The sequence below is a fragment of the Ferruginibacter sp. genome (assembly GCF_049840995.1).
In the GTDB taxonomy this organism is placed as follows: domain Bacteria; phylum Bacteroidota; class Bacteroidia; order Chitinophagales; family Chitinophagaceae; genus Ferruginibacter.
In genome coordinates, this window is record NZ_JASGIP010000002.1 from 1 (window position 1) to 56,136 (window position 56,136).

A 56,136-nucleotide genomic window follows, 5' to 3' on the forward strand; every position below is an offset into this window, starting at 1 on the left:
ATATTGGCTGCCGATGACCAGGTACGCATCAATGAATTTATAGTAAAGGAAACGGCAGCATTGCGTTATCCTTCTATCAGGGCCAATACGGGGTTCAACTTCAGTCGCAGCCAGGCCGCAGCAGGACAATTATTGCTGAACCAGAGTTATGGTCCTTATGTGGGTGTGGGCATCAGCATACCGATCTACAATGGTTCTGCCTACAAACGACAGCAAAAAGTGGCGGAAATAAATGTGAAGAATGCAGAACTGGATAAACAAATATTATTGCGGGACTACAGTGCACAGGTAGTCAAATCTTTTCAATCGTATACTGCAGCATTAAAACAACTGGAAACAGAAAAAATAAACTATGATGTTTCTTCTAAGTTGGTGGATGTAGTGTTGAAACGTTTCCAGGCAAAAGTGGCCACCATTGTAGATCTTAAAAATGCACAGCAGAGTTTTGAAGAATCGGGCTACCGTTTAGTGAACTTAAATTATGCCGCCAAGGCTGCAGAGATAGAGTTGAAACGGCTGGCGAATATGCTGAGTTTGTAACACATGGTCTGACGCCCCCGTCTGACCATGTCTCACGATCTTACGCCCCGTCTGATCGTGTAGCGAAGCTTCAAAGCTGATGATCAGACGGGGCGTCAGATCATCAGCACCCGGTCAGACGTGGGCGTCAGACCGGGTAATAACTTTCAACACAGATTTTATCCGGTTCGCCTGGTGAATCAATTCCTGTTTTTCTTTACTCATAATGGTCACATGCCCCATTTTTCTTCCGGGCTTGGTTTCTTTTTTACCGTAGATATGTACAAATACATTATCGATCTGTAAGATCTCGTTCAATCCTTCATAATAAGCTTCACCGCTATAACCTTCAGCGCCCAGTAAATTCACAATAGCGGCAGGCAGGATATGATCGGTATTGCCCAAAGGATAATTCAGCATGATGCGCCAGAGCATATCAAACTGGCTGCTGTAATTGGCTTCAATGGTATGATGGCCGCTGTTATGCACCCTGGGTGCCGTTTCATTTACCAATACATTGTTATCAATATCCACAAACAGTTCCACTGCAAAAATGCCGGGACTTTTAAGATCCTTCACTACTTTTAATGCGATGGCTTCCGCCTTCCACAAAACTTTTTCAGGTAGTTCTGCGGGGCTCAGTTGAAAATCGAGCAGGTTCAGGCGGGTATCAAAAACCATATCCACCGGGGGATATAAAGTAGTTTCTCCTTTCTGGCTTACAGCAATAATGACTGCGATCTCTTTTTTTATCGCCACCAGCTTTTCCAGCACCGAAGGCGCATCAAAACCTTTTGCAAGGTCTTCTGGTTTTCTCAACAGCTCCACACCACGTCCGTCATAACCACCCATACCGATCTTATGTGCGGCGGGTAAAAAACTACCATGCTGCTGCAATTCGTTCTTGTTTTGTGTGATCACGAATTCACTGGTGGGGATCTCGTTTTTTTTGTAAAATTCTTTCTGTAATATTTTGTTCTTGATGGTTCTTAATGCGGATGGTTTAGGATATACTTTCACCCCTTCGGCTTCTAGTTTTTCCAGGGCTTCTTCATTCACACTTTCTATTTCAATAGTGATGGCATCCAATCCCTTACCAAAATTATAAACGTCGTCAAAATTCCTGATATCGCCTTTTGTAAAATGATGGCAAAGATGCGCTGCCGGGCAGGTGGTATCGTTCTCCATCACATAAGTTTCAACAGGATAATTTGCTGCAGCCTGTAACAGCATACGGCCTAATTGACCTCCGCCTAAAATTCCAACTTTTTGCATGTCGCAAATATAGAATGTAAGGAGATAAGTGATATAAGTTTTACTATCTTTGTTTCAAGATATGCAACCGGATTATCCACATAAATTATTTGCAGACAGGCGCAATAACTACTCCCTGTTAATGCTGGCATTGGCCATGGATTCGGTGCAATAAGTTTTCCCGCAGATACCGCTGAAAACGCAGAGTAGTGGTACGAAATATTTTTTCTGCGACATCCGCGACATCTGCGGGCCGTTTTTTCACTTCAAACTAAAACAATGGAAACAATTGCAAAGCAATCCAGGACAGATAATTCCGTAACAGATTTTTTACCCTTACAGGGAACGGACTACGTTGAATTTTACGTGGGCAACGCCAAGCAGGCTGCACATTTTTATAAAACCGCTTTCGGTTTTCAGAGCCTGGCCTATGCAGGCCCGGAAACAGGTATGAAGGATAAAGTAAGTTATGTGATCTGCCAGAACAAACTCACGTTTGTGTTGACCACGCCATTAAGAACCGGCAATGATATTGCCAACCATATCTACCTGCATGGAGATGGCGTAAAAGTATTGGCTTTGAAAGTGGATGATGCCACCAGCGCCTGGGAGGAGACGACCCAACGTGGGGGCAGATCTTATTTAAAGCCTACTACATTAAAAGATGATAATGGGGAAGTGGTTTTAAGCGGTATTCACACTTACGGCGAAACAGTACATTTATTTGTAGAAAGAAAAAATTACAACGGCGTTTTTATGCCCGGTTTCCGCGAATGGAAAACAAATTATAATCCTGCACCCACAGGCTTGTTGTATGTGGATCATTGTGTAGGCAATGTAGGCTGGAACCAGATGAACCCCTGGGTAAAATTTTACGAAGATGTGATGGGTTTCAGGAACATCTTAAGTTTTGATGACAAGGACATTTCCACCGAATATTCTGCATTGATGAGTAAAGTAATGAGCAATGGAAATGGTTATGTAAAATTTCCGATCAATGAACCCGCCGAAGGAAAAAAGAAAAGCCAGGTGGAAGAATACCTGGAATTTTACAATGGGGAAGGGGTACAGCATGTGGCCATTGCCACCGCTGATATTGTGGCTACGGTGAGCGATCTGCAAAGCCGTGGTGTGGAATTCCTCAAGATCCCGGAAAGTTATTATCAAACCGTGCTGGACAGGGTGGGCAAAATTGACGAAGACCTGGCGCCCCTGCAAAAACTGGGCATTTTGATAGACCGGGACGACGAAGGCTATTTGCTGCAGATATTCAGCAAGCCGCTGGAAGACAGGCCGACCTTATTCTTCGAGATCATACAGCGTAAAGGCGCCAAAAGCTTTGGCAAAGGCAATTTCAAAGCCCTTTTTGAAGCGCTTGAAAGAGAGCAGGAAATACGCGGAAATTTATAAACATGTGTGTAAAACCGCCCTCTAAAGGGCGGTTTTTTGTTTTTGGGCCGTTTTTTTAACAAATAAAACTTCATTTTTTTTATATTTTTACGTTTAAGAGGTAATCCAAAGTCTTTTAATGAAGCGTCTATTTGCAAACCTTATTTTAGCAGTATCAGTTGTTTTTTTCATTGAGGGCAAAGCCTTCTCCCAAACAGCTTTCAACGATTTCAGGGCTTCGGCCAAGCTTTCCAGCATTTTTACCAGTGCGGAAGACTCATTGAAAAAACAATTCGAGGAAAAAAAGCTTACATGGCCCCCGCAGGCAATGTATATCCGTTCGTTCAAATACGACCGGCAGCTGGAGGTTTGGGTAAAAGGCAATGCAAAAGAACCTTACAAACTTTTTAAGACCTATAAGATCTGTATGCAGAGCGGTACCATGGGCCCCAAGCGTATGCAGGGCGATTACCAGGTACCGGAAGGATTTTATTATATCAACGAGTTCAATCCCAACAGCAATTATCACTTGGCGCTGGGTTTAAATTATCCCAACGCATCCGATAAAATATTGAGTGATTCACTCCGCCCGGGCAATGCCATTTATATACACGGCAATTGTGTTTCCACCGGCTGTATCCCCATCAGCGACGCACCCATTGAAGAATTGTACATCATCGCCAGTAATGTAAAAGCAGCGGGGCAGCAGGATTTTATACCCGTGCATGTTTTTCCTGTGAAGTATAATGTAAAAAAATCGGCAGAATACCTTGCAGAAACTTTAAGAACAAAGCCTGCACTCATAGACTTTACCACCAAGCTGAAAGAAGCTTTTAATTTCTTTGAAGAAAAAAAGCAATTGCCTATCATCCTCGTTAATAAAAAAGGCGACTACTTAGTAGATTAAATATTTACGCTTCCTGCAATAATGCCTGTACAGTTTCAGTAGTACGTTGTGTAAGTAAGATCGTTTTCCCTTTTGTAAGTTCATCAAATTTTTCCCGGGTATAATGGCGGATGGTTAAAAGCGTCAATCCTTTTTTTACTTGCACATCAAATATTTCCGAAGCAGCCAGTGCCAGTTTTTCTATCTTTTCCGGTTTGTCATCCAGGCAGCACAATATATTGATAGCGCCGTTCTGTATCAGGTTGGGCCTTATCTTGATGTCAGAAAAAAGATCGTACAAACGGCTTACATATTCTTCTCCCACAAAAGAAAAATCCTTGGAACTCAGTTCCATCATCACCTGTTTATCTTTTACCACAATAACCGGCGGCAGGTTATGCACGGGCTTATTGCTGATGATGGTGCCTGCAAGATCGGGTTGTAAAAAACAGCGCACATGCAAGGGGATACCTTTATTCTGCAGCGGCTTAATGGTTTTAGGGTGAATGACCTGTGCACCATAATAGGCCATCTCTATCACCTCATCATAACTCAAAGCATCCAGGAATTTTGCATCGGGAAACTCTTTCGGATCCGCATTCATCACACCTTCCACATCTTTCCAGATGGTCTGGCTTTCGGCATTTAAAAGATTGGCAAAAATAGCAGCGCTGTAATCACTGCCTTCTCTTCCTAATGTGGTGCTTTCATTTTCATCCGTAGCGCCAATAAAGCCCTGTGTGATGATCACATCATATTCTTTAAAAAGCGGCTCAACAACAGCTGCAACTTTTTGCTGCGTATAAGGCCAGTCGATCGCTGCATCCCGGAAATTATCATCCGTGCGGATGATATCCCTTACATCGATCCATTTATTTTTTACACCGGCTTCGTTCAGGTAATCACTCATCATGGCCGTGCTTAGTAACTCACCACTGCACACCACCTGGTCGTAATAATAATCATATTCCCTTACCGGTTTATCATGCAGTAACCATTCTATCTCTGTAAAAAAATCCTTTAAATGATCTTCGGCCTGTTTCCAGTAAAGGGTGGTGAGGTATTTAAGGGTATCCAGGTGCTGTTGTTTTACCTGTTCAAATAATTGCAGCGCATCCTGCTGGCGGCCCTGGTAAAAGGCATCCACCACTTTTTCCAGCGCATTGGTGGTTTTGCCCATTGCAGAGATAATTACAAATATCTTTTCACCCTCGTAAGCCTTTAAGATCCTGCCTACATTTTGTATCCTTTCCACGCTGTTGATGCTGGCTCCCCCAAATTTAAAAACCTTCATTTAATTGTAGTTGATTAAGTTAATTCAGTAATTTAGCCCCGTTAAACCGATTTGCAAAAATCGTAAATCTTGCCCAATAAACACGGAAGTAAATTTAAATTATTGCATCACAACTGGCTACTATTATGAGTATCAACCGCAGAGTACAAACGCTGGATGAATTTACGATCCAGCAGTTACGTGATTTTCCAAAAGCTACCGGTGAATTATCAAACCTGTTAAGGGATATCGGCCTTGCTGCAAAGCGGGTGAACGTGGAAGTGAATAAAGCCGGCCTGGTGGATATACTGGGCGATGCCGGATCGATGAACGTGCAGGGTGAGGAAGTAAAAAAGCTGGACATATTTGCCAATAACCAGTTTGTAGGCGTGTTGCGGCACGGTATTAGTTGCGCAGGTATCGGCAGCGAAGAGCTGGATGATGTAGTGATATTTGATGATGAAGTAAGTAACAACAGTAAATATGTTTGCCTGTTCGATCCGCTGGATGGCAGCAGCAATATAGACGTGAATGTTTCTATCGGTACCATCTTCAGTGTGTACAGGAGGGTGAGTGAAATTGGCAAGCCGGCAACAGAAGCAGATTTTTTACAGCCGGGCACCAAGCAGGTGGCTGCAGGTTATATCATTTACGGATCTTCCACCATGATGGTATATGCCACCAGGCGTGGGGTGAATGGTTTTACACTGGATCAATCGATCGGAGAATTTACATTGAGTCACCCGAATATAAAATGCCCCGAATCTGGTAAATTCTATTCGGTGAACCATGGTAATTTTTTCCAGTACGAAGAAAATGTACGGAAATACATCAATGAATGCCAGCGCAAAACAAAAGATAACGGTGGGCCGTACACGCAAAGGTATATCGGCAGTATGGTGGCAGATATACACCGCAATTTGATCAAGGGTGGCATCTTTATGTATCCTGCGGTGCTTGATAAGCCCAAGGGCAAACTGAGGATCATGTACGAATGCAATCCCTGTGCCTTTATCATTGAAGTGGCAGGCGGCAAAGCCACCAACGGCAAACAAAGAATGCTGGAAGTGCAGCCCACAGGTTTGCACCAGCGCACGCCTTTTTTTGCAGGCAGTAAAGCAATGATGGAAGAACTGGAAACTTTTATGCAAGGATAATTTTTGGCGAATAACATGATAAATATCATCGACTATAAAACTGTTTACCAACCCGATTTTTACCGGCTCAATATTGCATGGCTGGATAAATATCATCTTACCGAAAGCCACGACCTGCAGATATTGAACGACCCGGAAGGAACGATCGTTGCCAATGGCGGATATATATGGCTGGCAATGGAAGATGATGTGGTAGTGGGCACTGCAGCCATCATCAAAGAAAGCGATGGTGCTTATGAACTGGCGAAGATGGCGGTGGATGATGCCTACCAGGGCAGGGGCATCAGTAAATTACTGATAGAAAAATGTATTGAAAAAGCAAAGGAAGTAGGAGCCACAAAACTGGAATTGTTTTCCAACTCACAACTTACCACTGCGCTGGAACTGTATAAAAAATATGGCTTTCACCACGTGGATGTAACCGGCTCGCCATTTGAAACAGCCGATGTAAAAATGGAAATGGCCTTATAAATTGTAATTATGAACACGATCATATCTGTAATGAACCTTACCAAGAACTACGGCAATTTTGAAGCTGTAAAAGGTATTTCTTTTGATGTAAAGGAAGGAGAGATATTTGGCTTACTGGGGCCCAATGGAGCCGGTAAATCCACCACGCTGGAGATCATTGAAACACTGCGGGATAAAACCAGCGGCGAAGTGATCGTGGATGGACTGGACCTGGATAAGAATCCGAATGATATTAAAAAGATCATAGGGGTGCAGTTGCAGACATCCGGTTTTTATCCCGGCCTTACGCTGGTGGAACTGATCCATTTATTTGGTGGTTTGTACAACCAGCCGGTTGACCCGATGGAATTATTAAAACTGGTGAACCTGGTAGATAAAGCAAAGAATAAATACAAGGAAATGAGTGGCGGGCAGAAACAACGGTTCTCTATTGCCACCACATTGATTAATAAACCCCGGATCATATTTTTAGATGAACCCACTACGGGTCTTGATCCACAGGCAAGAAGAAATTTGTGGGACCTGATAAAAGATATCCGTGCAAAAGGCACTACAGTTATTATCACTACGCATTACATGGACGAGGCAGAACAGCTTTGCGACCGTATTGCCATAATGGATGAAGGAAAAATAATTTCACTCGATTCCCCTGATAAAATGATCGACGACCTGGTGGCTACCGGTTTTGAAAAACCCAAGCAGGTTAAAGCCGCCAATTTAGAAGATGTTTTTATACACCTGACCGGCAAGGACATGAGGGATGAATAAACTCCACCGGTTGAATTTTAAATCTTAAATACCATATAAATGAAGAAGGTACTAGTATGTATGCTTGCAACAGCAGCAGTTTATTCCGTAACAGCGCAAACCAAACCAAAAACACCTGCAAAACCCGCAGCAAAACCTGTGGTTGCAAAAGGTACATTTAAAAACCTGGTGGATAGTTTTAGTTATGCTGCCGGTTACACGGTTGCCAATAATATGAAACAACAGCATATCAGTAAAGTGAATACGGCGATGATGCAACGTGCAATGGATGATGTATTAAAAGGTAAACAACCCTTGCTGACCAACGACCAGATGGCAGCCTGTATGCAGAAGCAAATGGATGTATTTTCCAAAGAAGCGTCGGCTGCAGAAATTGCAAAAGGCGTAGCTTTTTTAGATCTGAATAAAAAACGTAAGGAAGTGGTTACACTGCCGGATGGCCTGCAATACGAAGTGATCACCAAGGCACCGGACGCATCCATCAAACCAAGATTGATCGACACGGTGGTGGTGAATTATACAGGATCATTGGTAGATGGTACAGAATTCAACAACTCGTATAAAATGGGGCAGCCTGCCACATTTGTTGTATCGGGTGTTATTAAAGGCTGGATGGAAATATTGCAATTGATGAGTGTGGGCGATAAATGGAAAGTATATGTACCCACCGAACTGGCTTATTATTTAAGCCCGAGAGACCCGAACGTGATACCGCCGGGCGCAGCGCTTGTTTTTGAAATTTCACTGGAAGCCATCAAACCTTCAACCACACCATAATGCAAGAAGACCTGAGATACCCCATCGGTAAATATGAACCACAGCCTTTCTCTCAAAAACAATTAGAGCAATGGTTGCTGGACATCAAATACCTGCCGCAGCATTTAGAGAATGCTGTGGTGAACCTGGATGCGGCTCAACTGGATACACCCTACCGCGAAGGCGGCTGGATGGTAAAACAGGTGGTGCACCATGTGGCCGACAGTCACATGAATGCGTATATACGGTTTAAACTGGGGCTAACTGAAGAAAGCCCCGTTACCATCAGGCCTTATGATGAAGTGCAATGGGCGCAGCTGAAAGACTCATTGGAATTGCCCATCAATCTTTCATTGACCATACTGCATGCAATGCATACACGATGGTATCATATTTTAAAAGACCTTACAGAAACTGACCTCCAGAGAACGGTGTTCCACCCGGAGCATAAAAAAGAAATGACGCTCTGGTATTTGCTGGGCTCTTATGCCTGGCATGGCCGCCATCACACAGCGCATATCACCAGCCTGCGGGAAAGGATGAAATGGGGATAATTAAATGGTTAACTGGTTAAATTGTTAAATAGTTGTTCAATAGGGAAGAAGATATAAATACTATAAACAAATAAACCCGTAACCCGTAACGCTCAAACTCGTAACTATATAAAAAATGAAGTGGAAAATACTGGAATCTAAATACATCAGCAAGCATATTTATTTTACTGCACGGGAAGATAAATGTCAAAGGCCCGACGGGCAGATCGTGGATCCCTACTTTGTAGTGGAACTGCCGCCCAGCGCCTGTGCGATGGCTGTAACAGAAGATAACCAGGTAGTGCTGGTAAAACAATACCGCCATGCTATTGGCGAAACCATTTTAGAAATTCCCGGCGGCTTTATTGATGAAGGGGAAGATTATCAAAAAGCGATTGCGAGGGAACTGCTGGAAGAGACGGGTTATGAATTCAGTCGTTACGATTATGTTGGGAAGATAACGGCCAACCCCGGTATGCTGGACAATTATACTTATCTGTATTTAGCAAGAGGCGGCAAAAAAGTAGCCGCACAAAAGCTGGATCACAATGAAGATATAGAGTTGGTGACCGTACCGCTGGAAGATTTCAGGAAGATGTTACTGAACAACGAAATTGTGCAATCGCTGCACATGGCCTGTGTGTTCTACGCCTTTCAAAAAATGGATTCAGAAAAATAGTACTCAATAATTTACTTCTCCTACCAGGAATACGCTGCCACACACTATGATAAGGTCTGTGGCAGTTGCATTTTGTTTGGCTGCTTCCACGGCTGTATTCACATCATCAAAAACGGGGCCTGCTAAATTGAATGCACGGGCTTTTTGCTGCAATTCTTCCGCTGCCATGGCACGGGGTATATGTGCGTTGGCAAAATAATAATGAGCGCCCTGCGGCAGCAATGATAATACCTTATCCACTTCTTTATCTTTTACCATACCGATGATAAAATGGGTGGCAGTTGCATGGATGTTCAGCAACAGCAATTGATTCATTACCTGCTGTATGCCATCTTCATTATGCGCCACATCCAGCACCACCAGCGGTTTTTCGTGTATCACATCCCACCTGCCGTGCAGGCCGGTTAATTTTTTGGTGTTGGCCAAGGCGCTTTGCAATTGTTCATTACTGATCACAAAACCTTTTTGCTGCAGCAGGGTAGTGGCGCATAAAACGGTGCACAGGTTCTTTGTTTGATAGATACCATTCAGGTCGAGCGAAAAATTTTCTGTAACAGCATTCTTTGTTTGCTTTACGGAACAATGCAGTAACTGCGTGGTGAACTCAAGGTCGAACACTTTGTATTCCTCCTGCGCAAAATAAATGGGCGCATTGCATTCCGCAGCTTTATTTGTAAAAACATTTTTTGTTTCGGGTAGGTATTCGCCGATCACCACCGGTACATGGTCTTTAATGATGCCTGCTTTTTCTCCCGCAATAGCTTCCAGTGTATTACCAAGAATATTCATGTGGTCGTAACCGATATTGGTAATGACAGACAGAACCGGTGTGATGATATTGGTACTGTCCAGCCTGCCGCCAAGCCCTGTTTCAATTACAGCTACATCTACTTTTTGCTGTGCAAAATAATCGAAGGCCATTGCCACGGTCAATTCAAAAAAAGAAGGTTCGATGCTATCGCTTAATGTTTTGGTGCGTTCCACAAAATCCACCACAAATTCTTCGCTGATCATTGTACCATTCACTTTTATCCGCTCACCAAAATCTTTTAAATGCGGAGAGGTATACAAACCTGTTTTATAACCCGCCTGTTGCAACACCGCAGCCAGCATATGACTGGTACTTCCTTTACCATTCGTTCCGGCAATATGGATGCTTTTAAATTTATGTTGCGGATTATCCAGTCCTTCGCAGAGCGCCAGTGTATTGTGCAGGTCTTTTTTATAAGCAGCAGCACCGATACGGCTGAACATAGGCAGGTGCTGGTAAAGATATTCGATCGTTTGCTGATAGTTCATGAAAGAAGTGCAAAGTTATGAGTACAAAGTTAAGCGTACGTAGTACAATAACCAATGTGATCAGCTAAATAGTGGTTGAATGTTGAACGGAGTCCTGATAAGATCGGGACCAATGAAGCATCATATATGAACTGAAGCCGGTAAACAAAAAATGGATCAATGGAATAAGCCTTACTAAAAAATAAAGCCCTGTTTTAAACAGGGCTTTATAAAAATTTATGGATCGGGTTATTGCACCCTGAAATTAAATGGAACTGTTACCTGCGATTCGTGGTCGGCCTTGCTGAATTGTATATTCGGCAGGTAACCACGTATTGCTGTAGCATACCTTGAGTCACTACTGGTGGAGCCTTTGTCAAAACCTACAAAGGTTCCTCTGCCTTCCGGAGAAACTTTAATGATGGCATTGATGGTGGCTTTTTCCAACTCTCCGCTGAAAATATAATTATTGATAATCGTCCTGTCTCCTTTGCTTACACGTAAGCCGCTGCCGCCTGTTCTGCCACCCGGTGTGTTACCATAACTATCCGGTTTACCATTCGGGCTGCCGGCATCACCTTTACCACCGGGCTTATTGCCTTCGTAGCGGTAACCGTTATCTTCGGTAGCACCATTACCTGTACCGCCTTTAGGTCCACCATAACCGGCAATTTTTGGCTTTTGCGGTTTTGGTTCCGGTACCACGGCAGGCGTAGGTGTTTTTACAGGTTGTGCAACAGGTTCTTTGGGAATATTATTGTTCTTGGGTTCTGGCTTTACCGGTTTGGTAACAGGCGCAGCATCCTCATCTTTATTGTCTTCATCCGCCTGCAGGTCTTTGGCAGGTTCTTCGGTGGCAGGTGTAGCTGCCTGCTTTTGCTGTCCCGGATCTTCACCCGGCGCTTTTTCACCTTTTATCAAAGGCTGTACATTTCCCATGCCTTCATCCAGGTTGCCCAAATTAATTTCAATCAGGTCTTCCGCTATTGGTTTGGGGGCTTCCGGCAATTGCCATTTCCAGAAGATCGCGATCATTAATAACAAAGCGATTACTGTAGCAGTATAAAGAAATGCTTTCTGATTTTTTTCAGCCTCAAATGATGATGCAGACATAATAGGAGTATAGTGCATAGTAAAGATATTCAATTTTCTATAACGATGCAAAATCATACCAAAGTCAATAAGCATTGTTAAAAATTTAACAAAATAAGTTTAGCCACGGATTACACGGATTAACACAGATTTTTTGCCTTTATCAGTGAAAATCCGTGTAATCCGTGGCAAAAAAAAGCATCCGCTTTAGCGGATGCAATCAAAACTAAAAAGAACTATTATCAGGTAAGATCAGAATCTTAGTTTAACCATCTCCTCATCATAGAGGCTGAGGTCCTTTGTTTTTTCTGCACATTCCACAGATCAATTGCACCAAATGAACGGATGCGGTCTCCGTCGGTCTTTGCATCAACAGCAATGGTTTCTTTTGTTTCTTTTAACAATTCTTTCAGTTCGTCTTTGTTGATAGGGGCGCCAATGCCCATGACATCACTTTTCATATTTCTAGTTTTAAATTACAATTTGTTGTACCGTCTCAAGAACAGTTGTGAAAAACCTGGTTGGGCGGATTATTCAGTAGCTTATAGTGGTTGTATGTACCAGTTAAACGCAGTATTACCGAATTGCGCCGCAAATATACAAAGAATACAGGCCTGTTCTTTGTTAAAATAAGCAATAAAATATCACGCCAACGGGTATGTTGACCTGCTGAAACCCTTTGCTGTACTGCATTACAGTGTTTTTATTTTATCATGCCCAAATGAATGCTACCCGCTGAAAACAGGGGGATGTTTTATGAAAAAACGGAGGTAAAATGCTAATGAATCGCAGCAAGTTGATGAATGATCTTACTGATAGTGGTTTTATCAGCCGGCGATCTTGCAATAGACAATGCTTTTGTATAATGCTGCAATGCTTTTTGATTATCGATCGTGGTATACAAATTTCCCAGCAGCGAATAGTATAAATGATTATTGGTGAGCGCTAATTTCTCTGCTTCAATAATGGCTGCTGCTTTGCCGTTGGCTTTGGATAATGCATAAGTGCGGTTGAGCGCAGCAACAGGGGAGTACTCTACTTGCAATAACCGGTTGTACAATTGCAGAATGTTCTCCCATTTTTCGTGCGTATCTTTTTTCTGCGTGTGCCAGTAAGCGATAGCCGCTTCCAAATGATATTTGCTAAGCTGGTTGCCACGTGATGACAGGTTTAAATAAGTTTCTCCTTTTGCTACCAGTTCCCGGTTCCATAATCTTTCATCCTGGTCTTCGTACAATATCATTTCTCCGTTGGCATTGGTCCTTGCTTCAAAGCGGGATGCATGAAAAAACATGAGTGATAACAATGCGTTGGCTGCAGGTGTGTTGGTCTGTTCGTTTTCTGTCAGCATCAGTGTAAGCCGCATGGCTTCTACACATAGCTCTTTGCGTAACTGGGTGTTCTGCGAGGCGGAATAATATCCTTCACTGAATAATAAATATAAAGTAGTTAAAACGGTTTCGAGGCGATTGTGTATCTCGGCATGGACAGGTAATTCAATGGTTATTTTTTCTGTTCTTAGTTTTTCCTTGGACCGCTGCAATCTTTTATAGATCGTTTCTTTATTGCTTAAAAAAGCATCAGCAATTTCTTCGGCGCCAAAGCCGCAAAGAATATTGAGTGATAATCCGATCTGCGCTTCGGGCGGCAGGGCAGGGTGACAGATAGCAAACATCATCTGCAACTGGCTGTCGTAAATATTCTCATCGGAGAGATCCACTTCCGGTACCACAACATTTTCTTCAGCAGCTGTAACAGCTGGTGTTACCTTTTCTAAAAATATTTTATTCCTTCTTGAAAAATCGATCGCTTTATTTTTGGATACCCTGTACAACCATGCCACAGGATTTTCGGGCAAGCCTTTTAAGCCCCATGTTTCTGCTGCCTGTAAAAATGTATCGCTTACAATATCTTCGGCGGCAGCCATGTATTCAATACCAAACAGTTTACAGAGTACTGCAACGATCTTGCTGTATTCTGTACGGAACAAATGTGGTATCAACGTTTTTTCATTCATACTTGGTACTGTAAGTTAGCGCAGGTGGTCAACTTTTAAAAATCAACCACCTGCACCTGTTCACTTACATAGGTATTATCGTTCTCACTTCCACATTGCCACCTACGGCCAATATGGGACAGCCTTTTGATAATTCGGTGGCTTCTTCCAGCGATGCTGCTTTAATGATGGTATAACCACCTACTGCTTCCTTGGTTTCCACGTATGGTCCATTGGTGATAACATTATTCGGCCTGATAACATTGCCTTCGTGCGCCAGCCTGTTGCCGGCTGTTACCAGTTTGTTTTGTGCGGCAATGCTGCCGATCCAGTCCTGCCAGGGTTTCATCATAGCCTGTAACTGTTCGGGCGAAAGCACTGTTTGCGGCCCTGTATTTTCTCTTCTGAAGATCAATAAAAATTCCTGCATGGTGTTATAATTTTAAAGTTGTTGAATGATCATTTGTTGGAATGTAAACCCACCGTGTTGCCTTCTGTATCTGCAAAGAAACCCATAAAACCGATCTCATCAGTGATCTTTGTTTTAGGCATTAATATTTTTCCGCCTGCAGCTTCCACTTTGGAAAGCACGGCGCCCAGGTCGGGATTACCGTTCAGGTACACTTTAGTACCATCTGCAGCGGGTTTGTGCATGGGCCCCTGTACCAGGCTGCCCGAAACTTTTCCATCCATACTTTCCGAAGGGAACATGGCCATCTTCATGCCCATCATTTCCTGCTGCGCCAGCTGAATGCCAAAAATAGTTTCGTAAAATTTTGCGGCACGGCCCATTTCGCTTACCGGTATCTCGAACCAGTTGAGCGCATTTTCTTTTGCTGTCATTGTAAATGATTTTGAATGTTTAATAATTGTTTACATCATTATATCGAATGACTTTGCTGTAACTGGACAAACGCGGCAAAAAAATAATTTATTTTTTTTGCCGGGAACATATCGCACCGTTTTACTAAATGTAAGTACTTTTTATTTCAGGCAGCGGCTATGGATATTAAACCAGCCTGTGGTATATTTGGCACTATGAATTACGACCTGTTACTGAGCAGTATTGCAAAGCATGTTGATCTTACTGACGATGAACATCAACAACTGGTTGCAGCGCTTTCTTTTAAAAAAGTAAAAAAGAAACAATTCCTTTTGCAGGAAGGCGAGATCAACAAACAGGGCCTATTTGTTACCAGCGGCTGCCTGCGCAGTTATTCCATCGATAAAAATGGTTTTGAACACATATTGCAGTTTGCACCTGCGGGCTGGTGGATCGCCGACATGCGCAGCATGATCACCCAGCAACCGGGTACATTGTATATCGATGCGGTATACGATAGTGAGCTGGTAGTGATCAGTAAAAACGATATTGATCAATTATACCTGGCCATTCCAAAACTGGAACGCTTCTTCCGCATTTTAGCGGAGAATTCGCTGGCCACTTACCAACACCGGTTGATAGATAATCTTAGCCTGTCCGCACTGGAGCGCTATGGTAATTTCTGCAAGCGTTATCCTTCCCTCATCGAAAATCTTCCGCAAAAACAGGTGGCGGCCTATATTGGCGTTACACCCGAGTTCCTCAGCAAGATGGTGAATAAAGTACCTTCCAAAAAGTAAAACTTAACCTGGATTAAGTTTTTGGCTTAACCTACATTATTTTTCCCGGCAGTATTGCATAGTACTTTTGTTCTGTTAAAAAAAAGGAGTTACAATGAACAGGACAACCATACTGGTGGCAGGAATGAATGAAGTAATGCTTCAGTTGCCTGCAAACCGGTTACCGCAAAATGATGAATGGCAATTAGTAGCCGCATCTACTGCTGAAGAAGCTATTGAAAAATTTCACCAGGCCGATTTTGATGTGGTGGTTCTTTGCAAGGACGTAGTTGCAGACGAACGCAAACTGCGCCGCATTTTCACCCATCAGAAAGATGACCTGATCATTTTACAAAACAGCAGTGATGAACTGCCTGCAGCAGCAATAAAAACTGCCTTGCAAAAAAAGAACAGCAGCAACCGGCGTACATTTTCTATCACCGATGATGCATTGAAAAATGCCATGCTGCCCATAAACATTCAATAAAAAATTAAAAGGAACAATATGAAAAAAGCAATTGAAAGAATTATAAAAAGACCCGCTCAACCAGGTATGGTGGGTGATGGTTTCAGGGTATACAATTTTATACCCGGTGCCAATATTTCGCAAAGAAGGATCAGCCCTTTCCTGATGCTGGACTTTGCAGCTGAATTTAATTTTAAACCCAGCGAAACGGTAAGAGGCGTAGGCGTGCACCCGCACAAAGGATTTGAAACCGTTACGATCGCTTATAAAGGCAGCGTGGCGCATAATGACAGTGCCGGCAACAGCGGTATCATCAATCCCGGTGATGTACAATGGATGACTGCAGGCTCGGGTATACTGCATAAAGAATACCACGAAAAAGAATTCTCCAAAAAAGGTGGTTTGTTTGAAATGGTGCAGTTATGGGTCAATCTTCCTAAAAAAGATAAATCCACAACGCCACACTATCAATCGATCACTGCAGAACAGATGGGAAAGATAGCCTTGCCTGAAAATGGTGGTGTGATAAATGTGATCGCCGGATCATACAATGATACAACAGGCCCGGCCGCCACTTATTCTCCTGTGAACCTTTTTGATATTAAATTGAACAAAGGCGGTGCTGCAACCATACCAGTTGCTGCAACACATAACACCGCTTTATTGCTGATCAATGGCAATGTAACAGTGAATGGCCAGAAAGTGGATGAACATAGTTTTGTACTGTTCAAAAACGAAGGCGAAGAGATACAGTTAGATGCAACAGAAGATGCAGTGGTATTGTTAATGAGCGGCGAACCGATCAATGAACCTATTGCCAGCTATGGTCCGTTTGTAATGAACACACAGGCGGAAATTTACGAAGCGATAGAAGAATTCCAGGAAGGTAAATTCGGCGTACTGGAATAAAATACGGCCATGCTGCAAGATCAATTTTTAAAAGTTATATTTTTACAGGGAAGCCAGGTTTTATAACCTGGCCTTCCTTCTTAAAAGATCAACAATGAAAAAAGCAATTGAACATATTTTACTGGGCAGGGAAAAACAGATCACTAAAGAAGAAACGGTATTGCAACCCCTGCCGCACAAGGATTTCAGGTTTGCAAATCCTTTTATTGTTTTACACCATTTATTACCGCAATATATTCAGCCCGGCTCCAAACACCGCATTAATCCGCATCCGCACCGCGGTTTTGCCCCGGTTACATTTGTATTGCAGGGCGAAGGTTATCACAAGGATACGGCAGGGCATGATGAGACCGTGAAAGCAGGCGATGTGCAATGGATGTTTGCCGGCAGCGGCCTTTTGCACAGTGAAGGACCTACACAACATCTTTTAGACAATGGCGGCACCAATGAATTCATACAGTTATGGATCAATGCACCTAAAGCACATAAACTGGATGCTCCGAGTTACCAGGCCGCAGGTAAAGACCAATTGCCCAAAGTGCTGGAGCAGGAAGGGGTGCAATTCAGACTGGCAAGCGGTGCCTACGATGGTAAAACAGGACCTATAAAAAGTTTTACGCCCATAATTTCGATGATCGGTGAAATTGAGAAAGGCAAACGGGTACAGTTTACTGCCACGCCCGGTTACTGGACCTTACTGTATGTGACACATGGCCGTGTGGATGTGAATATGGAAACCATTACCGAACATAACCTGGTGGTTTTTGAAAAAGAAAATGACGAGATCATTGTGTGTGCAGAAGAAGATGCACAGCTGTTATTTTTATCGGCCGAACCGATTGATGAACCCGTGGCAGCAAAAGATAATTTTGTGATGAATACAGCAGAGGAAATTGAACAGGCCATGAATGATTACCGCAACGGAAAATTTGGTACATTGAGTTATTAAATCACCATCAGATAAATAATATGAAACCGGAGTACGAACAGAATCCCTTTGACCAAGAATGAAACAGCCCACCGTTTTGAAATGGATGTTGACGGGCAAATTGCCATCATTGTGTATGAAGAAACACATTTTAAAATGACCCTGCTGCATACAGAAGTGCCGCCTGCACTGGAAGGCAAGGGCGCAGCAACCGCCATCATTGAAAAAACACTGGAGTATATTGAAAAGAACCATTACAGGCTGGTGCCGCTTTGTCCCATGGTGGTGGCATACATCAAACGCCATCCTGAATGGAAAATGATATTGGATGAAAGTGTAAGAGATAATTATTAACAGCAACAGTTATGCAATACAAACTGGAAAAACCTGTAAGCGGCACCATCGGCACCGTTAAATACCAATGCACCATTCAATGGCGCAACGGCACTTTTATTGCAGATGAACCGGTAAAGACCGGTGGCCTGGATACTGGCCCTGATCCTTTTACTTTATTGCTGGCATCATTGGTCTCGTGCACATTGGCTACGCTGCGCATGTATATCGACCGTAAGCAATGGGATATACCCAATATTGCTGTAAGCGCCAACATGTTTCAAACCAAACAGGGAGAAGAACTGCAGACCTTTTTAGATCGTGATATCAGTTTTCCCGGAGTGGAAGTAAGTGCCGAGCAGAAAGACCGGCTGGCAGAGATCGCGGCGAACTGCCCGGTATCAAAAATACTGGAAGGCAATACCAAAGTGCGCACTTATGTATATCATGAAGAAGATGTGGACAAGAAAATAAAATACAGCAATGGCGATGATATTACGGTGGTATGGAAACCGGAGTTGTGTAAACATTCCGGCCGCTGCGTAACACAATTGCCGCAGGTGTTCAATTTAAAAGCGCATCCCTGGGTAAATGCCAACGGTGCCGATTCGCAGACCATTATTGACCAGGTGAATAAATGCCCTACAGGAGCGCTTTCTATTCAAAAAAATAATTAGTTCAATTCTTTATTTTCATGGATCGTTGCAATAAGACCTGCAACGATCTTTTTTATTGCTGCAAGTGTTGCTTCATCCGTAATAGTATTGTCTGCATTGATCTTTGTTCGTACAAATTGTACCAGTAATTGCAGTTGATCCACATTCTTCGCTTCAATGGTTCGCAATGTTTCCAGTAATGCAGCATGCCCTGCACGGCCATCGGTGGAAGCGGTGATCAATGCCGTGGGTTTGTTGGAAAATTCATTGGTGGAAACACACCAGTCGATCGCATTCTTTAAAGAACCGGGCACGCCATGCGCATATTCTGGTGTGCAGATGATCACGGCATCGGCATCGCTGATCTGTTTCCTGAAATGATCTACTGCGGGTATCTCATTATCCGTATTGTCCGGGTTAAACTGCGGCAGGTCCGCCAGGCCTTCAAAAATATTGCAATCCAGTTCTTCTTTGTATAAAAAAGCAATGGCCTTTAGTAAGTTAGCGTTGGAAGAATTCTTTCTTGTACTGCCCGAAATGGCGAATATTTTTTTTAGTGCTGCCATAATAAATTGCCTTTGGTACGGTTTTTAATATAATTGCACCGCCGGGATAAAATTAGTTATTAAATTATTCCCCACGGGTTGGCTTTAACCGAATTTTAGCATAATTGTCGATAAATTTGTCGTCTAAACATTAAAATATCAATATGAAAAAATTTACATTGATGGTATTGGCTGTTGCAGCCGTTTCGTTTGCAAGTGCACAGGGCATTTTGAGCAAGATAAAAAAAGCCACTTCCAAAGACAGCAGTGGTAATATTTTATCGGGTGTTAATAAAACCATTTCAGGTGGTACAAGCGGCAAAGGGCTTACCAACGATGAGATCATCAGCGGTTTAAAAGAAGCATTGAGTATTGGCGCCGACAGCGCTTCAAAAAGGCTGAATAAAACCGATGCCTTTTTTGCCAATGCGGCCATTAAAATATTAATGCCGGAAGAAGCCAAGAAAGCAGAAGCTACTTTGCGTAAAGCAGGCCTGGGTTCGCTGGCGGATAAAGCGATCTTATCTATGAACAGGGCAGCAGAAGATGCAGCGGGCGGAATATCCAGCATTTTTATTGATGCGGTAAAACAAATGAGTGTGACCGATGGTTTGAAAATATTACAGGGCGGCGACTTTGCTGCTACGGATTACCTGAAAGCCAACACCACCGCCAAGCTTACAGAAAAAATGCGCCCGGTGATAGATGCATCGCTGGCTAAAGTAAATGCCACCAGCTACTGGAAAGAAGTATTTACAGCGTATAACAAATTGTCTTTCAGCAAAACACCTGTTAATACCGATCTTTCAGCCTACGTTACCGAAAAAGCCATGAGTGGCATTTTCTACTCTATTGGCCAGGAAGAACAGAAGATACGTAAAGACCCTGCTGCACAGGTTACTTCTTTATTAAAGAAAGTATTTGGAAAATAATCACTTATCAATATATAACTGCAGGTTTACTGCAGTTTAAATAAAGCCGGAATTTATTTCCGGCTTTGTTTTTGATGCAGGTATAAGGGAATGCCCGGTGGAAAAATGCCTGTTGCAAAAACAGATTATAATACTTAAATTTATAAGAGTTCTTTATTTCGCTATTATCAATCATTTAAAACAAGCTATATGAATTATCTCCATCGCTTAGAGCTTTGGGGTGAAAGTCATCACTCCAAATGGCTTGATATTGTAAGAGTAGCATTAGGTGCATTTATCTGCTACAAAGGCATCAGCTTTCTTGCCAACATGAGCACATTACTCGGGTTGCTCAGCAGTACCAATATGAATTCCGGATCTTTCGCCCTGCTTCTTTTGGGGCAATTTATTGTGATCGTTCATTTACTCGGCGGTTTTTTCATCATGATAGGCCTTCACACAAGGCTGGCCTGCCTTTCCCAGATACCCATCCTTATCGGTGCAATTGTTTTACTTCGTGTATCCGGCAGTGGTAGCCTGGCATCCCAGGATATGGTAACAACAATAGTAGTATTGGCGCTGTTACTGTTGTTCCTGGTAATGGGAAATGGCCCCTGGTCGTATGATAGAATGTTTGTGGAAGAAAAGAAGAGATAAGTTCAATCAACACTTTATCTGACAACCAGTTGAATTAAAAAGATACCTGTGCTGTAAGCGCAGGTATCTTTTTTTATGTTACTTCAATTTAAATCTCCATCCTGCATACAGCATGCGGCCGGTTACAGGGCCCCATACCATCGATGCATCAAATGATGTGCTGAAGGGTTGATCCGCAGCAACAATCACATTTTTCTGAATAAAACCGGTGAGGTTCTCGCTGCCGATATAAAAGTCCATAGGGTGCTTTTTACCAACGGTCTTACTTACCTGTGCATTCATCAATACATAAGAAGGGGAGTAAGCCGGTAGCTGGTATTGTGCCGGGCTGGATTGTGTATTGGGGATCCTTTTGCTGCCATTGTAAGTAATGGTGTAATCCAGTTTCCAGCCGCTGATACTATAAGCCAGGTTGGCAAATGCACGGTGCGGCGCCACCAATGGGCGTTGCAATAACTGGTTGCCATAAGTGGTCTTTACATCAAAATAGCGATAGGCCAGTCTTGCTTCCAGTTTATTAAACGGTTCAAAATTTATTTCGGCCTGTGCGCTGTTGGAATAAGATCTTCCGCTGAGGTTATAAAACTTTACCTGTGTGGGATCTTCCAGGTCCACCACCACCTGTTTATTGAAATCATTCCTGAAAAAATCCACGCTCAGCAGCGCATCCCGCTGAAATAATTTGAACTTCTGATCAATGCTGATCCCTTTGTTCCAGGCCACTTCTGCATCCAAACCATAAGCGAGGCCCGTTTTATTAGTAATGATATTTACCTGGCGGGAACTTACAAACACGCTCATATTCTCTGCCAGGATATTGGCAGTACGCTGGCCACGGCCTGCACTGATCCTGATGGTGGTGCCCTTTACAGGTTCGTAACGTACATGCACACGGGGCGTTGCAAAAAAGCCGTACAGGTTATTGTGATCACCGCGGATGCCCGCTATCACACTGAATTTGGTATTGGGTGTGTAAGTATATTCAAAAAAAGCGCCGGGTACTTTTTCATTGCGTGTATACTGTACCGTTTTAAAGTCCTCATCGTACTTATCCATTAAAAAACTAAAACCTGTTCTGAACTTATGCTGCGTGTTATTGATAATGGATTGATAAATAAGATTGGCATAAAAATTCTTTTGCTCTGCATTGTAAGTTGTTAATCCAAAATAAGAATCCTGCTGGTGGTCGATAGCAGATAACTGCAAACCGATACTTTTGTACTTCTTTTCCGGGAATACATAGCCGATCTTTGCAAATGCTTCGTAGCGTTGCGTGTTGATACCAAGGCCATATTTACTGGTACTCTGCCGGTCTTTGGCAGGATCAAAATCCGTTTGCCCGCCGGTTCTTTTATCCGTAAGCACTTTTACACCAAACTGTGTGAGAAATCCTTTGCCATCATCATATTTCCAGCGGTTGATGAGATTGAACTGGTTGCCGGTGGGCAGATCACGAAAACCATCTTTATTAAAATCAAGCTTGTTGTTGCTTAAAAAATCATCGTGCAGCAATAAACCGGTGGACCATTTTTTCCCGATCTTTTTTGCGAGGTTGAGATTAAGATCTGTCTTGCCAAAATCGTTTACATATACGTTGGCAAATAATGATTCACTGTTCTCCGGTTTTTTTAATTCCACGTTCACCTGGCCGGCAATGCTTTCGTAACCATTGGCAACGGAGCCAATACCTTTTGTAAGTTGAATCGATTCCACCCAGGGGCCTGCAATAGAATTCAATCCCAGTGGCGTTGCAATGCCCCTGGGGCCGGGCAAATTCTCAACGGTGAGTTGTGTATAATTGCCATTTAAACCCAGTAACTGTATTTGCTTAGATCCGGTAACAGCATCGTTATACGATACATCCACCGAAGGATTCGTTTCAAAACTTTCGCTGAGGTTACAGCATGCCGCTTTGAACAATTCCTTATCGGTCATCACCTGTGTACGGATGGGATTGACTGCAGAAAGATAAGTGGAGCGCTGTTTGGATACCACGGTTACTTCTTTCAGCTGATGGTTGGCAGCTAAAATGATCTTCAGTTCATTCATATCGGTTACAGTTACGGTATCGGGCCTGTACCCTGTATAACTGATGATGAGCCTGCTGTTCACGCCATCATGCGGTATCAAAAAAACACCGTTGCTGTCCGTTGAAACACCTTTGCCCGAATGCAGCCACATAATGCTGGCGCCTGTTAATGGCGTAAAGGCTCCTTTTTTTCCTGTTTCCAGTACCACGCCTTTTATCACATGCACTATATCAATGTTTTTATCGACAATATCAGGTACATTCTTTTCGATCACACTGTCTTTTTGAAATAACTGCAAGGTATCTGTATTACTCTCGTGCAACATCTTGTCCATCTCCCTGTAATGACAGCAGGAAGGCAAGGCATTGTACACATTATCATTTGCTTTTTTGGTATCGATATCATGCCCTGCAGCAACAATACGGTTCTGTATCTTTTCAAGCGAAACCTGCGCAGGATTGTAAGTAAGGTTTAATAATTTACTGTCGATATCCCAATTGGCTTTTTTAATGCCTTTTATTTTTAACACGCCTTCAATGCGCTGCTTGCATTGCTCGCAGGCGCCATGCACCATAAAGCTGATGCTGGTATCTTTTGCCATTGGTTTGCTGACCTGTGCAAAAGATGGCCCTGCTGCAAAAACAAACAACAGCAGTATAAAATATGGTATCATTTTCATCTTCATAAAATTTTAAAAGGTACCGGTACGTTTAACATACCGGTACCGGGCCATCAACTTTTTTCTTTTTTCACTTTCACCAGTTCCATACCGCATTTAGGACATTTACCGGGCTTATCGCTGGTGACATCCGGGTGCATAGAACAGGTATAGCTCTTTGTTTTTTCTTTTTTCACTTTTACCAGGTCCATGCCGCACTTAGAACATTTACCAGGCTCGTTGCTGGTAACTTCGGGGTGCATTGGACAGGCGTATATTTTTTCTTTTTTTGCCTTTACCAGGTCCATACCGCATTTGGAACATTTACCGGACTTATCGCTGGTAACTTCCGGGTGCATGGGACAGCTGTATTTTGCTTTTTGAGCAACAGCAGCAGTAGCAGGTTTTTTGTCGTTTTGTGCAAACAGTACGGTGCCTGTGATCAGCGCAAACGCAAGGATGATCATTTTTTTCATTGTTGATTGTATTTTATGATGATGAAATGTTGCTCTCTAAGGTCAATATCAATTAACAGCTATGCAACATTGACTGTTACAAAAAATTAATTACTGTATTGAAAATTGACGGGTGGCTGTATATAACAGCGGGAGCGGAGCGCTCCGATAAGAGAAGGATCAGATGCGGTAAACGCAATTCATTATATAAACGGGAACAGTTCGATCTGGTGGTGCATGGCTGGTGTTGGCCAATACAACCGTTTCAGTTACCGGTACTGTAAAACTAAACGCAGTTACAGGTATATCCAGCTCGCTGAAATGTTTTGTAAAAGCGACGCTGCCTGCATCCGTATTTACATGGCTGTCCTTTAATTTTAAGGTCTTGAATTTTGTTTTGCAGCAGCCTTTCATTGCAGCGGAGTTGCTGCATTTTTCTTTTGCTTCCTGCACCAGTGTAAGACTGGTGGATTTTAATTTACCACAGCAATAAAATTGCTTTACGCCAATGCCCAATACAGAAAGGGCATATACGGAAAGAAATAATATGGCGGCAATTTTTTTCATTACTTATTGTAAAGATACAATTATTGTGGCATCCCGGTTTTATAATTATGTGAAATTAACAGGACGCGGCCATTATTTTTTCTGAAGCGCCCATATATCATTACTGTAAATGAACTCCGTATGATCCGGCGTGCCGCCATATTTTCCACCGGTGATGTATATTTTATTATTGAACACGGTGGCTGCAATGCCGCCTCTTGGCGACCAGGGAGCGCTTTGCCCCAACCAGTTCTTACCATCTTCACTTACCAGCACCTGGCTATTAAAACTGCCATTGCGGTTGCAACCCAACAGCCATATCCTGTTATCGTATACCACTGGCGTGTAGCCCACCAACCGTTCTCCTTTTGCAATTTCAGGTGTTACCTGCTGCCAGTTCAATCCATCTGTTGAACTCCACACATCATTATCGAGTAAAAATAATTTTCCTTTAAAAACAACTACCTGTGCGCCGCTTTTTGCCCCCATAGGAATAGTATCTTTTTGTTTTAACCAGTTCACAGCATCTGTGGAATTCCATATATCGGCATATTTTGTTGTTTTATCTTCTCCACTAATGATCCATATTTTATGATCAAATACAAAAGGATGATAGAAGAAACGATTGGGTAAATTACTTTGGGAAGAAATGATCGCCCATTGTTTAAGATCAGTGCTTTTATATATTTCCGGTTTAAAACTGAACTGTTCAATATTGCCTTCAAAATGACCGAGGCCATACATTGCATCGCTGAAATAAATATAATCGAGGAAGGCAAGGTTGTCAATAGCATTGGGCAAGGGCGACTTTATCCAGTTCTTTCCATCAACCGAGTACCAGTTGCCATCCGGGTGAAACACCCATGCGGTATCATGTACCGTGAACATTTGAAAATTATAACTCTTTTTCCAGGGAGCGCTGTCGGTGATCTTTACCCATTGATAAGTGGAGTCAAGGATATTTTTTTCAACGTTTGATACAGGCGTATCTTTTTTATCATTGCTGCCGGCGCATGCAGCAAAACATAACAGTAGTATCGCAAAGGAATACCGCATCATAAACATGGGTTTAGTTAATGGTCTTATCCCGTGGTATCTCAGGCGCTTTCAATCTGCTGACCGAACTGCAGCATGTAACCGTTATTATCATAAATAGCAAATTCTCTCATCTGCCATTCAAAATTATCTATTGCATACACCACGCTTACTTTATCTTTCAGTGATTGCCATAATTCATCTACCGCATTGGTGCGGATGTAAAAGGAACCCGTGAACGTGGGTTGACTGAAAGGAATATGTGCATTGGGTTTGGCGAGCATGATCTCCACCTCATCTTTATGCAGCGATGCCCATCCCCATTCTTCATTTCTTTCTGCACAGGTAAAACCCAGTATGCCTGTGTAAAAATCAATGGTCTCCTGCAAAGCATTGGTGTATAACATCGGGTGCAGTGCTGTAAATTTCATATTGCTGTTGGGTTAAATTTCTTTTGTGTAAACATTTTTGTTATGAAATTCCATCCATCTATCCGGTGCAGCAATGTCCTTCCATCCAAACTGGCGGTATAAGCCATGTGCATCGCCGGTGAGCAATATCCATCTTCTCAAACCCTGTAAGGACGGGTGTTGCATCACTTCTTCCATCAGCCATTTGGAAAGCCCGTTACCACGGAATGCAGGTAATACATATACATCACCCAGGTAAGCAATGGTGGCATAATCCGAAATGATCCTTGCATATCCTACCTGTTGTTCTTTATAAAACACGCCAAAGTTCAGCGAATTTTCTGCCGCATTTTTTACTGTTTCAAAAGGAATGTTCTTACTCCAGTAAGCTTCCTTACTAAGAAACTGATGAATGGCCTGCAGGTCCATTTTAGTTTTATCTGTTGTCAACCAGAAATCGCCACGCTGCACTGTAATACTGTCCATGCTTTGTAAGATTAATTTGCTCCTTACAAATTTAAACAGATTTGTTTTGAATGTTACGCTTCATATTTTTTAAAAATGGTGGTGGCAATATGCCCGCCGAAACCAAACGTATTGCTCATGGCGTAATTTACTTTTTTGCTTACGGCCTTGCCTAATGTAAGATCAAATACATTTTCAAATTCCGGTTCTACATGGGTGGTATTGATTGTAGGAGGGATGAGGTCTTCCTGCACAGCCTTGATACAGGCAATGGCTTCCACAGCGCCTGCTGCGCCGAGTAAATGACCTGTCATGGATTTGGTAGCGCTGATGTTCAATGCGCTGTTCTTTCCAAAAACCCTTTCTGCCGCTCTCAATTCGCTGGTATCACCTTGCGCTGTAGAGGTGGCATGTGTATTCAGGTAATCAATATCCGCAGGTACAAGTCCGGCATCTTCCAGTGCCGCCAGCATGCCCAGGTAAGCGCCTTCGCCTTCGGGATGTGTGCCGGTAAGATGATAGGCATCCGCTGCCATGCCTCCGCCCACGATCTCTGCATAGATCACGGCGCCTCTTTTTTGTGCATGTTCCAGTTCTTCTAAAATAATTGCACCGGCGCCTTCGCCCATTACAAAGCCATCACGACTTACATCAAATGGTCTTGAAGCAGTTTCGGGGCTGTCGTTCAAAGTAGACAGTGCTTTACTGGCGCCAAAACCACCTACTGCTGTTTCGCATACCGGCGCTTCGGAACCACCGGTGATGATCATGTCTGCTTTGTTCCATTTAATATAATTGAACGCATCGATGATGGCCGTATTGGAAGTGGCGCATGCGGATACAGTGGTAAAGTTGATGCCCCGCAACCCGTATTTGATAGAGATGATGCCCGATGCAATATCCACGATCATCTTGGGTATGAAATAAGGATTGAACCGTGGCGTACCATCGCCCTGCAGAAATTCTGTTACCTGCTGCTGAAAAGTTTGTATACCACCATTGCCCGAACCCCAGATAACACCGATGCGGTTGCGGTTGAGTTGTTCAAAATCGATGCCGGCATTTTGTACGGCTTCTGCAGTGGCCGCCAGCGCATATTGTGTGTACAGGTCGTATTTTCTTACTTCGGCCTTTTCAAAATACTGCAAAGGATCAAAGTGCTTTACCTCGCAGGCAAACCTTGTTTTAAATTTTGATGCATCAAATTTTGTGATAGCTGCAGCGCCGCTTACACCATTGGTAAGCGAAGCCCAGAAATCATTTACATTGTTACCGATGGGCGTTAATGCACCCATGCCGGTTACTACTACACGTCTCATTGTTTATTTTTTAATTCTTTAATAATTGTTTCTTTTACCAGCTTAAAATCTTTTTCGCCGGTAAGCCTGGTAAGCTGCAGTGCCGCCAGCATATTGGTGATCACCAGCAATGCCCTTGTGCGGGCGCTGGTATCAAAATGAAATATTTTTTTGTTGCGGCCTTCTTCCAGTATGCCGGTTACCCAGTGCAGTATTTTTTCCACCAGCAGTTTTAATTCCTGCTGTATGCTGCCATCCACGCTGTGCAGGTCGGTGGCCAGCGAGCCTACAATGCACACTTTATTCTCGGCCTTTGTATAAGTATAAATAGAAAGAAAGGCCTGCAGTTTTACCAGCGGGTCTTTGGCGGCGGTCTTTTGCATCAGCTCATCCACCAGGCGACTGTGCTGCTGCACCACTGCAATAGCCAGCGCCGTTTTAGTAGGGAAGTGGTAGTGCACCGAAGCATTTTTAATGCCCAGCGCTTTCGATACATCATAAAAACTAAAGGCATTAAAACCCCTGTCCCTGATCAGTTCATCACCCACTTTTATAATGGCATCCCTGGTATTCATAGTGCAAATTTACCTACCTACTGGTAGATAGACAAATATTTTACAGCAACGGTAAAAATGGCTGTGGATAACTTTTGTTGCAAAATAATACCGAACGGTATATTTTTGTGCTGTAATTGATTATTAACATGACCAAGGCAGAACAGACAAGGGCTTTTATCATTGAAAAAACGGCGCCGCTTTTTAATACCAAGGGGTATGAGGGCACGTCTATGTCGGATATGACGGCTGCTACGGGCTTGACCAAGGGCAGCATCTACGGCAATTTTGCCAATAAGGATGAAGTGGCGCTGGCTGTGTTCGATCATAATTTACAGAAGGTAGAGAACATCATCCGCTCCGAAATGGCGCAGTACGAAACAGCTAAGGAAAAGCTGCTGGTATATATTGATGTGTATGAGAATTTCCTGCATTATCCTTTTCCTGAGGGCGGTTGCCCGATATTAAATACGGCAGTGGAAGCAGATGATACCCATCCTGCACTTAAAAAGAAAGCGGCGGCGGCCATCAACGGCTGGAAGAACAAAATAGTGCAGCTGATAGAGAAAGGCGTGGAAGCAAAAGAATTCTGTAAAGGCGTGGATGCAGAGCAAACCGCTATTACTATGATCGCAGCCATCGAGGGCGCCATCATGCTGGCCAAGCTTACCGGCAAACTGCATTACCGCAGCGCCGTAATGCAGCATGTTAAAAATATGATCAATAACCTGGAGTAATTTTTTTTCACTAAAAATATACCGAACGGTATATTTTATAAACTATCATAAAATGAACACGCAAAACAACACAATACTGGTAACCGGCGGCAGTGCCGGCATCGGTTTAGAAATTGCCAAACAGTTTACTGCAGCAGGCAATAAAGTTATTATAACCGGCCGTACAAAAGAAAGGCTGGATAAAGCCCTGGCACAATTGCCCGGCGCCACCGGCATCATCAGCGATGTAAGTAAAAAAGAAGACACCGATGCGTTGGTAGCTACTTTAACGAAAGATTTTCCTGCTTTAAATATCGTGGTGAATAATGCGGGGCATGCTCTGCTGCATGATCTCAGTAAGGGAGAAAATTCTGCTGACAAAGCTGCGGAAGAAATACTCACCAATTATATCTCCATAATTCGCCTGAATGAAAAATTATTGCCTGTGCTGTCAAAACATGCCGAAGCTGCCATTGTAAATGTATCATCTGTAGTGGCATTTGTACCGGGTGCTTTATCTACTTATTCAGCCAGTAAAGCCGCTTTGCATTCTTACACCCAATCATTGCGCATCAGCCTGGCCCGTGCAGGCAATATCAAAGTATTTGAATTGATGCCACCATTGGTGAATACAGATTTTTCTGCACCTATCGGCGGACAGAATGGTATCGCTCCGGAAGTGGTTGCAGCCGACCTGCTGAACGGGTTGAAAAATAATATTTATGAAATAAGGACCGGCAATACACAAAAGATATACGACCTGTACCTGCAATCTCCTGCAGCTGCACTGGAAGCCATGCAACCGGCCTGATTTTTTTTGATCGATAAAATACCAGTTGGTATATTTTATGAAAAGAAAGCTATTGTTGTTTACCGTGATAGCGGCTGCTATGATGGAACTGATCGATATCTCCATTGTGAATGTGGCATTGTCGCACATGAGCGGTAACCTGGGTGCTACGCTGGAAGATACTTCGTGGGTGATCACTTCTTATGCTATTGCGAACGTGATCATTATTCCCATTACGAGTTTTTTGGCAGCTAAGCTGGGCAGGCGCAATTATTATATCGGTTCCATTATTGCCTTTGCTTTTTTTTCGCTGATGTGCGGACAGGCTACGAATATATGGGTGCTGGTGACCTTCCGCTTTTTGCAGGGCCTGGGTGGTGGTGCTTTGTTATCCGTATCGCAGGCCATCGTTTTTGAATTATTCCCGAAAGAAAAACAGAATGTTGCCAGCGCTTTATTTGGTATCGGCGTTTTTATCGGTCCTACCATCGGGCCAACACTCGGTGGTTTTATCACAGAGAATTACTCATGGCCCTGGATATTCTATATCAATGTGCCGCTGGGTATTATCATCGCCAGCATCTGTACTGTATTGTTGCAGGAACCCAAAATAAAACAGCAGACGGGCAAAGTGGACTGGCTGGGCATTTTTCTGCTAGCCGTTGGCGTTAGTGCGCTGCAAACGGTATTGGAAAGGGGAGAAAGCGAAGATTGGTTCGAGACGAGTTATATCACCAACCTCAGCATCATTGCGGTATTGGGCCTCGGCAGTTTTATCTGGTGGGAATTGAAGACCGATCACCCGGTGGTGAACCTGCGGGTGCTGAAGAGTAAGAACCTGAGCATTGCCGCGATATTGACTTTTATTTCGGGGATCGGTTTGTTCAGCTCTGTTTTTTTAACGCCCGTGTTTGCACAACGCTTGCTGGGCTTTACTCCCACGCAAACAGGATTGTTACTACTGCCCGGCGCCTTACTCGCCATCGGTGGCCTGATCATTTCTGCAAGATTATTACAACGGGGTGTTTCGCCCTTGTATATGATTGCTGCGGGAGTTGCACTTTTTATTTTGTTCAGCTGGAAGATGTCAGGCTTTAACCTGGATGCGGGTGCTTCAGGTATTACGGCTGCATTGATTTTCCGTGGATTGGGTTTGGCTATCATCACAGTGCCGCTCACTACTTTGGCGGTATCTGCATTGGAACCAAAAGATGTACCGCAGGGCGCTGCATTGAATAATATGATGCGGCAACTGGGTGGCTCCTTCGGGCTGGCCCTGGTGAATACTTACTTACATATCCGTTCGGTGGAGCACCGTGCTGATATTGTAACGCACCTCAGCATCAACGATCCTGCTGTTACTGACCGGCTGAACAGGTATACCAATTTTTTTATAACGAAAGGATCTACACCGGGTCTGGCGCACCAGCAGGCTTTGCAGGTGATGGAAAATATAGTAACTAAACAGTCGACACAACTGAGCTTTAGTGATACTTACCTGGTGGTGGGATTGATCTTTTTAGTGGCACTGCCCACTTTGCTGCTGGTTTCTAAAAGAAAGAAAAAGCAATTACAGGTGGTGCTGGCTGATCATTGATAATATGAAAAACCATTTTACGGGTATAGCTGATAAAATAGCTGTACCCGTACTTATAACTGTTATGGTTACCCTAATAAACGCGAAATAAGGTCGGAGTGCAGGCTGATCTTCAGAAATGCGGTGAGCCCAAAAATGATACCCAGTACACTTACCGTACTGGAAAAATAGAACAACCATTTTTTTTGTGTGAGCGCTGTTATACTGAACAATGCGATGGAGATGGTGAGCAATGCTTCTGTCATATCAAACTGGTCGTCGAATAGATTGATATGATCGTATTCCTGCTGAAAACTTTCGGCCTGCTGTTTTATTTCGTTCTTTTCTTTTTCGTAGCGACTGATCTCTTCCGTATATTTTGCCGACATGGCTTTTGCCTCGGCGCTGTTCTCCAGCTTTAATAATTCGATGGTATTTTCTGCAATGGATTGCTTGGTGCTTTTTGCCTGGTAATACGACCATGCGTCGATACCATGTGCCTGCGCCTGCGCCATGGCTTGTATGAGGTTGCCATCTTTTACATTACACAATGCCATAAAAGTGGCGGTGATGGCCACAAATACAGCCACTCTTGAATTGATATTGTTGTGCGTCTTTGCTGCTTCTTCAACCGGCGCTTGCACGATCTCTGCGATGTCGGACATGGTGATCTGGTTTACAGGTGAATGGTTTTACCAGTAATTTAAACATTATCTTTTAAAAATCGGTATCCAGCCATTTAATGGCCCACCAGTTTTGTTTGCCAAAAAAATGTTCCAGCAACTGCGTGGTTACTTTTAACCCGTTCTCGCTGTTGGTAAAATAAACCAGGCTTTGCTTTTTGCCGGGAAAGGCCATAAAGAAACATTTGAAATCATCATTATCGCCCCAGTGCCAAATGGCTTTGCCCAGTTCGTTCTGCTGTATGCCAATGCCCAGTCCCCAGAAGATATGATCGGCTGCATTGGAAACACTACGGTTAGCCGGCTTTACACTCACGGTATCATTCAGCATCATTTGATAAGTTGTTGCAGAAAGGCCGGTACCATTCATTACTGCCTGTAAGAATTTTGTATAATCGGTAGCAGTTGTTAATAAAGAATAAGCGCCGGCAGGCAGAAAGAACTCCGCTCTTCCGGTTACCTGTTCTTCTTTATCATGTCCATATACCGCATTTTTTTCAAAGCCCGGTTGCCATATAAAACTACTGGATCGCATTTGTAAGGGAGCGAAAACTTCCTGCTGTGCTATTTGCTGCAGCGATTGTTTCAGCAGATTCTGTATCGTGAATTGCAGGAACATAAAGCCTTCGCCGGAATAGCCCCAGTTGCTGCCGGGTGTGCTTTTAGTTTTTAAGGCAGAGTTGATCCATGTTTTAGACAAAGGATTACCAGCCCAGTTAGGCAGGCCGGATAAATGGTGCAGTACCATCCTTGCAGTGATCTTTTGTGCCGCGGTATCATTTTTTATTCTTTCATAGGTATAATAATGATAGAGCGGTGTATCGAGTGAAAGGATATGCCTGTCGTACAGTTTTAAGCTGATATAAGCCAGCACCACTTTACTTAAAGATGCCGCCTGGAAAATGCTGGCCGAATTGATAAGCGCTTTTTCGCCGGCTTTTTGTTTGCCATAATTAAAAGCCTGCTGTTTACCATTATCGCTGTACAGCAATTGTACGCCGGTAACTTTTGCATTTTTAAAGATGCTGTCTAAATTCTTTTGCTGGCCATTAGAAAAAAATGGTACCAGTAAAAACAGGTAAATAAGGAATGATCTCATGGATGAGGCAGGTAGTAAAATTTAAAAAAGGAATTTAATTTTTCATCACCAGTTTATAAATATAGGCTTTCTTTAAATGTTCCAGGCAGGCTGCTGTTTGCTGCTGAGGCGTTTTGTTGTTAAGGTCGTACACATTCAGCAGTACTTCTTTGCCGAATATTTTTATTACTGGTTTAAGGTATTCGAAGTTGTAATATTTTTCTTTTTTAATGAGGATGTTTTGCTCCGCCTGCACAAATTGTTCTTTGATCTGCCGGGGAGTGTACAGGTGCAGCCAGGTATTGTACAGTTGCCCTGATAGTTCGGTAGTAGCTGCGAATGGATTGAATAGAGGTGGCATCAACGTATCGATTGCCCTGGTGTAATCGCCCAATCCTGCATAGCATGCTGCGTACAGGCGTTGCTGTTGTATAAAAGCTTCTGCACGGGCATTGCCACATTGGTAACGTGGTACGAATGTATATTTAGCCAGGTCGATGTAGTTGATGGCCGTGCAGAAATCATTGCGGGCTATATAGATCTCCGCAATATGTATTGCAGCCTGGTTCTTGAAATATAACGCACTCATACTGTCTGCTAATGGCAGCTGCAATGATCGTTCGTATAATTGAATGGCAGAATCCGGCTTGTTATGTTGTTTGAGTATGTCTGCCAAAAAATAAAATGCTGCAGAGCGATAATTGCCAGCAGGGTTTTCGTTGAGATAAGTGCGTAATTTCTTTTCAGCATTGGCAACACTTGCTTCGTTGCCGGGATTGTATGAAACAAGGGAGTAAAAACTTTCTTCAGCTGTTGGTTGCTGTGCTTTTGCAAACAGCAGGGGCAATAAAAGCAGGAGCGTGGTAATATACTTCATAGCACCGGTTTGTATAAAGTAACAAAAATTCCGGCTAAGGAAGAAGCGCTTTGCAAATTTTCACATTGTTTTAATACGGCTTATTTTCTTAGGATAACGGCAACAGATCTTACAATGAGCTGATATAGGTTTTCCAGTTGTTCAGCAATTCGTTTTCCGTAATGCCCAATGCAGCTAGTATATCCTTCTTTTTATTGAAGGGAAGCAGCTGCAGTAATTTATTTCTTCCATACTTGACATCAATATACTTTACCACGGAGCCGGAAATGCCGTACTTCAATTTGCCGGTCCAGAATAAGTCCAGTGTAGCGGGAACGGTATTGGCGGTAATGGCTTTTTGTACTTCTGCAATACGGGCAGCATCGCACTGGCCTGAGGCATAAGTGGCCAACCCTTCCACAAACCAGTCGATATTGGTTACATCACTAAAATCGGGACTTGCATTTATTTGTCCGTGAAATACATGTACCAGTTCATGAGTGATCACCTGTTGTGTTTTATTTGTCTCACTATAGCGATGCTCGCAGGCTTCTTTGTCCCAGGTGATGGGGGAGATAATGTCCAGCCGGTTGGATACACCACTGGCCACCATCCAGCATTCCGACTTGAATTCAGGCATCTTCCAATCGTGCTGCCAGGTGCTGTCGATTGAATGCCGGTTGGGATGCACGTATACAGCGAATGTATTTTTAAATGCAGCGCCGAAAAATGTTTTTACTTCTCGGATGCCGGTTATAATAAACTGGTTGTAGGTTTTTGTATTGTTTTTATCTGCAGCAGTATAATGGTATTGATAGTTCCTGTTCTTTTCTGTAAGCCAGTTATCACTATCCATATCCCAACTGCTGAGTACCAGCATTGCTGCAACGGATATTACCAGGTATTTTGTTTGTTTGTTCATGGAAGCTTTGCCGGATGAATTGTTGCATCCAGTGCTACCTAAAGAAACAGCATTTTTTCAAGGAGCAAAAGCAAATAATGTATATGGCGTATTTTATTGAGCCAGCGGTATCTTACTCTGTTATCCAGGTAGTTTTTTCTTCCACTGCAGTTCTTTTAGAACCGGGTGAAGGAATGGCCACATGGCCGATATAAAAAAAGCCCAGCAGTTTATCCTCTTCTCCCAAACCAAAAAATGATTTTGCTTCTTCTGCATAAGTGATGCCACCGGTGGTCCAGTAACCGCCGAGCCCGTAAGCGCTCACGGATAAATAAATATTCTGCACGGCACAGGCCACTGCTTCTATCTCTTCAATTTCGGGTATGCGTTTGGTACTGCTTCGTTTCATGCCCAGCGCAATGATATGCGATGCCAGTAAGGGCTGCTGCTGCAACTTGATATATTTGCCTTCATTGAAAGAGGAACCTGCTGTTGTTTTGTACAACTCCGACTGGAATGCTGCGAAGGTTTGTAATCCTTTGCCGGAAAAAACGGTGAACTGCCAGGGCTCGGTCTGTGCATGATTGGGCGCCCAGGTGGCATTGGTGAGTATCTCTTTTATTATTGCATCTTCCACGGGTTTGCCGGTTACAAATTGTGCAGGGAAAACGGAACGCCTTGTTCTTACCAGTTCATTAAAATCCTGTACTGTTATCATATTCAATCTTATTTATGCAAAAATACAATGCTGCTATTGCAGTGCCATGCAGTATAAGAAAATTGTTTTTCGTTATAAGGAAAAATAAGGCTATTTCTTTTTGGCGACTTTCTTTTTTGTTGCTGCAGTTTTTGTCTTCGTGGTTTTTTTAGCGTTGACAGGCCTCACATGTTTCGGCTGATAGATACCGAGTTTACCGCCACCGGGCAGGGTGATATAGGTAATGCTGCCCCAGCGTTGCTCATCGATCTTTGTGCAGGTGACCTGGTGTTTTTTCATTAGCTGCAGGAACGCTTTGATATCGTCGCAGATCAAATACAGTTCGTGTAAACCATTTTCTGTAGAAGGATGTATCGCTACTTCCGAAGGGGGCAGCGCAAAAATTAGCCAGCCGTGCCCCACGTCTACATGGGGAAATTGCAAAACGTTTTTAAAAAAATCTATATCCGCTTTTGTATCTGTGCTATAAATGATGGAATGTGCTCCGGTGATCATACAACAATTATTTAAGGATGAAAGAATGCTGTGTAAAAACTATTCTGAAGATACAGATTGCTTTGGAAGAGCCCTCAAAAAAATAGCTGTACCTTTGCAGGCTATCAGCCGGGTTATCGCTCCCCGCAAGGGGTGAGGAAAGTCCGGACAGCGTAGGGCAACACACCGGTTAACGGCCGGTCTCGTCTGGCCTAAGGCTAGACTGGAAGAAAGTGCCACAGAAAATTACCGTCTCGCCCAAGGCGAGATAAGGGTGAAAACGTGAGGTAAGAGCTCACGGGTTTTTGCAGTAATGTATCAACCGGGTAAACCTTGTGTGCTGTAATGCCACGTATACCAGTGTTGGAGGGCGGCTCGCCCGAATCCCGTTTCGGCGGGATACACTGGAGGGTAGGCAGCAAGATTGTAACAGTAATGTTGCAGCCAGATAAATGATGACCGTCCCGCCTTTGGCGAGATACAGAATCCGGCTTACAGGCTGATAGTTTTTTAAAAGATTGAGGCCTCCAGCTTTTAGCTGGAGGCCTTTTTATTAGTAACTTTTTATTTTAGGTACATCGTAGATGGTATTGGTTGCCGGTGGGTGATCGATACAATCCACGAGCGCCCTGATCATTTGCCGAATGGTAACCGTATCCAGGTATATGGCTGCCTGTTTTTTGGATGGAAATAATTTCATCACAGCAAACAATGGTTTTAATAATACCGGCCACCAGTGGCCCGGTCCCAGTACATACCAGGGACGTATAAACGAAGTTGTGAAAGGTTGCTGCGACAATATTGCTTCGCCTTCGGCACGTACCTGCTGAAAATCCTTCATGATATTAGTAGGATACATGGATACACTGAGGTAAACAAAATGCTGTATACCTGCATGTGCAGCGGCTTTTGCGGCCTGCAGCACCGATACCCGGTCGATATTTTTAAACTGTTCTTTTTTGGCAGGAGAGGGATGTGCCACACCGATCAAATGCACGAATATGGTTGCGGGTGCAATATGTTCCTGGTAGCTAACTGCATTCAGTGCATTACCAACAATTACTTCACAACCTGCTGGTAACTTATGTTCTGATCCTTGCCTAACTATTGCCCGTACACTATAATTGCCCTGCTGTAATAATGCTTTAATGAGCCTGGTGCCGATATAGCCCGTACCTCCTGTAATAAAAACGGTTTGCATGCTGCTTTTTTTCGCCCTTATAATTTACCGCCGTCCACATCTTTTATAAAACTGATGAGGCCGGGGAAATAGTGCTTCTGATCGTCATACATATCCATGTGGCTGCCGTTGGGGCAAAGCAGGAACCTGCCGTGTTGCACCTGTGTGCTCATCCATTTCATGTGTTCAGGATCCATGGTATCAAATGTGCCACCAATGGTCAATGTTGGCACTTTTATTTGTGGCAATTGTTTTTTTATATCCCAGTTGATAAGATTACCGCCAATCCCGAATTCGCTGGGGCCCTGCATGGTGACGTACAGCGATTGGTTCATTTTTGCAAGGGAACGTGTTACCGGTTCGGGCCACTGCTCAATGGGTATGCGGCAGATATGTTTGGCATAAAAATGCGGCATCAGCAGTTCCATGTATTTGGGATTCTCAAAATCGCCTTTCTTTTCTATCTGACGGATAGTGTCCAGTATCTTCGGATCGAACTGCGGCGCCAGTACTTCCTGTGCATACTTACCGTATTCGGGACAACTGCTCATCATATTGCTGATGATAAGCCCTTTTAAATTATCCTGGTATTTTAATGCGTATTGCATGGCCAGTATACCGCCCCAGCTATGCCCTAATAAATAAAAATTATCCTTGGTAAGATTCAATGCCTTGCGTACCTGCTCCACTTCTTCCACAAATCTTGACAGGTCCCACATGCTGGTATCTTTGGGATTATCCGAAAGGCCACAGCCGAGCTGATCGTAATAAATGAATTCGATATCCTGTTGCGGTAAAAAACTTTCAAAGCATTCAAAGTATTCGTGCGTAGCGCCGGGACCACCGTTCAGCAACAGCAATTTTATTTTTGGATTATTACCCAGCGTTTTTGTCCAGATGTTGAATTTGCCTTTGGGTGTTTCGATGGGGATTATTTTAATGCCACCGGTCTGTACTTCGTTATAGATGGTAGTGTCTGTTGCAGCAGCGGCAGTGCTGTTTGTTTTGCTATCGTTATTGCAGGAAATAAAAATTGCAATGATAATAACAGGGAAAAGAAATTTCATGCGCAGTTGGTTTGATAAATTATAAAATGGCTGTTGCAGACAGCAACAGCCATTGCTGATGATGAGTTTAATTTGATTTTGCCATCATGGCTTCCACCATTTCGGCAGTGGGGCCATAGATGTTGGGCTGCATGGCGCCCATTGGGCGGTAATAAGTAGATAACTGGCCGCGGTGATGGATGATATCGAACAAAAATGTCCAGCACATTTTACCCAGGGGGTATTCAAACAGTTTATTGCCGAACACATTCATGGGGATCACTTTTTCTTCCCAGGTTTTTTCATCCACTGCTTCTATCAAAGCGACCAGCCGGTTAGTCTCCTGTTCAAAAACATCGATGGCTTTTTCTGTAGAAGGATAATCTGCCATTACGCGGTGGTTGATCACGCCGGTTTCCACGCCTTCAACCAGGTCCTCCACATGCGATACAAAATGATCCACCAGTTGTTTGGCGGTGCGGTTCTTTTCTGCCGGTTTGTAACCCAGTTTTGCCGCTTCGGGCAATGCTTTTAATGCAGTAAGGGTGGGGGCCAGTTCCGACCGCCAGCATTCCAGGAAAAATTCTTTGTTGGTCATAACGATGATTTTTAGTTTTTTTAAATAATGCTATGGTTTACAGGACAGGCAGGCGTTTTGCAAAGGCAGGGATACAGCAAACAATGTACATACACTTAAAACTAAAGAATGGATTTATAAATTCCTATATTTTGAGGATATATTTTGGTTAAGTAGAGGAAAGGTATTGCGGGATAGCCGCCTGCGGCGGCTTTGGAGGAACGTGGATTTTTAGGATGGTGATGATGTGTGAGGATCTATTTTCGCCACCGTCTTGGTACTGAGCGATGTGGAAGTATGACAAACGGCATATGAAACTCCTTATTACTAAGGCTGCTTACAATTAAAGGAAGTTGACGTTTGTTGCAAAGAATATTGCAGACGTAGGCACCTGCGGTGCCTGATATGTGAACGCGGATTTTTAGGATGGTGATGATGTGTTAGGATCTATTTATGTAAATTACGATAGAGTATGTAGCTTTTACCGTAATCTTTAAAATTATGCTATTACGATCTGTTATTTTATTATGCTTGTTAATAGAGAGCGCCGGTTTTGTTAATGGGGCAGGATGGTATGGCATATGGAAATATGATGAAGATAAAAATATAACCCTGCAAAACATGTATGCTTACAATGATATTGATTTTGATATTCACAACATTTCTACAATAAAAAATGAAGGATGTTGGTTAATTGGATTTGCTGAAGATAGTCTACAGCTAAAAAAAATGAATGTTGTAAGGGATTCTTTAAAGAACGGCCTGTTTACTTTTGAATTTCCTGGAATCAATCAGCTTAGCTGGTCTTTGTTTCAACGATTCCCTAACGGGAGGTGGTTAGAGTATATAAAAAAGAAAGACACCGCATTTACACAATTTGAAATTCAGAAAGAAAATACGTTCGAGGGAAAAATATTTCAATATAACCGGAATAAATTAATGATCAGTTTTTATTCCTATAAAAGGAGTATGTTAAATGGCGCTTTTGCAACATATTTTGATAACGGGAGTTTATTGTCCTTAGGATCTTTTAAAGACGACCAATTTGACGAGCTCTGTATTTTCACAAAAGACCAAAAACTAAGCAGAGCCTATTCTTTTCTAAATAAATTTGAGAAGATATGGTCGAAAAATGGAAACTTGATGCAATTTGTTCAGATAAATACTTCCAGAGAACGGGATGGGATAGTAAAAGAATGGTATGAAAATGGAAAGCTAAAATACGAAGGGAGATACAGGAATGGTAAACAAGATGGCAAATGGATCTTTTATAAAAAAGATGGCAGTGTATCTAAAGTTGAGAATTTTCCTTCGCCATAGATATTAATACCAGGTATAGGCGTATAGAACTCCCTATTACTAAGGCTGCTTAAAATTAAAGGAAGTTATCCTTTATTGCAAAGAATATTGCAGGCGTAGCCACCTGCGGTGCCTGGTGTGGGAACGCGGATTTTTAGGAGGGTAATGATGTGTTATGATCTATCAGAGTAAATCATAATGATCTTTATGATCAGCGTTCCGGTGTGCATCGCCGAAGGCGATGAAGCTTCATGGTCATTCCGGTTTTGACACACTCTGCTTCCTTTAATAAATGATAAAATAAACAAAAGAGGAGACCTCAACGATCTCCTCCTGTAATTTATATTATACACGGGTTAGTTGTCGCTATCGTCCTGCTCGGCATTGGGAAAAAACTCCCAGCAGTCATCAAAGTATTGCGAGGATGAGGCGCCGGTGGTGAGGAATCCGCGGCCGCCCACTACAAAGCCAATAGCACCTTCACGTAAGGTTCCTTCAAAACTTGTTTTTTGCGACCATTGGTCATTGACAAAATCATATTGCCAGGTAGTGCTGGGATTACCGCCACTGCCGGTAGCCAGGTAGGCCCGGTCGTTCATCACCAATACCGCGGCATTGCTGCGGGTGATATTGGTGCCGTAATCATCATCGTACTCTTCGTCATCATTGTAAGAAATGATCTTTCTCTTGGAAGCCCAGGAATCTGTGGAGGGATCATATATCCACAGGTCATCCACATAACTGCCGTTATTCGTTCCCGTTATAACATAGGCTTTGCTGTTGTATACAAATGCAATGGCATCTCTGCGTTTGTCGCCGGTAAGACTTGCTTTTTGGGTCCAGCTGTCACTGGCAGGATCGTATTCCCAGAGATCTTTCAGGTAATTGCCATTGTAGCCCGAGCAGATATAACCCTTGCCGCCAATGGAAAAGGCCACGGCGCTGGTGCGTATACCGCCATCAAAATCCTTCAGCTGCCGCCAGCTGTCTGTAATGCTGTTGTATTCCCACACATCGCCCAGGTAACGGATGCCGTCAAAACCGGTAGCCACATAGGCTTTATCGCCAATTGCAAATGCTACTGCACTGGTGCGGAGTGTACCGGGAAAAGCCGCTTTCCTGTACCAGGTACCGGTGGAGGGTTCAAACTGCCACACATCACTTAAGCGATCATTGCCATCGGTACCGCCACCGATATAGAAATGATCATTGATGATAAAGCTGAAGGCATCGGTTCGTCCTACACCTTCCATTTCCGAACTCCTTTTCCAGTTACCAACAAGGTCATCGGAATCATCGGATTTTTTACAAGACACAAAGAACAATAGTGATACAGCGACCAATATCTGGATGGGGCTGATTTTTTTTTCCATAATAAGGATGTTTAAAAGTTAGCAATGGATGCTGCAACGAAGCATTAAAATTGTGCCACGGCGTTTTAAAAAACTTGTTAAAATAGCCTGGCAGGACAGATCAGCGGCTGAACAGGAAAAATGCTTGTGTCGGCTGAAACCCGCATGAATACTGGATTTTTTTAACTTTTTATCCGCAGCTTTTTTTATATGTTTGCTGTCTTGGTTTTTTGTATACAGTTATAACAGGCTGAAGGGTACATGAACGCTGCAACGAAGCGATGTATCCTGAAGCCTGTTTTTTTATTAGAGAGGTACTGCTAAATGGCTGCTATAACAGCATAGGGTGTACGTAAAATATAGTGGCCATGCACTGAGAATCAATATTGTGATAAGGCTGTAAGTAATACGGCTTTGCATAGAGTTAATTTGCTTTTCGCTTGCTGTTAGCCGTGAAGGAGGGTTCGGTGGGAGTCCTGTATGTGTCCCGTTAAGATCCTGTAAATGTCCGGTTAAAGTCCCGTAAATGTCCCGTGAGTGTTCTATGATAATCCTTTGTTAGTGATGGTAGTAGGTATAGTGGATGTATTCATTTTTATCGGGTATGTTTTAATGATGGCGGCATGCGCCGGTTGTTAATAATAAGACGGTGGCGGGGAGGAAGAGGGTTGCATTTTATTTGGATATTGTTTTATGATGGAGGGATACGCCGTTTGTCGGATCCAAGACGGCGGCGAGTGGAGTACGCCGTTTGTTGAAACCAAGACGGCGGCGAAGCATGAAGCGAAGTTGCTTATACACTAAAAAAATGCATACCGCAAACAATCGTGTTTTTGGTATGCATTGTATTAAATGTGAGATCCGTTTTTATTTAGTATACCTGGCTTTTGTGGTCATATCACCTCTTGGAGATGAAGATTGTGTTACAACAGATAATTCACCTTCTTTGGTAAGTGTCCAGGTCTCTGTTGATTTGAATTCATTGGTTTGGCCATCTCTTTCAAAAAGCGTGCTGTTGCTGATGATGAGTGTTTGTCCATCATCCGACCATTTTGCGGTGGATTTTCTTTTAGAGCCACCAAAGCCTTCTGATTCGGTTACTTTACCATCAAAAGTCAATGTGATCGTTGTAGTCCTGGGATCGCCGCCATTAAAACCGGGTGTTGTTCTTGCTATTGTGATAGCATTGTCTTTTTGCTCTGCTTTTATTGCAGTGGCTGCAAAGTTTTTAAAATCTCCGAGCTCACTTTTTGATTCGTTCAATTTCCAGTCGCCGGAAAAATTTGCTTTGTCGGCATTCCATGAAAATGAGCACAGCATTACTGCCGGCAGTAATAATAGATAAAGCGCTTTTTTTGAAAAGGAAAGTTTCATATACATTAGTTTTTAGGGATTAAATGTAAATGAAAAAATTTGATTTTTATGAATCACTTGCAGGGCAAGAGGGAAATAAACAGGAGCGCTGTGCTTAAAATTATTTTTAAGTTATCATTCAACTTTGTTTTACCCTGGTTCAATAAAGAAAATGACCTTTTCGCAATGCGTTTTTACAATATTAAGAAGAAGATTGTTTTTCTTGAAAACCAAGTTGCAATTATTGGTGGTTGTATGGAATAGGTTGAGTGGGTACGCCGTTTGTTGTACTTCGACAAAGCTCAGTACCAAGACGGCGGCGAAAAAATTGGGTTGCAATTATTGGGAGGTTGTGTGGAATAGGATGAGTGTATACGCCGTTTGTTGAAACCAAGACGGCGGCGGCGGACGGGGCAAAGAAAAAAAGCAGGGAAAACCTGCTTTTACGTTTTACATAAGGATCAATTTTTTATGGTATTGAGCATGCTGTTATAAAACCGCTGGAGCAGGCGCATATTTTGTGTTATGATCTCTGCCTGGGCTGCAAGGCCATCGGTAAACTGCACTTGTTTTTTATAATTGGTCTGTAGCTTGTTTGGCAAGATCACTCTTGCAAGATAGCCGCTGTCGGTGGTGATATTGGAAATGAAATCGATCCTTCCCCGTACGTATCCATATTCCTGGAAAGGGTAGGCGGCAAATTTTAATTGTACTTCCTGGCCAATATGCACTTTTCCAAAATTGGTTTGAGGTATATGGATCTCTGCATAATAAGATGCGTTGCCGGGATTCACAAAACATATTACCCGGTTGTTTTCCAGCTGTTGGTTTTCTTGCAGGAAGCTGGCAAATGCTACCACGCCATCAACTGGTGCGGTTAAAATATATTTCTTTTTCCATTCTTCCAGTTCGCTTTTGAAAGTATTTAATGACTGGATGAAAATATTTTTTTGTTGTGCCACCTGGTTATCCAGTTCCAGTATCTCTTTTTGTTTTTCATTTTGTGTGTTCTCATTACTGAGCAGGTTGCTGCTGATCTGTGGCAGGGATATTTTTTTATTCAGCAGTTTACTTTCCTCGTTGCGGTAATCGAAAGCGGATATCACGCCGTCTGTTTTCAATTGTTTGTTGGCATCAAATGTTTGCTGTGTTAGATCAAGATCCTTCTCCAGGATTTCTTTTTGCTGTTCCAGTGCCGAATGCTGCCGCTGCAGGTTCATCATATCTTTCTGCAACATATTTTTTTTGTGCAGATAAAAACCGCTGCTGAGGTAATCGCAGAATTGGCGCAACTGCTGCATGAATGTTTGGTATTGCGGTTGTAATTCGCCCAATTGCTGGTGAATGTCGGTAAGATAGGGCAGCGCTTTTTCGGGTGCGTTGTTATCAAGATGATACCGAAGGTTGTCAATTTCCTGGTCCAGTGCGATCACTTCTTCAGGATCGGCAATACTTTCCATGAAGGCGAGTACTGTTCCTTTTTTGACGAATGTATTTTCTTTTACAAAGAGCCGGACCAGTTTTCCCGCTATGAGTGTTTTAACTTCTTTGGGCGCATTCAGGGAGGTGAGCTTTGCTTTTGTAAGAACAGTGTCCGGGTAGCTTATCAGCCAGCAGGCAGCGATCATCAGCAGCAATACCACCAGGAAAATACTGGTACCCCGCCTGGTAATAAAGCCCGGCCGGTTGGATATGATTTCCTGTATCAAGGAATCCTGCAGTTCTTCCTTTGTTGCTGTAATGCTTATTTGCTCACTGTTATGTGTAGACGTAATATGATGCCTATTGACTGGCATATAGTTATTTTTAATTGCCCATTTCAAGTTGATTGCGCACGAGTTCAAAATAATTTTTCTTTCTCCTGGCCAATTGCTCATGCGTTCCTTCTTCTATGATCTCACCTTTGTCCAGCACCACGATCTTATCGGCGTTCTTTACCGTACTTAAGCGGTGCGCTACCACCACCACTGTTTTGCCTTTAAAGAATTCCTGCAATTGTTCCATAATGAGTTTTTCATTATTGGCATCCAGGGCGTTGGTTGCTTCATCAAAAAAAAGGTATTCGGGATTTTTGTATACGGCACGGGCTATTAAAATGCGCTGTCTTTGCCCGGCACTGATGCCATTACCTTCGGCGCCTATTTTTGTCTGGAACCCCAGCGGCAACGATTCTATGAAGGAGAGTATATTAGCCACTTTGCAGGCATGCAGTAATTTTTTGTGATCGGTCACTTCGTCACTTACCGCAATGTTTTTGGCAATGGTATCGCTGAAGATAAAGCCATCCTGCATTACCGTACCGCAATTGTGCCGCCAGTATTTGGGGCTGATATGTTGCAGGCTGCTGTCGCCTATTTTTAAACTGCCCTTATAACCACTGTAAAATTGCAGCAGTAATTTTAACAGTGTTGTTTTACCACTGCCACTCATACCTACTATGGCGGTGACCTTGCCCTCGGGTATCACGAGATCTAAATTTTTTAATACCGGTTCATTACCTGCACCGGCGTAAGTGAAAGAAAGATCATTGATATGGATAGATCTGTCCTGTGGTAAATGCGTGATGAAAGTTTTTTCTGCCGGTTCTTCTTCTTCCAGTTGATGGATCTCATTGAGCCGCTCCAGGCTTATCCGTGCATCCTGTGCCTGTTGCACAAAACTGATCAATTGTTCTATAGGGCTGTTAAGCTGACCGATGATGGATTGTATAGCCATCATAGCGCCCAATGTCAACTGACCATCGAGCACTGCTTTGGCAACAAAAAATGTAATGAGCATGTTTTTTCCTTCATTGATAAATAATGCCCCGGCCTGCTGGTATTGACTTAGTGAAAGGTTTTTAAAGCTGAGATTAAATATGGATGCCTGTACATTTTCCCATTCCCATCGACGCAGGTGCTCTGCATTGTTCAGTTTTATATCCTGCATGCCCTGTATCATCTGCATGGTAATACCATTTTCTTTTGCAGAGAGGTCGAAGGTTTTATAATTGAGGTTGCGGCGGTATTTTAAAAACAGTTTTATCCAGGAAAAATATATAATGCTGCCGATACAGAAAATGAAAAAGATTCTCCAGTCGTACATTAAAAGCACAATCGAGAACATCACGAGGTTGATGCAAGAAAACAATACGTTCAATGTTGACCCGGTGAGAAAGGATTCTATTTTACGGTGATCGCCTATGCGCTGTAAAATATCCCCGGTCATTTTGGTATCAAAAAATGAGAGTGGCAGGCGCATCAGTTTTATCCAGAAGAAAGATAATAAGGAAAGGTTGATCCGGGTACTGATAAATAACAATATGCGGCTTCGGATAAATTCTACAACCGTTCTGCCAAAGAACAGCATGAACTGAGCAATCAAAACAATATAGATGAATTGGAGGTTGTGCGTATTGATGCCGGTATCAACTATGCTTTGTGTAAGAAAGGGGAGTACCAATTGCAACAGGCTGCCGATGCCCAGGCCCATGAATACCTGCACAATGTATTTTTTATGCCGTGTAAGCTGCTGTAACAATATGCTCCATCCCAGTTTTTTATCTTTATCACCTTCCTGTTTATAGAATGCGGCTGTTGGTTCCAGCAACAGGGCAATGCCCGTTTGTTCGCTGTTGTTTTTATTACTGCTCCATTTTTTTAAAAAACTCTCTTTACTGCATTCGATGATCCCGGTGGCTGGGTCTGCTATAATAATTTTTTTAAGGGTTGAAGAGGGAGTTACCACCACGAAATGGTCCTGTCCCCAATGTACAATGCAGGGCAGCTTTGTTGCTTTAATTAATTGCTCAAAATTCAATTTTACGCCTGCTGTATGGTATCCTATGTTCTCTGCCGCTTCGCTGATGCCTAATAGTGATACACCTTCTTTACTGAAACCGCTTTTTTGCCGCAGGTTGTCCAGCGAAAAATGCCGTCCGTAATATTTACTGATCATGCGCAGGCAGGATGGCCCGCAATCCATGGTATCGTGCTGCTTATAAAATGGGAAGGTTGGCATCGGGAAATGTTTCTTTGTTCAATAAGGATCAAAAAAGTAAAACCTGGTTTGAGTAATACAAACCAGGTTTTACTGGCCTGCAATTGTTTTTCCTATGAAGGATTCATGCAGGTGCAGGATGCAGGCCAAGGTGGATTGTACATGCATCCCATCGCATCTACCTGAAGTGTTTCAGGGTCGCAATTAGGCACTGCAATGGCAATTGGGGTTGTGCATTCGCCACCAGATGCAGCTGCGCAACACCTGAAAAGGCATCCATTGGGTAATTTATACCCTCCTTTTACATTTTTCATTTCTTCTTTGGACAACAGTGTGCCCAAATCTTTATATTTCATTAACATAGCTTACGACAGTTTTATAACATACAAAAGCTGCCAAAAACTTTAATTTTTAATTTGCCTACTCTGTTATAAAGGTTTTCGGCTTCGCCTTCTTTTTGGCCAAAAGAATTTTAAAAGAAGTGGTTTAATTCGTTGATGCTGTAGTTTTCGGGTAATATCTTTTCATTTACAAAAAGGGTGGGTGTGTACATTATAGAAGAGGCTTTGCACCATTTAGTCATGGCTTCTACTTTTGCGTCCTGCATTTTCAGTTCGCCGTTCATGGGATATTTTGCAGCGAATGAAGGATAATCTTTTTGTGGTGCCAGGTACCAATCATCCAGCGCCTGCTGTGTTTGCTGCGCATTTCCTTTGGCAGCAATTGCCAACAAATGTTTCACCACAATGGCTGCTTTATCCTGTTCATTATTAGCGGCGGTAAAAATGATCTTGATCTTTACATCATCATTGCGATGCAATATTTCTTCCAGTGCCGGGTGGGCTTTTGCACATGGACCGCAGTAGGGGTTGCATACTTTAATGATGGTTTGCGTAGCAGCTGGATTGCCGAGTGTTATACCAATATCCTGGTAGCCGGGTGCCGCAGTTTCTTCCTGGTTCAGCAGGCCCTGGAATACACTGGGATTATAGAAAAGTCGCTTATAAGCGGATTGATAATCTGCCCGTGCTTTTAGCCGAAGCCATACGGGTTTAATAATATACCATGCGGTAATGGGTACAAGGGTGGCTGTAAGCATGTTAACAGCGATCGCTCCTGAAATTGGTGGCAATGCCGGGTGTTGCCAAAAGTTAACCATACTCCAGGTTAGCTCCAGTAACAGTATCGCCTGTACGCTGAGGCATAAAGTACACCATTGTTTTACGATCTTCCATTGGTAATAAAGACTGAAGGGGATATAAGTTGCCGCAACGCAATTGGCAACCGCCAGCCAGGATATTTTTGCTGCATAGGAAATACCTGGCAACAGCAAAAACAATGTAGACCCCATAAAATAAAAAAAGCCCAGTTCGCCCCAACTGATGCCTGATATTTTTGCAGCCTTGCTATTTAACACCGCATCACAATTGGTGCGTGTGCCGCCTGTACAGACGCTTTTTACAAACTGGTTGCTTTTGTCGATATCGTATACCAGCAGCAAAGCAGTTACAGCAATACCTGAAAGTTTTAGCAACAAAATAGCTGTTGCCGAAAATGCAGCAGCACCTGTTGAAAATAAAAAACTGCCGATGAGTAAACCAACAATTAAAATGGCGCTCAGTACCAGTCTTGTTTTTGCTGCGCTTGCTTTTTTCTCGTCCATTAAATGCTTTTCATAATCCGGTTCACCGCTTTTATCAGACCGCTCTGCAACAAACACGATCTTTTCCCATTTCTCTATGAATTTTTCACGGTTCATAGTACGGGATCTGTTGGTACTGGATATATAACTGATCTGCCCTGCACTAATGCCTGTTACCAATACAAAATCCTTTTCATCGTCTTCCAGTTTCATGTAGGCCACAAAGGGTGTTTCCATTTCATCCAGTCTTGTCGGGTCTATGCGGAAAGACTGGTTGGGAATATTTAATTTATCAAATACATCATTCAGGCTGTAAAGCGTTGGATAGTAAGGATTTTCTTCGATGCGCTTTTGCAATGTTTTTTTTGTGACGGGTATGGACAGGTGTTGTACATATTGGTAGGCAGTCTGTGATAACCTGCTCGAAATTGGCTGAAGCATACAATTAATTTTTCGGTTGATAAGGAATGACTGTTGCAGTGCTAAAATAGATTTTTACAAAAGGCAGGTTGCGTGACAATGACCATTGCACTGCCTGTTTTTATCAACTGCATGGTTTTAACAATAATTGCAGGACTGGTTTTATAAATTTTGCCTGCTACATAGGGTAATATTATTTATATTGTGTTGGTATGCGCTTTTTAAACCAAACTCTTATGAAGTGTTGCCTTTTTGTACTGTGTATATTAACCAGTTACATCAGCCAGGCACAGCCCGGCAGCCTGCAGGAACTTATTGCCAGGGCCAAAACAGAAAAAGATACCACCCAGGTAAATACATTGATAGATATTGCTGCCACTTACAGCTACAATGGGGCGCATGACAGTTCGGATTATTATACCCAACAGATACTGGAAAAATCCACACAGCTCAATTACCCAAAGGGTATTTGTATGGCCTATAATGCCTGGGCAACGAGTTATATGGTACAGGGCAACTACGATAAATCGCTGGCTGAATATTTTAAAGCCCTTGACATTGCGGAAAAGAACGGGCTGGAACAGGCTGAGATCATTATGACGATGAATATTGCAACGGTATATACTTTCCAGGAAGAATTCAATAATGCCATTCCTCTTTTGAAAAAAGTGTACAACTATGTTTTTAATAAAAAACACAATATCATGCGCTCTGCAGGTGTAGCCACCAATATTGGTGTTTGTTTTCAGCACCTGGGCCGGATGGATTCTGCAAGGGCTTATTTTGATCGTGGCCTTGAACTGGAAGCTGCAATTGATACTGCCGGCTTTACAGAAACCAAGTGGGCGGAGTACGAATTGCTGAAAGGAAGTTCTCTGCCTAAAACAGCAGATTTTTATGTTGGTATTGGTAATCCCCGAAAAGCACTGGACCTGATACTTCCTTTTTGGAACGACATAAAAAAAGGCGATGATAAGGAGGGGCAGTTGTCTGTTTTAACAGTATTGGGTAAATCGTACCTGGCCATTGATAAATACGACAGCGTGATCTATTACAGCAATATTGGCCTGGGGCTTAATATGGCTGAACAGATCCCAGAGTCGGTAAAGGATATTTATTTCAACATTGCTTCGGCGTATAATAAGACCGGGCATTTTAAAGAAGCTTTTGAAAGCCAGCTGCGTTTTCAGCAACTGAATGATTCTATTTACAACAAAGAAAAGTTCAGGTCCATTAAGAATATGCAGGTGAAGTATGAAACGGAGAAGAAAGAACAACAGATACTTTCATTGAATAAAGAAAAAAAAGACCAGTTTATCATTATAGGAATCTCGATCGCTGCTTTTTTAATTGCGCTGGTGCTTTTGCTTTTTGTACTCCGTTCTAAAAGGTTTCAGAAAGAATTATTCCGCAACGAAAAGCTGTTGCAGAATAATGAGCTGGAGCGAAAGATGACCGAGCTGGAACAAACCGCCCTGCGGGCGCAGATGAACCCGCATTTTATTTTTAACTGCCTCAATTCTGTGCAGCGTTTTGTTATTAAAGGAGATATTGAAGGAGTGAATACTTACCTCGCCACTTTTGCAGGATTGATACGACAGACGCTGGAAAATTCCGGAAAGAAATGGATCGTGCTTAAAGATGAGATACAATACCTGCAATCTTATTTAGGAGTGGAGCAAATGCGTGGAAATACTATTTTTCAATACCAGGTTACTGTTGATCCGGCGCTGGATACCAGTATGGTACTGGTACCGGGCATGATCATTCAGCCCTTTGTGGAAAATGCTATTAATCATGGCATGTCCGGCAAAGCAGCAGGGGCGGGCAGGATCATCCTGGATTTTACAAAGACAGATAAACTTGTATGCAGTATCACTGATAATGGTAATGGTATTAAAAATTCCGGTGGTCTTGCAAATGCTGCACACCAATCGTTGGGCAATGATATTACCAAGAAAAGAATTGCAGCGTATAACGCTTTGGAGCAGGATGCTATTGAACTGGATATTACAGATCTTTCAGAAAAGGATGCTGCAACTACCGGCACCATGGTCCGTATCAGTTTTCCGTTGAAAATAAATGAAGCATGAAAATTACCGCACTAATAATTGATGATGATGCCGACAGCAGGATGATACTGCGTGCCTTTATGGAGCAATACTGTCCGCAGGTAGCTATTGCCGCTGAAGCTGCATCGGTGGCTGAAGGATTTGAAAAGATCACGGAACTGCAACCCGACCTGCTGTTGCTGGATATTGAGATGAAGGACGGTACGGGTTTTGACCTGCTTCGTATGATGCCGCAGAAAAAATTTGAAGTGATCTTTATTACGGCTTATGATACTTATGCAGTGGAAGCTTTTAAATATACCGCTATCGGCTACCTGCTGAAACCTGTACTGGTTGCAGACCTGGTAACTGCTGTGCAGGCTGCTTTGGAAAGGATCAGGAAAAATATTTTTGAATCGCAATGGATGGCGCTTTCGCATAACCTGGAGAGTAAGGAAAGGTATGACCGCAAGCTTGCTATTGCAACTTCGGCAGGATATGTGTTTGTGAATGTAAAGGAGATATCGTGGTGCGAATCGCAGGCCAACTATACGGCATTTCATTTTTTATCCAGCAAAAAGATCGTTTCGTCGCGTAACCTGGGTTTTTATGAAGAGTTGTTACCGGTTGAAAAATTTTGCCGTATTCATCACTCCAGCCTGGTGAATGTTGATTATATCGAAAAATTTAACCGGCGTACCAATGGTGGCTCGGTGATCATGATGGATGGTACTGAGCTGGATGTTTCTCAACGGAGGAAGGAAGAGTTTTTGCAGTATTTTTTGTCGAGATAGTTTTAGGATGGCGGCGAAAGGAGCGTTATTTAATTTTTTTTATTGTTTCGTCCAGGTAGCTTGAGACATAGGCGTTTCTTAATTTGCAAGAACGGGAATAGTTATCTGTAACTTTCACCTCCCAGGTTGAATCGATATTCATTTTCTGAAAATCTTCTTTCACCTGCAACAGATATGGAAGGTATTCTTTCCTGTTAAATTCATTGATATACCTGATAGCAGATTCTTTGGTCAGCAGATCGTTGTTAGCCGCGTTTAAAAATGTTTTTACCAGTTGATCACTTTCTTTAATTCCCTTTACTTTTTTTACAAATAAAAGGTTGTCGTAAGAGTCATCCTTGTCTCCCTCAAATACATAAGTGTAACTTCCTTTAAAATACAAGTCTATATATTGCCCAAAGACAAAGTAGCCGATAATCAGCAGGATGAAACATACGATGCCGCCTTTCAAATATTTCATAGTTTTATTTATAGCGTGTTTTTAGGGAAATGCTATGTAAATTTATCCTATTTTTCTTTCCTTAACGGCTTCGATACAGGTATGAGGCTTTATAAAATCTTTCAATGACCACTTTTACAATTATAAAAAAAGGAAACAGGTACGATATTGTTAAAGATGGCGTGCAAATTGTTTACGGCATCAGGACAGGTGGCTTTTCTACTGAAAAGATCAGTTTTTATTTTATGGATGCTACTGAAGCCGGTACTTATTTTGAAAAGCGGCGATTTATTTTAAAAAGATCGCTTTATCTAATGCTGCCTGGTAGCGCCGAAAGGGTGGAGATCAGCAGTAAATTTGCTGCTTTCTTCTTTACCTATAATGACCGGCTTTATGAGTTGCGGTACGGATTTTTCAGTTTCAAAGGATTTTTTATCAACGATGAGAAAGTCGGTACTTTAGAGACCCTTAAATCAGGTGTGGCACGATACAGCAAGCAAATCAACTTCGACATTGATTCAGAAGACCTGCTTTTTTTGATCTATTGCTATATAGGGGAGCATGAGTTTGGTGTGAATTGATATTTTGGCTTAGCGAAAGTGCAAGGGGGGCATACACCGTTTGCCATACTTCGACAAAGCTCAGTACCAAGACGGCGGCGAAGGGTTTAAGTCACCTGCGGTGCCTTATGTTAGAACGCGGATCTTTATGATGGTGATGATCTGTTATGATCTATCTGTGTAGATCTTATTGATCTGTGTTCCGTTTTGTATCGCCGAAGGCGAAAGCTAAGACGGCGGCCGGTTTTTAAAAACCATCTTTCACCAGTTCCCAGAATTCATCCAGCGCCATGATACGGGGTTTAAGAAAACTGATGATGCCCGGCCAGTCTGATTGGTTGAAGATATTTACCTGCTGCAGTTGCTGCGATATACTGCTAATGGTTTGATGACCGGTTACTGCCGCTTCATCCCACTGCCAGCTAAAGCCGGTGGTATTTTCCAACAATGTTTTGAGCGACAAGAACTGTGTATAATAATGCGCTCTTTCCTCTGGGTTGGCATGTGTTATTTCAATGGCAACAATTGCTTTTGTGTTATCGGCATCCATCCTGAACCGGATATTTTTGATGCCTGTTTTATAATTGATCCAGTTAACCGGCAATCCAGATGTACCGGGTACGGGTTTCATATATTGCCCGAAGCTGGTCCAGAATTGGGTTTTTAATTTTGATGCCTGTTCTTTGGAGTACATGGGTGTAAGATAGGGAAATCGGGTTAAGTCACCTGCGGTGCCTTGTATTGGAACGCGGATTTTTATGATGGTGATGATGTGTTATGATCTATCGGTGTACAGCATAATGATCTTATTGATCTGTGTTCCGTTTTTTATCGCCGAAGGCGAAAAGCCAAGACGGCGGCGAAGGGCGAGTGCCTTTATCAGTTTAAGGTGTTCGATTATACTTAGGGCTATACGTATTTATTATCAATGTCGTTGGTCTGGCAAGTGGTCCGTAAAGTTGTTGTGCAGCGTGAAATTCCATCGTGTCTACATAGCTTAAGCTGTTGGATGGAAGCGTTCGTAACTCCTTTTGTGCACCTGGTTGGCACAAAATGCCGTCTACAACAATTAAAATATTTGCACCGTTGTCTACTGAATGGAGAAAGTGCTTCAGCAATGCGTACCTTTCTTTTTGTAACGTTGTTTCTACTTTCTTTGTTTTAACAACAATAACAGTGGTGTCTTTGCCGCTATAATAAAATTGGGGTGCTTTTCCGGGAAGATACTTGTTGTATGAAAATATTTCAGACGAGTCCAGTTTTTCTAATTGCTCTTTCGGCTGTCGTATATCATCTATAAAAATTGCTTCACGCCGATCATGCCTCGAACAAGAAGCGAGCAATAAAAAAAGAAGATTGATAAGAATAAGCTGTCTCATTGGCGATACTAATGTTGTAAGAAGGTTCAAACGCCGAACCATTTTTTTCTTTTATAGATTAACCCTTTCCTTTTTTTGTCATACACAAAGTAAATTGTCAAACCGCCTTCATTACCCATACTAATATTGTTGTTCTCGTATGTTGCAGAAAATGGGATTACTCCGCAAGAAAATTCCCCTTTCCTGAAGTCGAAAGGGGTAATGCCGACGATAATTGTGCTGCCATTATTTTCATTGATCGCTCTTATATATTGACTGTCTGTTTCCAAATATCTTATGTCAAAGCTAAGGATCTTTTTCGGCCAACTGTCGCCAATAAAGTGGTCATCTCTAACATAAACGACTTTAGACTTAGTAGAATCCAAAGATTTGCAATATTCTTTTAAGGAAAACAAATAAACGTTATTAAGATTATTTAAACCGTCGGTATCTAAAACTGTCTGTCCAATAGAGACATTTAAATTAAATGCTAAAAAAAGTAAGAAGAATGTGATTTTCATTTTTAAATGATATGGTGTTGATTAAAACTTGCTTACAGTAGGCATTGCCGCAGCAGATTGCTTCAATGTCTTGCCCCTCTTATTGGCAATACCAATGTTGTAAGCAATTTATCTGATCACGGTTCCTTTATTTACTTTGCTGATGTTTATAATATTTCCTGTAGTAGCGTTTATTTCAATGACTTCAAAGTCTCCCATGTCTTTGCCGGTAGCATTTAAAACAACGGTCAAGGTATGCGAAGCTGTATAAATATACTGTTTTGATTTTTCGTCATAAGAAAGGATTGGAATAGATACCTTGTAACTGTTAGGCTTACTATTTGATTGTACGATCGCCGAAGCTGAGTCAACAGAAATAAATTCGGAAGGCTTGTTTTCAACGATGAATTTTGGAATGAATTCAAAATTTAAACTGTCAATTAATTGGAAGTCTTTATCAACTATTAACCAAAGCCCCCCTCTGACCCCTTCTATTTTGGGATAATCAAAATGATACAAAAAGTTCAATGTCACGAACGACTTTGGAAGTCGTTTTTTTTGTAAAAATCTCCACGTCCGTTGTTTTCCTTTCCTGCCTGCATAACTGTAATAAGAACCTCCGGAAACACTAAAATATTGAAATAATCTGTCCCCAATTTGCGATCTTAAAATGCTGTCTGCAATCACGACTGCTTTCTTTGTCCTTTGAGCATAAGTAGTAAAGCAAAATAATAAGAGGCCAGGTAAAATAAATTTTCTCATAATGTTCAAATGATGCAATTACTGGAGGATTTACACAAATTGCGAATGCAATGCCAGGCACAGTTATTTTTACCAACCGGGACCAAGTTTTTCTATTGGTTCGGGTTCAATTACTCTCATATCATTTAGCAACATTGGGTCTTCGCCTTTCTTGATCCTTTTATGCATGTCCAATAAAGTTGTCAACAGTAATTCAATCCCTTCTTTTTTATTGTCATCCTCGATCCTTAGTTTGGTCAAAGCATGTTGTGCCGCTTGCCAGAAGTAGGCACGATTATCAGGAGAAAAAGACCTTAGGTCAAAGTTGAACATTATGTTTTCCTCTTTTCTAATAAACCCACCATACCCATTGTACTCATCTCCGATTTCTTCACGATAAACAAATCTCTCCAGGTATTCATAGAAAGTTTGCGCTCCGTTAATTTCTTTTAGTTCGTTTGTGATTAGTTCTAACATATATGCCATGCCTGCCCATCGTCTTGCAAAGCCTCTGCCGTCTTCAAGTGTCCAAAATGCTGATGCCA

The 56,136-nt window shown here is 42.6% G+C and carries 62 protein-coding genes and 1 other RNA gene (1 of these 63 only partly in view); 25 read left to right on the top strand and 38 right to left on the bottom strand.

Annotated elements, in window-relative coordinates; all coding sequences use genetic code 11:
- Window positions 1–540 (top strand): TolC family protein (locus QM738_RS01080; protein WP_462274826.1); only part of this gene is annotated, 540 nt, incomplete at its 5' end.
- A gap of 114 nt (window positions 541–654) precedes the next feature.
- Here QM738_RS01080 and QM738_RS01085 read toward each other — a convergent pair.
- Window positions 655–1,794 carry a 5-(carboxyamino)imidazole ribonucleotide synthase gene (locus QM738_RS01085; protein ID WP_462274827.1) on the bottom strand — a complete coding sequence of 380 codons (1,140 nt, stop codon included), beginning with the start codon at window positions 1,792–1,794 and terminating at the stop codon, window positions 655–657.
- Between the two features lie 258 nt (window positions 1,795–2,052).
- Here QM738_RS01085 and hppD point away from each other — a divergent pair, with 258 nt between their 5' ends.
- Together hppD and QM738_RS01095 are read left to right on the top strand one after the other, a co-directional pair.
- A complete protein-coding gene (gene hppD / locus QM738_RS01090; RefSeq protein ID WP_462274828.1) occupies window positions 2,053–3,183 on the top strand; it encodes a 4-hydroxyphenylpyruvate dioxygenase in 1,131 nt (376 codons plus the stop codon).
- A 118-nt stretch (window positions 3,184–3,301) separates the two neighbouring features.
- The gene (locus tag QM738_RS01095; protein ID WP_462274829.1) at window positions 3,302–4,069 is read left to right on the top strand and encodes a L,D-transpeptidase family protein; all 768 of its coding nucleotides are present in this window, start codon (window positions 3,302–3,304) and stop codon (window positions 4,067–4,069) included.
- 4 nt (window positions 4,070–4,073) lie between these two features.
- On the opposite strand, the gene QM738_RS01100 is transcribed toward QM738_RS01095, so the two are convergent.
- Complete coding sequence (locus tag QM738_RS01100; RefSeq protein ID WP_462274830.1) at window positions 4,074–5,342, bottom strand: aspartate kinase; 1,269 nt, start codon at window positions 5,340–5,342, stop codon at window positions 4,074–4,076.
- Between the two features lie 125 nt (window positions 5,343–5,467).
- Between QM738_RS01100 and fbp the strand changes: the two genes are divergently transcribed.
- The 6 genes from fbp to QM738_RS01130 all read left to right on the top strand — a co-directional run bounded on the left by fbp (window position 5,468) and on the right by QM738_RS01130 (window position 9,685).
- Window positions 5,468–6,478: a class 1 fructose-bisphosphatase gene (fbp, locus tag QM738_RS01105; protein ID WP_462274831.1), complete on the top strand. Its 1,011-nt coding sequence runs from the start codon at window positions 5,468–5,470 to the stop codon at window positions 6,476–6,478.
- Between the two features lie 15 nt (window positions 6,479–6,493).
- Complete coding sequence (locus QM738_RS01110; protein ID WP_462274832.1) at window positions 6,494–6,949, top strand: GNAT family N-acetyltransferase; 456 nt, start codon at window positions 6,494–6,496, stop codon at window positions 6,947–6,949.
- Between the two features lie 9 nt (window positions 6,950–6,958).
- A complete protein-coding gene (locus QM738_RS01115; RefSeq protein ID WP_462274833.1) occupies window positions 6,959–7,717 on the top strand; it encodes an ABC transporter ATP-binding protein in 759 nt (252 codons plus the stop codon).
- A gap of 39 nt (window positions 7,718–7,756) precedes the next feature.
- Window positions 7,757–8,494 (top strand): FKBP-type peptidyl-prolyl cis-trans isomerase, encoded by a 738-nt coding sequence (locus QM738_RS01120; protein WP_462274834.1) that lies wholly within the window; start codon window positions 7,757–7,759, stop codon window positions 8,492–8,494.
- Window positions 8,494–9,027: a YfiT family bacillithiol transferase gene (locus tag QM738_RS01125; RefSeq protein WP_462274835.1), complete on the top strand. Its 534-nt coding sequence runs from the start codon at window positions 8,494–8,496 to the stop codon at window positions 9,025–9,027. The genes QM738_RS01120 and QM738_RS01125 overlap by 1 nt, the downstream gene beginning before the upstream one ends.
- Before the next feature lie 115 nt (window positions 9,028–9,142).
- The gene (locus tag QM738_RS01130) at window positions 9,143–9,685 is read left to right on the top strand and encodes an NUDIX hydrolase (RefSeq protein ID WP_462274836.1); all 543 of its coding nucleotides are present in this window, start codon (window positions 9,143–9,145) and stop codon (window positions 9,683–9,685) included.
- A gap of 3 nt (window positions 9,686–9,688) precedes the next feature.
- On the opposite strand, the gene QM738_RS01135 is transcribed toward QM738_RS01130, so the two are convergent.
- The 6 genes from QM738_RS01135 to QM738_RS01160 all read right to left on the bottom strand — a co-directional run bounded on the left by QM738_RS01135 (window position 9,689) and on the right by QM738_RS01160 (window position 14,894).
- Window positions 9,689–10,984 (bottom strand): bifunctional folylpolyglutamate synthase/dihydrofolate synthase, encoded by a 1,296-nt coding sequence (locus QM738_RS01135; protein WP_462274837.1) that lies wholly within the window; start codon window positions 10,982–10,984, stop codon window positions 9,689–9,691.
- A gap of 228 nt (window positions 10,985–11,212) precedes the next feature.
- Window positions 11,213–12,076, bottom strand: a complete 864-nt coding sequence (locus QM738_RS01140; protein WP_462274838.1) for a hypothetical protein — start codon at window positions 12,074–12,076, stop codon at window positions 11,213–11,215.
- Window positions 12,077–12,315: 239 nt separating this feature from the next.
- Window positions 12,316–12,516 carry a hypothetical protein gene (locus tag QM738_RS01145; RefSeq protein ID WP_462274839.1) on the bottom strand — a complete coding sequence of 67 codons (201 nt, stop codon included), beginning with the start codon at window positions 12,514–12,516 and terminating at the stop codon, window positions 12,316–12,318.
- Window positions 12,517–12,833: 317 nt separating this feature from the next.
- On the bottom strand, window positions 12,834–14,072 hold the full coding sequence (locus tag QM738_RS01150; RefSeq protein WP_462274840.1) for an RNA polymerase sigma factor: 1,239 nt from the start codon (window positions 14,070–14,072) through the stop codon (window positions 12,834–12,836).
- A 64-nt stretch (window positions 14,073–14,136) separates the two neighbouring features.
- The gene (locus tag QM738_RS01155; protein WP_462274841.1) at window positions 14,137–14,481 is read right to left on the bottom strand and encodes a YciI family protein; all 345 of its coding nucleotides are present in this window, start codon (window positions 14,479–14,481) and stop codon (window positions 14,137–14,139) included.
- Window positions 14,482–14,510: 29 nt separating this feature from the next.
- Window positions 14,511–14,894, bottom strand: a complete 384-nt coding sequence (locus QM738_RS01160; protein WP_462274842.1) for a VOC family protein — start codon at window positions 14,892–14,894, stop codon at window positions 14,511–14,513.
- Window positions 14,895–15,053: 159 nt separating this feature from the next.
- Here QM738_RS01160 and QM738_RS01165 point away from each other — a divergent pair, with 159 nt between their 5' ends.
- From QM738_RS01165 to QM738_RS01190, 6 genes are all read left to right on the top strand, one after another.
- Window positions 15,054–15,674: a Crp/Fnr family transcriptional regulator gene (locus QM738_RS01165; RefSeq protein WP_462274843.1), complete on the top strand. Its 621-nt coding sequence runs from the start codon at window positions 15,054–15,056 to the stop codon at window positions 15,672–15,674.
- 94 nt (window positions 15,675–15,768) lie between these two features.
- On the top strand, window positions 15,769–16,140 hold the full coding sequence (locus tag QM738_RS01170) for a hypothetical protein (RefSeq protein WP_462274844.1): 372 nt from the start codon (window positions 15,769–15,771) through the stop codon (window positions 16,138–16,140).
- Between the two features lie 18 nt (window positions 16,141–16,158).
- Entirely contained in the window at window positions 16,159–17,028 is an 870-nt protein-coding gene (locus QM738_RS01175) for a pirin family protein (RefSeq protein WP_462274845.1), read from the top strand.
- Between the two features lie 94 nt (window positions 17,029–17,122).
- Window positions 17,123–17,977 (top strand): pirin family protein, encoded by an 855-nt coding sequence (locus QM738_RS01180; RefSeq protein WP_462274846.1) that lies wholly within the window; start codon window positions 17,123–17,125, stop codon window positions 17,975–17,977.
- A 48-nt stretch (window positions 17,978–18,025) separates the two neighbouring features.
- Window positions 18,026–18,310 carry a GNAT family N-acetyltransferase gene (locus tag QM738_RS01185; RefSeq protein ID WP_462274847.1) on the top strand — a complete coding sequence of 95 codons (285 nt, stop codon included), beginning with the start codon at window positions 18,026–18,028 and terminating at the stop codon, window positions 18,308–18,310.
- An 11-nt stretch (window positions 18,311–18,321) separates the two neighbouring features.
- On the top strand, window positions 18,322–18,966 hold the full coding sequence (locus tag QM738_RS01190) for a (4Fe-4S)-binding protein (protein WP_462274848.1): 645 nt from the start codon (window positions 18,322–18,324) through the stop codon (window positions 18,964–18,966).
- On the opposite strand, the gene QM738_RS01195 is transcribed toward QM738_RS01190, so the two are convergent.
- Window positions 18,963–19,511, bottom strand: coding sequence for an NADPH-dependent FMN reductase (locus tag QM738_RS01195; protein WP_462274849.1), 549 nt, complete (start codon window positions 19,509–19,511; stop codon window positions 18,963–18,965). The genes QM738_RS01190 and QM738_RS01195 overlap by 4 nt on opposite strands.
- A 143-nt stretch (window positions 19,512–19,654) precedes the next feature.
- Between QM738_RS01195 and QM738_RS01200 the strand changes: the two genes are divergently transcribed.
- A complete protein-coding gene (locus tag QM738_RS01200) occupies window positions 19,655–20,422 on the top strand; it encodes a DUF4197 domain-containing protein (RefSeq protein WP_462274850.1) in 768 nt (255 codons plus the stop codon).
- A gap of 189 nt (window positions 20,423–20,611) precedes the next feature.
- On the top strand, window positions 20,612–21,058 hold the full coding sequence (locus QM738_RS01205; protein ID WP_462274851.1) for a DoxX family protein: 447 nt from the start codon (window positions 20,612–20,614) through the stop codon (window positions 21,056–21,058).
- Between the two features lie 78 nt (window positions 21,059–21,136).
- Here QM738_RS01205 and QM738_RS01210 read toward each other — a convergent pair whose 3' ends face one another.
- The 8 genes from QM738_RS01210 to QM738_RS01245 form a co-directional block, all read right to left on the bottom strand.
- Entirely contained in the window at window positions 21,137–23,767 is a 2,631-nt protein-coding gene (locus QM738_RS01210) for a carboxypeptidase-like regulatory domain-containing protein (RefSeq protein ID WP_462274852.1), read from the bottom strand.
- 53 nt (window positions 23,768–23,820) lie between these two features.
- A complete protein-coding gene (locus QM738_RS01215) occupies window positions 23,821–24,222 on the bottom strand; it encodes a heavy metal-binding domain-containing protein (protein ID WP_462274853.1) in 402 nt (133 codons plus the stop codon).
- A gap of 159 nt (window positions 24,223–24,381) precedes the next feature.
- Entirely contained in the window at window positions 24,382–24,768 is a 387-nt protein-coding gene (locus QM738_RS01220; RefSeq protein WP_462274854.1) for an HYC_CC_PP family protein, read from the bottom strand.
- Between the two features lie 72 nt (window positions 24,769–24,840).
- Window positions 24,841–25,806 carry a Kelch repeat-containing protein gene (locus QM738_RS01225; protein WP_462274855.1) on the bottom strand — a complete coding sequence of 322 codons (966 nt, stop codon included), beginning with the start codon at window positions 25,804–25,806 and terminating at the stop codon, window positions 24,841–24,843.
- 38 nt (window positions 25,807–25,844) lie between these two features.
- On the bottom strand, window positions 25,845–26,213 hold the full coding sequence (locus QM738_RS01230) for a VOC family protein (RefSeq protein ID WP_462274856.1): 369 nt from the start codon (window positions 26,211–26,213) through the stop codon (window positions 25,845–25,847).
- Between the two features lie 12 nt (window positions 26,214–26,225).
- Window positions 26,226–26,678 carry a GNAT family N-acetyltransferase gene (locus QM738_RS01235; RefSeq protein WP_462274857.1) on the bottom strand — a complete coding sequence of 151 codons (453 nt, stop codon included), beginning with the start codon at window positions 26,676–26,678 and terminating at the stop codon, window positions 26,226–26,228.
- A 53-nt stretch (window positions 26,679–26,731) separates the two neighbouring features.
- Window positions 26,732–27,976, bottom strand: a complete 1,245-nt coding sequence (fabF, locus tag QM738_RS01240; RefSeq protein ID WP_462274858.1) for a beta-ketoacyl-ACP synthase II — start codon at window positions 27,974–27,976, stop codon at window positions 26,732–26,734.
- On the bottom strand, window positions 27,973–28,530 hold the full coding sequence (locus QM738_RS01245) for a TetR/AcrR family transcriptional regulator (protein WP_462274859.1): 558 nt from the start codon (window positions 28,528–28,530) through the stop codon (window positions 27,973–27,975). Before QM738_RS01245 ends, fabF begins: the two co-directional genes overlap by 4 nt.
- A gap of 128 nt (window positions 28,531–28,658) precedes the next feature.
- Here QM738_RS01245 and QM738_RS01250 point away from each other — a divergent pair, with 128 nt between their 5' ends.
- Genes QM738_RS01250 through QM738_RS01260 form a run of 3 tightly spaced genes read left to right on the top strand, consistent with a single transcriptional unit; the run spans window position 28,659 to window position 31,612 of the window.
- Window positions 28,659–29,246: a TetR/AcrR family transcriptional regulator gene (locus QM738_RS01250; RefSeq protein ID WP_462274860.1), complete on the top strand. Its 588-nt coding sequence runs from the start codon at window positions 28,659–28,661 to the stop codon at window positions 29,244–29,246.
- Between the two features lie 52 nt (window positions 29,247–29,298).
- On the top strand, window positions 29,299–30,036 hold the full coding sequence (locus QM738_RS01255; protein WP_462274861.1) for an SDR family oxidoreductase: 738 nt from the start codon (window positions 29,299–29,301) through the stop codon (window positions 30,034–30,036).
- A 37-nt stretch (window positions 30,037–30,073) separates the two neighbouring features.
- Window positions 30,074–31,612 carry a DHA2 family efflux MFS transporter permease subunit gene (locus QM738_RS01260; RefSeq protein WP_462274862.1) on the top strand — a complete coding sequence of 513 codons (1,539 nt, stop codon included), beginning with the start codon at window positions 30,074–30,076 and terminating at the stop codon, window positions 31,610–31,612.
- Window positions 31,613–31,680: 68 nt separating this feature from the next.
- Here QM738_RS01260 and QM738_RS01265 read toward each other — a convergent pair whose 3' ends face one another.
- The 6 genes from QM738_RS01265 to QM738_RS01290 form a co-directional block, all read right to left on the bottom strand.
- A complete protein-coding gene (locus QM738_RS01265; protein WP_462274863.1) occupies window positions 31,681–32,256 on the bottom strand; it encodes a DUF4337 domain-containing protein in 576 nt (191 codons plus the stop codon).
- 52 nt (window positions 32,257–32,308) lie between these two features.
- Window positions 32,309–33,373 carry a serine hydrolase domain-containing protein gene (locus tag QM738_RS01270; RefSeq protein WP_462274864.1) on the bottom strand — a complete coding sequence of 355 codons (1,065 nt, stop codon included), beginning with the start codon at window positions 33,371–33,373 and terminating at the stop codon, window positions 32,309–32,311.
- Between the two features lie 34 nt (window positions 33,374–33,407).
- A complete protein-coding gene (locus tag QM738_RS01275) occupies window positions 33,408–34,229 on the bottom strand; it encodes a tetratricopeptide repeat protein (RefSeq protein WP_462274865.1) in 822 nt (273 codons plus the stop codon).
- Between the two features lie 109 nt (window positions 34,230–34,338).
- Complete coding sequence (locus QM738_RS01280) at window positions 34,339–35,130, bottom strand: peptidase MA family metallohydrolase (RefSeq protein ID WP_462274866.1); 792 nt, start codon at window positions 35,128–35,130, stop codon at window positions 34,339–34,341.
- Between the two features lie 112 nt (window positions 35,131–35,242).
- Window positions 35,243–35,827 carry a nitroreductase family protein gene (locus QM738_RS01285; protein WP_462274867.1) on the bottom strand — a complete coding sequence of 195 codons (585 nt, stop codon included), beginning with the start codon at window positions 35,825–35,827 and terminating at the stop codon, window positions 35,243–35,245.
- A gap of 90 nt (window positions 35,828–35,917) precedes the next feature.
- Entirely contained in the window at window positions 35,918–36,322 is a 405-nt protein-coding gene (locus QM738_RS01290; RefSeq protein ID WP_462274868.1) for a VOC family protein, read from the bottom strand.
- A gap of 100 nt (window positions 36,323–36,422) precedes the next feature.
- On the opposite strand from QM738_RS01290, the gene rnpB reads away from it, so the two are divergent.
- Window positions 36,423–36,812, top strand: an RNA gene (rnpB, locus tag QM738_RS01295) — RNase P RNA component class A.
- 42 nt (window positions 36,813–36,854) lie between these two features.
- Here the strand turns inward: rnpB and QM738_RS01300 are convergent.
- The 3 genes from QM738_RS01300 to QM738_RS01310 all read right to left on the bottom strand — a co-directional run bounded on the left by QM738_RS01300 (window position 36,855) and on the right by QM738_RS01310 (window position 39,125).
- Entirely contained in the window at window positions 36,855–37,502 is a 648-nt protein-coding gene (locus tag QM738_RS01300; RefSeq protein WP_462274869.1) for an SDR family oxidoreductase, read from the bottom strand.
- 17 nt (window positions 37,503–37,519) lie between these two features.
- Window positions 37,520–38,548, bottom strand: coding sequence for a proline iminopeptidase-family hydrolase (locus tag QM738_RS01305; RefSeq protein WP_462274870.1), 1,029 nt, complete (start codon window positions 38,546–38,548; stop codon window positions 37,520–37,522).
- Window positions 38,549–38,615: 67 nt separating this feature from the next.
- Window positions 38,616–39,125, bottom strand: a complete 510-nt coding sequence (locus QM738_RS01310; protein WP_462274871.1) for a DinB family protein — start codon at window positions 39,123–39,125, stop codon at window positions 38,616–38,618.
- 480 nt (window positions 39,126–39,605) lie between these two features.
- Here QM738_RS01310 and QM738_RS01315 point away from each other — a divergent pair, with 480 nt between their 5' ends.
- Window positions 39,606–40,424: a toxin-antitoxin system YwqK family antitoxin gene (locus QM738_RS01315; protein WP_462274872.1), complete on the top strand. Its 819-nt coding sequence runs from the start codon at window positions 39,606–39,608 to the stop codon at window positions 40,422–40,424.
- 335 nt (window positions 40,425–40,759) lie between these two features.
- On the opposite strand, the gene QM738_RS01320 is transcribed toward QM738_RS01315, so the two are convergent.
- The 6 genes from QM738_RS01320 to QM738_RS01345 all read right to left on the bottom strand — a co-directional run bounded on the left by QM738_RS01320 (window position 40,760) and on the right by QM738_RS01345 (window position 49,169).
- Complete coding sequence (locus QM738_RS01320) at window positions 40,760–41,776, bottom strand: Kelch repeat-containing protein (protein WP_462274873.1); 1,017 nt, start codon at window positions 41,774–41,776, stop codon at window positions 40,760–40,762.
- An 846-nt stretch (window positions 41,777–42,622) separates the two neighbouring features.
- Entirely contained in the window at window positions 42,623–43,129 is a 507-nt protein-coding gene (locus tag QM738_RS01325) for a hypothetical protein (protein WP_462274874.1), read from the bottom strand.
- Between the two features lie 440 nt (window positions 43,130–43,569).
- Complete coding sequence (locus QM738_RS01330) at window positions 43,570–44,904, bottom strand: HlyD family secretion protein (RefSeq protein WP_462274875.1); 1,335 nt, start codon at window positions 44,902–44,904, stop codon at window positions 43,570–43,572.
- A gap of 10 nt (window positions 44,905–44,914) precedes the next feature.
- The gene (locus QM738_RS01335) at window positions 44,915–47,107 is read right to left on the bottom strand and encodes a peptidase domain-containing ABC transporter (protein WP_462274876.1); all 2,193 of its coding nucleotides are present in this window, start codon (window positions 47,105–47,107) and stop codon (window positions 44,915–44,917) included.
- Window positions 47,108–47,199: 92 nt separating this feature from the next.
- Complete coding sequence (locus QM738_RS01340) at window positions 47,200–47,442, bottom strand: hypothetical protein (RefSeq protein WP_462274877.1); 243 nt, start codon at window positions 47,440–47,442, stop codon at window positions 47,200–47,202.
- A 116-nt stretch (window positions 47,443–47,558) separates the two neighbouring features.
- Window positions 47,559–49,169: a vitamin K epoxide reductase family protein gene (locus QM738_RS01345; protein WP_462274878.1), complete on the bottom strand. Its 1,611-nt coding sequence runs from the start codon at window positions 49,167–49,169 to the stop codon at window positions 47,559–47,561.
- A 215-nt stretch (window positions 49,170–49,384) separates the two neighbouring features.
- Between QM738_RS01345 and QM738_RS01350 the strand changes: the two genes are divergently transcribed.
- The gene (locus QM738_RS01350; protein WP_462274879.1) at window positions 49,385–51,241 is read left to right on the top strand and encodes a histidine kinase; all 1,857 of its coding nucleotides are present in this window, start codon (window positions 49,385–49,387) and stop codon (window positions 51,239–51,241) included.
- A complete protein-coding gene (locus QM738_RS01355; protein WP_462274880.1) occupies window positions 51,238–51,993 on the top strand; it encodes a LytR/AlgR family response regulator transcription factor in 756 nt (251 codons plus the stop codon). Before QM738_RS01350 ends, QM738_RS01355 begins: the two co-directional genes overlap by 4 nt.
- A 25-nt stretch (window positions 51,994–52,018) precedes the next feature.
- On the opposite strand, the gene QM738_RS01360 is transcribed toward QM738_RS01355, so the two are convergent.
- Window positions 52,019–52,453, bottom strand: a complete 435-nt coding sequence (locus QM738_RS01360; protein ID WP_462274881.1) for a hypothetical protein — start codon at window positions 52,451–52,453, stop codon at window positions 52,019–52,021.
- A gap of 104 nt (window positions 52,454–52,557) precedes the next feature.
- Between QM738_RS01360 and QM738_RS01365 the strand changes: the two genes are divergently transcribed.
- Window positions 52,558–53,013 (top strand): hypothetical protein, encoded by a 456-nt coding sequence (locus QM738_RS01365; RefSeq protein WP_462274882.1) that lies wholly within the window; start codon window positions 52,558–52,560, stop codon window positions 53,011–53,013.
- Between the two features lie 226 nt (window positions 53,014–53,239).
- Here QM738_RS01365 and QM738_RS01370 read toward each other — a convergent pair whose 3' ends face one another.
- The 5 genes from QM738_RS01370 to QM738_RS01390 form a co-directional block, all read right to left on the bottom strand.
- Window positions 53,240–53,686 (bottom strand): DUF4268 domain-containing protein, encoded by a 447-nt coding sequence (locus QM738_RS01370; protein WP_462274883.1) that lies wholly within the window; start codon window positions 53,684–53,686, stop codon window positions 53,240–53,242.
- 190 nt (window positions 53,687–53,876) lie between these two features.
- Complete coding sequence (locus QM738_RS01375) at window positions 53,877–54,371, bottom strand: hypothetical protein (protein WP_462274884.1); 495 nt, start codon at window positions 54,369–54,371, stop codon at window positions 53,877–53,879.
- Between the two features lie 26 nt (window positions 54,372–54,397).
- Window positions 54,398–54,871, bottom strand: a complete 474-nt coding sequence (locus QM738_RS01380; RefSeq protein ID WP_462274885.1) for a hypothetical protein — start codon at window positions 54,869–54,871, stop codon at window positions 54,398–54,400.
- 108 nt (window positions 54,872–54,979) lie between these two features.
- Window positions 54,980–55,612, bottom strand: coding sequence for a hypothetical protein (locus QM738_RS01385; protein WP_462274886.1), 633 nt, complete (start codon window positions 55,610–55,612; stop codon window positions 54,980–54,982).
- Between the two features lie 69 nt (window positions 55,613–55,681).
- Window positions 55,682–56,136: the 3' portion of a hypothetical protein gene (locus tag QM738_RS01390; RefSeq protein WP_462274887.1), read on the bottom strand. It continues 1 nt past the right edge of the window; 455 of the gene's 456 nt are visible here — the last part of the coding sequence; only part of the start codon is in view: it crosses the right edge, with 2 bases visible at window positions 56,135–56,136; it ends in the stop codon at window positions 55,682–55,684.

What these genes read in the sequence shown, in the direction of transcription:
- QM738_RS01120 (WP_462274834.1), top strand. Translation starts at nt 7,757, where the DNA reads ATGAAGAAGGTACTAGTATGTATGCTTGCAACAGCAGCAGTTTATTCC.
- QM738_RS01235 (WP_462274857.1), bottom strand. Translation starts at nt 26,678, where the DNA reads ATGGACAGTATTACAGTGCAGCGTGGCGATTTCTGGTTGACAACAGAT.
- QM738_RS01320 (WP_462274873.1), bottom strand. Translation starts at nt 41,776, where the DNA reads ATGGAAAAAAAAATCAGCCCCATCCAGATATTGGTCGCTGTATCACTA.
- QM738_RS01380 (WP_462274885.1), bottom strand. Translation starts at nt 54,871, where the DNA reads ATGAAAATCACATTCTTCTTACTTTTTTTAGCATTTAATTTAAATGTC.
- QM738_RS01100 (WP_462274830.1), bottom strand. Translation starts at nt 5,342, where the DNA reads ATGAAGGTTTTTAAATTTGGGGGAGCCAGCATCAACAGCGTGGAAAGG.
- QM738_RS01355 (WP_462274880.1), top strand. Translation starts at nt 51,238, where the DNA reads ATGAAAATTACCGCACTAATAATTGATGATGATGCCGACAGCAGGATG.
- QM738_RS01160 (WP_462274842.1), bottom strand. Translation starts at nt 14,894, where the DNA reads ATGACAGCAAAAGAAAATGCGCTCAACTGGTTCGAGATACCGGTAAGC.
- QM738_RS01245 (WP_462274859.1), bottom strand. Translation starts at nt 28,530, where the DNA reads ATGAATACCAGGGATGCCATTATAAAAGTGGGTGATGAACTGATCAGG.
- QM738_RS01305 (WP_462274870.1), bottom strand. Translation starts at nt 38,548, where the DNA reads ATGAAATTTCTTTTCCCTGTTATTATCATTGCAATTTTTATTTCCTGC.
- QM738_RS01125 (WP_462274835.1), top strand. Translation starts at nt 8,494, where the DNA reads ATGCAAGAAGACCTGAGATACCCCATCGGTAAATATGAACCACAGCCT.
- QM738_RS01130 (WP_462274836.1), top strand. Translation starts at nt 9,143, where the DNA reads ATGAAGTGGAAAATACTGGAATCTAAATACATCAGCAAGCATATTTAT.
- QM738_RS01280 (WP_462274866.1), bottom strand. Translation starts at nt 35,130, where the DNA reads ATGAACAAACAAACAAAATACCTGGTAATATCCGTTGCAGCAATGCTG.
- QM738_RS01350 (WP_462274879.1), top strand. Translation starts at nt 49,385, where the DNA reads ATGAAGTGTTGCCTTTTTGTACTGTGTATATTAACCAGTTACATCAGC.
- QM738_RS01335 (WP_462274876.1), bottom strand. Translation starts at nt 47,107, where the DNA reads ATGCCAACCTTCCCATTTTATAAGCAGCACGATACCATGGATTGCGGG.
- QM738_RS01085 (WP_462274827.1), bottom strand. Translation starts at nt 1,794, where the DNA reads ATGCAAAAAGTTGGAATTTTAGGCGGAGGTCAATTAGGCCGTATGCTG.
- QM738_RS01190 (WP_462274848.1), top strand. Translation starts at nt 18,322, where the DNA reads ATGCAATACAAACTGGAAAAACCTGTAAGCGGCACCATCGGCACCGTT.
- QM738_RS01290 (WP_462274868.1), bottom strand. Translation starts at nt 36,322, where the DNA reads ATGATCACCGGAGCACATTCCATCATTTATAGCACAGATACAAAAGCG.
- QM738_RS01275 (WP_462274865.1), bottom strand. Translation starts at nt 34,229, where the DNA reads ATGAAGTATATTACCACGCTCCTGCTTTTATTGCCCCTGCTGTTTGCA.
- QM738_RS01315 (WP_462274872.1), top strand. Translation starts at nt 39,606, where the DNA reads ATGCTATTACGATCTGTTATTTTATTATGCTTGTTAATAGAGAGCGCC.
- QM738_RS01230 (WP_462274856.1), bottom strand. Translation starts at nt 26,213, where the DNA reads ATGAAATTTACAGCACTGCACCCGATGTTATACACCAATGCTTTGCAG.
- QM738_RS01215 (WP_462274853.1), bottom strand. Translation starts at nt 24,222, where the DNA reads ATGAAAAAAATGATCATCCTTGCGTTTGCGCTGATCACAGGCACCGTA.
- QM738_RS01155 (WP_462274841.1), bottom strand. Translation starts at nt 14,481, where the DNA reads ATGCAGGAATTTTTATTGATCTTCAGAAGAGAAAATACAGGGCCGCAA.
- QM738_RS01175 (WP_462274845.1), top strand. Translation starts at nt 16,159, where the DNA reads ATGAAAAAAGCAATTGAAAGAATTATAAAAAGACCCGCTCAACCAGGT.
- QM738_RS01150 (WP_462274840.1), bottom strand. Translation starts at nt 14,072, where the DNA reads ATGAATGAAAAAACGTTGATACCACATTTGTTCCGTACAGAATACAGC.
- QM738_RS01210 (WP_462274852.1), bottom strand. Translation starts at nt 23,767, where the DNA reads ATGAAAATGATACCATATTTTATACTGCTGTTGTTTGTTTTTGCAGCA.
- QM738_RS01200 (WP_462274850.1), top strand. Translation starts at nt 19,655, where the DNA reads ATGAAAAAATTTACATTGATGGTATTGGCTGTTGCAGCCGTTTCGTTT.
- QM738_RS01110 (WP_462274832.1), top strand. Translation starts at nt 6,494, where the DNA reads ATGATAAATATCATCGACTATAAAACTGTTTACCAACCCGATTTTTAC.
- hppD (WP_462274828.1), top strand. Translation starts at nt 2,053, where the DNA reads ATGGAAACAATTGCAAAGCAATCCAGGACAGATAATTCCGTAACAGAT.
- QM738_RS01225 (WP_462274855.1), bottom strand. Translation starts at nt 25,806, where the DNA reads ATGATGCGGTATTCCTTTGCGATACTACTGTTATGTTTTGCTGCATGC.
- QM738_RS01135 (WP_462274837.1), bottom strand. Translation starts at nt 10,984, where the DNA reads ATGAACTATCAGCAAACGATCGAATATCTTTACCAGCACCTGCCTATG.
- QM738_RS01095 (WP_462274829.1), top strand. Translation starts at nt 3,302, where the DNA reads ATGAAGCGTCTATTTGCAAACCTTATTTTAGCAGTATCAGTTGTTTTT.
- QM738_RS01170 (WP_462274844.1), top strand. Translation starts at nt 15,769, where the DNA reads ATGAACAGGACAACCATACTGGTGGCAGGAATGAATGAAGTAATGCTT.
- QM738_RS01370 (WP_462274883.1), bottom strand. Translation starts at nt 53,686, where the DNA reads ATGTACTCCAAAGAACAGGCATCAAAATTAAAAACCCAATTCTGGACC.
- QM738_RS01330 (WP_462274875.1), bottom strand. Translation starts at nt 44,904, where the DNA reads ATGCCAGTCAATAGGCATCATATTACGTCTACACATAACAGTGAGCAA.
- QM738_RS01310 (WP_462274871.1), bottom strand. Translation starts at nt 39,125, where the DNA reads ATGACCAACAAAGAATTTTTCCTGGAATGCTGGCGGTCGGAACTGGCC.
- QM738_RS01300 (WP_462274869.1), bottom strand. Translation starts at nt 37,502, where the DNA reads ATGCAAACCGTTTTTATTACAGGAGGTACGGGCTATATCGGCACCAGG.
- QM738_RS01195 (WP_462274849.1), bottom strand. Translation starts at nt 19,511, where the DNA reads ATGGCAGCACTAAAAAAAATATTCGCCATTTCGGGCAGTACAAGAAAG.
- QM738_RS01140 (WP_462274838.1), bottom strand. Translation starts at nt 12,076, where the DNA reads ATGTCTGCATCATCATTTGAGGCTGAAAAAAATCAGAAAGCATTTCTT.
- QM738_RS01270 (WP_462274864.1), bottom strand. Translation starts at nt 33,373, where the DNA reads ATGAGATCATTCCTTATTTACCTGTTTTTACTGGTACCATTTTTTTCT.
- QM738_RS01360 (WP_462274881.1), bottom strand. Translation starts at nt 52,453, where the DNA reads ATGAAATATTTGAAAGGCGGCATCGTATGTTTCATCCTGCTGATTATC.
- QM738_RS01385 (WP_462274886.1), bottom strand. Translation starts at nt 55,612, where the DNA reads ATGAGAAAATTTATTTTACCTGGCCTCTTATTATTTTGCTTTACTACT.
- QM738_RS01340 (WP_462274877.1), bottom strand. Translation starts at nt 47,442, where the DNA reads ATGAAATATAAAGATTTGGGCACACTGTTGTCCAAAGAAGAAATGAAA.
- QM738_RS01265 (WP_462274863.1), bottom strand. Translation starts at nt 32,256, where the DNA reads ATGTCCGACATCGCAGAGATCGTGCAAGCGCCGGTTGAAGAAGCAGCA.
- QM738_RS01115 (WP_462274833.1), top strand. Translation starts at nt 6,959, where the DNA reads ATGAACACGATCATATCTGTAATGAACCTTACCAAGAACTACGGCAAT.
- QM738_RS01165 (WP_462274843.1), top strand. Translation starts at nt 15,054, where the DNA reads ATGGATATTAAACCAGCCTGTGGTATATTTGGCACTATGAATTACGAC.
- QM738_RS01375 (WP_462274884.1), bottom strand. Translation starts at nt 54,371, where the DNA reads ATGAGACAGCTTATTCTTATCAATCTTCTTTTTTTATTGCTCGCTTCT.
- QM738_RS01285 (WP_462274867.1), bottom strand. Translation starts at nt 35,827, where the DNA reads ATGATAACAGTACAGGATTTTAATGAACTGGTAAGAACAAGGCGTTCC.
- fbp (WP_462274831.1), top strand. Translation starts at nt 5,468, where the DNA reads ATGAGTATCAACCGCAGAGTACAAACGCTGGATGAATTTACGATCCAG.
- QM738_RS01205 (WP_462274851.1), top strand. Translation starts at nt 20,612, where the DNA reads ATGAATTATCTCCATCGCTTAGAGCTTTGGGGTGAAAGTCATCACTCC.
- QM738_RS01325 (WP_462274874.1), bottom strand. Translation starts at nt 43,129, where the DNA reads ATGAAACTTTCCTTTTCAAAAAAAGCGCTTTATCTATTATTACTGCCG.
- QM738_RS01255 (WP_462274861.1), top strand. Translation starts at nt 29,299, where the DNA reads ATGAACACGCAAAACAACACAATACTGGTAACCGGCGGCAGTGCCGGC.
- QM738_RS01180 (WP_462274846.1), top strand. Translation starts at nt 17,123, where the DNA reads ATGAAAAAAGCAATTGAACATATTTTACTGGGCAGGGAAAAACAGATC.
- fabF (WP_462274858.1), bottom strand. Translation starts at nt 27,976, where the DNA reads ATGAGACGTGTAGTAGTAACCGGCATGGGTGCATTAACGCCCATCGGT.
- QM738_RS01260 (WP_462274862.1), top strand. Translation starts at nt 30,074, where the DNA reads ATGAAAAGAAAGCTATTGTTGTTTACCGTGATAGCGGCTGCTATGATG.
- QM738_RS01250 (WP_462274860.1), top strand. Translation starts at nt 28,659, where the DNA reads ATGACCAAGGCAGAACAGACAAGGGCTTTTATCATTGAAAAAACGGCG.
- QM738_RS01365 (WP_462274882.1), top strand. Translation starts at nt 52,558, where the DNA reads ATGACCACTTTTACAATTATAAAAAAAGGAAACAGGTACGATATTGTT.
- QM738_RS01220 (WP_462274854.1), bottom strand. Translation starts at nt 24,768, where the DNA reads ATGAAAAAAATTGCCGCCATATTATTTCTTTCCGTATATGCCCTTTCT.
- QM738_RS01145 (WP_462274839.1), bottom strand. Translation starts at nt 12,516, where the DNA reads ATGAAAAGTGATGTCATGGGCATTGGCGCCCCTATCAACAAAGACGAA.
- QM738_RS01345 (WP_462274878.1), bottom strand. Translation starts at nt 49,169, where the DNA reads ATGCTTCAGCCAATTTCGAGCAGGTTATCACAGACTGCCTACCAATAT.